Source organism: Halomonas sp. BC2 (assembly GCF_002078115.1).
In the GTDB taxonomy this organism is placed as follows: domain Bacteria; phylum Pseudomonadota; class Gammaproteobacteria; order Pseudomonadales; family Halomonadaceae; genus Vreelandella; species Vreelandella stevensii.
In genome coordinates, this window is the sequence record NZ_LFGT01000021.1 from 56869 (window position 1) to 101013 (window position 44145).

Genomic DNA, 44145 nt, shown 5'->3' on the forward strand with positions numbered 1-44145 from the left:
CAGCGCCAGCAATACGCTAACGGTCAGTTGGTTATTCAGCGCCGCGGCCAGGCTATCGTAGCCAATGCCCTGTATTTCAGGAAACCACCACGCCAGTGCTCCCGTGGCCACTCCAACGCTGCCCAGCCTCAGCCATAACGGCAGCCCTTGCAGGAAGGCATGGCGTGCCAGATGAATGAATACGCCAGCCATCAGGCCAATCACCAGCCCCGTCACCACTATCCAGGGCAGGTTCATCAGCGAGCCAAGCGCTACTTCAGGGATGCGGAAGGCTGGCTCGTTGCCATACGCCAGCTGGGCCACCAGCGCACCCATGGTAGATGCCAGAATCACGGGCATGAAGCTCATCAGGGTGTACTCCATCATGACCACTTCCATGGCAAAGATGACCCCCGCGATGGGCGTATTGAAAGAGGCAGAAATACCTGCCGCCGTTCCACAGGCCACCAGCACACGCAGGCTGTTGTGCGGCAGCCGCAGCCGCACCCCCAGGCCACTGGAAGCCGCCGCCCCCAGATGAATCGCTGGTCCTTCACGGCCAGCAGAGAGACCGCCCAACACCGATACCACCCCGACCCACCACTGGTTGAGCCAGTTACGCAGTGGAAAACGGCCCTGATGGTAGGTCAGGCGCTCGATGACATGGCCGACGCCCAGCTTGCGTGCGGTGGCCTTCTGACGATACAGCAGCACACCGATGACGCTCACGGCCAGCAGGGGCAGCAGCGCTCTGACCCACGGGGGCAGCGCTTCGAAGCCTTCCGGGTTACCGTCCGGCATGTACAGCGCGGCTCCCGCCTCCAGCAGCAGCCTGAATGCCACCATGACGGCCCCGGTCATGACACCAGACACCAGCCCCAGCACACACAGTTGCGGCAAGGCATCCACATTGGCCAGCTGGCGACGAAAACCCTCTAAGGTGAAATCTGACCGCGAAAAACCTGCCACAACGCTCGTCCTTGGTTGGGTAGAGTGGGTCTACGACACGCAGTGCTCTTCTGCGCCTGCTCTCTTGTGTATCATAGCTGGAGACACATCAACAGCCTCGCAAAACTTGCCAGGCTGCTAATTACCGCTGCCAGGACTGTGCAGAAGGCGCAAGGAGTGATCTGTGATAAACGTTGGCATTGTAGGCGGCACTGGCTACACCGGTGTTGAACTTCTGAGGCTACTGGCCCAGCACCCCGAGGTAAATGTTCAAGCGATAACGTCGCGCTCGGAAGCAGGCGTCAAGGTCTGTGACATGTACCCCAACCTGCGAGGCCACTACGATACCCTGACCTTCAGTGAGCCCGATGCCAAGGCCCTGGGGGCCATGGACGCCGTCTTTTTTGCCACCCCTCATGGCGTGGCCCACGCGCTGGCAGGCGAGCTATTGGCCAACGGAACCCGCGTCATCGACCTGTCGGCCGACTTTCGCCTGCGCGATGCCGACGAGTGGAGCCGCTGGTACGACCAGCCCCATGGCGCCCCTGAACTGTTGAAGGAGGCGGTCTACGGTTTGCCGGAAATGCATCGTGAAAAGATCAAGACCGCACGTCTGATCGCGGTGCCCGGCTGCTACCCCACGGCGGTTCAACTGGGTTACCTGCCGCTGCTGGAAGCGGGCCTGATCGACCCGAATCAGCTGATTGCCGACTGCAAGTCCGGGGTGACCGGCGCTGGGCGGGGTGCCAAGGTCGCCTCGCTGCTGGCCGAAGCCAGCGAGTCCATGAAAGCCTACGGTGCAGGCGGCCATCGCCATCTGCCGGAAATCCGTCAGGGCCTGGGCGACATGCAGCCAGACACCGTGGGATTGACCTTCGTCCCCCACCTGACACCCATGATCCGCGGCATCCACGCCACGCTCTACAGCACCCTCAGCACCGAGCCAGGCGACTTGCAGGCGCTGTTCGAAAAACGCTTTGCCAATGAGCCGTTCGTGGACGTCATGCCCGCCGGCAGCCACCCGGAAACCCGCAGCGTAAAAGGCAACAATACCTGCCGCATCGCCGTGCATCGTCCGGGCAACGGCAATACGGTGGTGGTACTTTCCGTCATCGACAACCTGGTCAAGGGCGCCTCCGGCCAGGCCATCCAGAACCTGAACCTGATGTTTGGCTTCGATGAGCAGATGGGCCTCAACGCCCCCGCTCTGATGCCTTAAACACCTCACAAAACCAGCATGCAGAGGGCAGCTCAGAGAGGAGGTCATTTGCCAAGGAAGGCAAATGTAGCTTCCATGGAAGGATTCACAGCGCCTCCTCGGCGAGTTGCCCTCTGCTTGATATACCAACGCAATAGTTGACCATTTTGCTGGGAATTACCCATAATCCCCCCATGCCATCTATTCGTTCCTAAAGCTCGCGGGAGGTACCCATGAGCGGTGCAGAAGCTTTTGTTCCAACCCCTTTAATGCTGTCCGACAGTGCGCGCCAGCGCATCAAGGCACTCATGGCCGAAGAGCACAATCCAGCCCTCAAGCTGCGTGTCTATGTCACCGGTGGTGGCTGTTCCGGCTTTCAGTATGGTTTTGACTTTGCCGACAACGTGGCAGAGGACGACACCCTGATCGAATTTGGAGATGCCACGCTGGTGGTAGACCCGCTCTCCTACCAATACCTGGTCGGCTCTACCGTGGACTACGAAGAGGGCCTGGCAGGGGCGCGTTTTCGCGTGCAAAACCCCAATGCCACCACCACCTGCGGCTGTGGTGCCTCGTTCATGGTATGACCAGCGTTGGTCGCAACGACTTCCCCATGACTTGACGCCTTGGCGGTTTCTCGCCAAGGTAAAAAGGTCAATAACGGTTCATCGACCGGTTTATAAGAAGAAACACGCTATAAACGGTGACGGAAACCACATAAAACTCGGGGAAACTAATGAAACACTTTTTTACCACCTCCGCTATCGCCACTGCCGTTGCACTGGGCTTGGGCAGTACCACTGCGTTTGCTGACACACCCACGGTCAATGTGGTGACTGACCCAAGCTTTGTGCCCTTCGAGATGCTCGACCCCGAAACCGGTGAAATGATCGGCTTCGACATGGACATCATCAACGAAATCGCCGAACGGGCTGGCTTCGAAGTCAATCTCACCACCATGGAGTTCGCGGGCATCATTCCGGCCGTCCAGACCGGCAGCCAGGAAATTGCCATTGCCGGTGTGACCATCACCGAAGAGCGTGCGCAGATCGTCGACTTCTCTGATCCCTACTACGACTCGGGCCTGCAGATCATCGTGCGTGCCGACAACGATGACGTAGAGTCCATCGAAGACCTGGCCGGGCTCTCCATCGCCACGCGCATCGGCTCCACCAGCTACGACTTCCTGCAAGAGCAGCTGGGCGACGACGCCGATATCACTCCCTATCCAGGCAATAGCGACATGTACATGGCCCTGCTGGGGCGTAACGTCGATGCCGCGTTCTACGATGCCCCCAACGTTGCCTACTTCTCGCAAACACGCGGTGAAGGTCGCACCAAGGTCGTCGGCCCCCTGTACGAAGGCCAGCAGTACGGCATCGTTTTCCACAAGGGTAGCCAGTGGGTAGAACCCGCCAATGAAGCACTCGCGGCCATGCGTGAAGACGGCACCTACGACGAGATTTACCAGAAGTGGTTTGGTGAGTCCTCCGACGAAGAGTAAGCACTGTCTGAGGTAAGTGCATTATCTCGCGTTTACAGGGCCGGGCGGCCTAGCCCCCGGCCCTGAATCATTGTGTGGTGCTGTTCTGGAGACGTCACGTGGAAGTCACTTTTCAATTCGACTGGGCGGCCGCTTTCCGCTCGATTCCCTACTTGTTACCCGGTATTCCGTGGACACTGCTGATCTCGTTCGGCGGCCTGGCCATTGGCTTTTTCATCGGCATCTTCTTTGGCCTGCTGCGCATCAGCCGCACGCGCTGGCTACGCTGGCCAGCTATCCTGTATGTCGAAGTCTTTCGCGGTACGCCCATCCTGGTGCAGGTGCTGTTCATTTTCTACGGCCTGCCCCAACTGCTGGGTGGCCCCATCAATGCGCTGGTGGCCGGCATTGCCGCCATTGCCGTCAATTCAGGGGCCTATATCTCCGAAATCGTACGTGGAGGCGTGCAGTCGATCGAACGCGGGCAACGCGAAGCATCGCTGTCGCTGGGGCTCTCCCGAGCGCAGTCGTTTCGTTACGTCATCTGGCCTCAAGCCTTCCGCCGCATGATCCCTCCGCTGGGCAACCAGGGCATCATCAGCATCAAGGACACCTCGCTGTTTTCCGTCATCGGGGTGGGCGAGCTGGTGCGCCAAGGGCAGATCTACATTGCCACCACCTTCACGGCGCTGGAAGTCTATTTCATGGTCGCCCTGATGTACCTGGCCATTACCTGGACCCTCTCTATCATCCTGCGCCAGTTGGAACGGCGCGGCGTCGTTGGCCAATAAGGAGCGCACAATGACTTCGACCTCATCGCCCATTGTGCAAATGCAGAAGCTCAACAAGCACTTTGGCAGCCTGCATGTGCTCAAGAACATCGATCTGGAAATCGTCCCTGGGGAAGTCGTCGTCGTAATCGGCGCCAGCGGCTCTGGTAAATCCACGCTGATCCGCTGCATCAACGGGCTGGAAGAGTTTCAGTCCGGCAGCCTCGATGTCGATGGCAATACGCTGCTGCCCGATGGCAAAAGCAGCAAGGCCCTGCAAACCATCCGCACCGAAGTCGGCATGGTGTTCCAGCAGTTCAACCTCTTCCCCCATCTGAGCGTCATCGACAACATTACCCTGGCCCCCATGAAAGTGCGTGGCTGGAGCCGTAAGGATGCCGAAGAGACGGCTCAGCGGCTGTTGGAACGCGTCGGCATTGCCGATCAGGCACAGAAGTACCCCAGCCAGCTCTCTGGAGGGCAGCAGCAGCGGGTCGCCCTGGCCCGCGCGCTGGCCATGGAACCCCGGCTCATGCTCTTCGACGAGCCCACCTCGGCGCTAGACCCGGAGATGATCGGTGAAGTGCTGGACGCCATGCGTGAGCTGGCCAAGGAAGGCATGACCATGGTCATCGTGACCCATGAAATGGGCTTTGCGCGGGAAGTAGCCGACCGCGTCATCTTCATTCACAAAGGGGAAATCACCGAGCAAGGGCCACCGGAACAGCTGTTCGATGCACCTCAGCATGAACGCACCCAGTCCTTCTTGGCGCGCGTATTGAAGCACTAGCAGCCCATCAGGGTACCTCCGCGACAGGCCTGTCCTTGCGACAGGCCTTTTTTTTGCCTGTGGATAATATTTTTTTCTCGGCTGCCACTATCGGGCTAACACCCGCGCCATGGGCATCTTTCAACGCATATGATGGTCACCAGATCACTTGTTCACAGGTGCGGTAACAAGCGCGGTAGCCAGCGGTGGATAAGCCGTCGTTAACCTGGCCTGTGGGTAAGTAAGCTTTTCATCCACAGCTCTGTCACCGCTTCTACGCAGGCACTCCGCCGGTTCGCCACTGCTTGGTCAACAATACAAACCCATGATATATATGGGAAAAAACCATTTATCAACAGATTTTGTCCACACCATTAGTTACTACATTTACAGAACTTCTCTTATATATTTTTATTTTGTTATTAATCTATAAACTCGCTGATAGCAGGGGTGTGGAAAAACCTGACGGTTACCCACAGGAGGTTTATACTGGCGGGCTTATTCAAACAGCGGTGATCCGCTGACCACATCATCCGTGCCTTGGGCACAAGACGAGGTGTCTCTTGAACTACCCCGACCGCTTTGACGTGATTGTCATCGGCGGTGGCCATGCGGGAACCGAAGCCGCATTGGCCTCTGCTCGCATGGGCTGTCAAACCCTATTGCTGACCCACAACATCGAGACGCTGGGCCAAATGTCCTGCAATCCCGCCATTGGTGGGATCGGCAAGAGCCATCTGGTCAAGGAGATCGATGCGTTGGGTGGTGCCATGGGGCTAGCCACGGATTTGGGCGGCATCCAGTTTCGAGTACTCAACGCACGTAAGGGGCCTGCCGTACGCGCGACCCGCGCCCAGGCAGACAGGATTCGCTACAAGGCCGCCATTCGCGGCATGCTGGAAAACCAGCCGAACCTGACGATTTTTCAGCAGGCGGCTGGCGACCTCATTGTGGATAGCGACACCGTACGTGGTGTCGTGACCGAGACCGGCATCCGTTTTCATGCCGAGTCGGTGGTACTGAGCACGGGCACGTTCCTTGGCGGGGTTATCCACATCGGGTTGGATCAAAGCCGTGGTGGCCGCGCAGGCGACCCGCCTTCCAATGCGCTGGCCGAGCGACTGCGGGCTCTGCCTTTTCACGTCGACAGGTTGAAGACCGGTACCCCTCCGCGTATCGATGCCAAATCCGTCGACTTTTCACAGCTGGAAGAGCAGCCAGGTGACACGCCTACGCCGGTCATGTCCTATCTGGGGCATCGAGGCATGCATCCTCAGCAGGTGAGCTGCCATATTGCGCACACCAACGAGCGCACCCACGAGATCATCCTGAACAACCTCGATCGTTCCCCCATGTACTCTGGGGTAATCGAAGGCATCGGCCCCCGCTACTGCCCGTCGATCGAAGACAAGGTGCATCGCTTCGCCGACAAATCGAGCCATCAGGTGTTCATCGAACCGGAAGGTCTGGATACCCACGAGCTCTACCCCAACGGGATCTCCACCTCACTGCCCTTCGATGTGCAGCTGCAGGTCGTGCGCTCCATCAAAGGGTTGGAAAACGCCCATATCACGCGCCCGGGTTATGCCATCGAGTATGACTTCTTCGACCCGCGGGATTTGAAGCACTCGCTGGAAACCAAATTTATCCACAACCTGTTTTTTGCCGGGCAGATCAACGGCACCACTGGCTACGAAGAAGCGGGTGCTCAAGGGTTGCTGGCGGGGCTCAACGCGGCACGGCGAGCCAAGCAGCTGGAGGCGTGGTACCCACGTCGTGACGAGGCGTATCTAGGCGTTCTGGTGGATGACCTGATCACCATGGGCACCAAGGAACCCTATCGCATGTTCACGTCGCGCGCCGAGTATCGGCTGCTGCTGCGTGAAGACAATGCCGACCTCCGCCTGACCGAGCAGGGCCGCCAGCTGGGGTTGGTCGATGACACCCGCTGGGCGGCTTTCAGCCAGAAACGTGAGGCCATCGAGCGTGAAGCCACGCGCTTGTCCAGCGCTTGGGTACATCCCAACAGCCCGGCTGCCGCCAGCATCGCCGAGAAAACCGGCAAGCCGCTGTCGCGGGAGTACTGCCTGAGCGATTTGCTGAAGCGCCCTGAACTGACCTACGCCGATATTGCTGACCTGCCGGGCATGGAAAGCGGCGGCGTGGAGGATGAAGCTGTCGCCGAACAGGTGCAGATTCAGGCCAAGTATCAGGGGTACATCGATCGTCAGCAGGACGAAATCGATAAGCTCAAGCGCCACGAAGCCACTGCGCTCCCCGCTGAGCTGGATTATCACAACGTGGAGGGGCTTTCCCACGAGATTCGCCAGAAGCTCAGCGCCGCGCGGCCGGAAACCCTTGCCCAGGCTGCCCGTATCTCTGGAGTGACGCCTGCTGCCGTCTCGATACTGCTGATTCACCTGAAAAAGCGCCGCCTGATCAGCCATACCGAGGTCGCCAACGGATGAGTTTCTTGCCGCCGCTGATTGAAAGTCTGCCCGCTAGCGTGGCCCCCAGACTGGAGCAAGGGCTGTCCCAACTGGATATCGCCATTACGCCCATCCAGCGTGAGCAGCTGCTGGGGCTGCTGGCGCTATTGCACAAGTGGAACCGGGCTTATAACCTCACCGCCGTACGCGACGTTGATGAAATGGTGTCTCGCCACGTGCTGGACAGCGCGGCGGTGGCGCCCTTCATACGGGGGCCCCGACTTCTGGACGTAGGCGCCGGGCCAGGCTTGCCTGGGCTGGTGCTGGCGATTTTGAAGCCCGAGCTTCAGGTGACGCTGCTGGACAGCAACGGCAAGAAGGTTCGCTTCCAGCGGCAGGCCGTCATGGAGCTGGCGCTGAGCAACGTGACGCCCACTCAGGCAAGAGTCGAACAGTTTGCGGGCCAGCACTTCGATCAGGTGATCTCGCGGGCCTTCGCCAGCTTGGTGGACTTCGTGACCTTGACGCGCCCGCTACCGACCGCCGACGGCCAGTGGCTGGCCATGAAGGGCCCCGGTGCCGATGACGAGCTGCGCGACCTGCCAGCAGGTGTTGAACTGAACGCTCGGCACCTGTTGAATGTACCCTTCGAGACGGCCGAGCGGCAGCTGTTGATCCTGACCCCAAAAGGAGTTGAGTAGTGAGCCAGATCATTGCCCTGACCAACCAAAAAGGCGGCGTGGGCAAGACCACTTCAGCCGTCAATCTGGCCGCCAGCCTGGCCGCCCTGGACCGGCGCGTACTGTTGGTCGATCTCGACCCCCAAGGGCATGCCAGCATGGGCAGTGGGATCGACAAGTACGATCTGGAAAAGAGCGTGCTGGACGTGCTGCTGGGGGAAACCTCGGCCAGCGACGCCATCGTGCGCGGTTTGTCGGTTCGTTACGATGTCTTGCCGGGCAATGGCGATTTGACGGCGGCGGAAGTCGAGCTGCTGGACGCCGAGCAGCGGCAGAGTCGCCTTTCTCAGGCGCTGGCCAGCGTGGCCGACGAATACGATGTGGTGCTGATCGACTGTCCGCCGTCGCTGAACATGCTCACGGTGAATGCGCTTACTGCAGCCCACGGCGTACTGATCCCGCTGCAGTGTGAATTTTACGCGCTGGAAGGACTCTCGGCGCTGCTGGATACCGTGGAACAGATCAAGCAGAGCGTGAATCCCGAGCTTGCCGTCTCCGGTATCCTGCGCACCATGTACGACAAGCGCACCAGCCTCACGCGGGAAGTGGACAAGCAGCTACGCGACTTTTTCGGCGATGCGCTGCTGAAAACCACCATTCCGCGCAACGTGAAAGTGGCAGAAGCGCCAAGCCATGGCCTTCCCGTGACCCAGTACGCCCGTTTTTCGCGGGGCAGCCAGGCCTACCGCGTGCTGGCCAAAGAGATGATTCGACGGTTGTCACTGTAACGCCTGTCGTTACGGCGGCTGTCGCTGTAAGGTTCGAAGTACGTAACGTTCAACGAGGGAAAGCGAATGACGCGTAAACGCGCGCTAGGACGTGGCCTGGATGCCCTGATTGGTGCGGGCGCCCGTCGTCGTGACAGTTTGGACCTGACCAACAGCGCCTCGCAAGGCACAGAGGCGCTGCTGCCGGAAGGCTCCGCCGCCGAGGTAACGCAGGACGATGCCCATGCCGAACGCCTGGAGCGGCTGCCGCTGGGGCAGCTGACGCGGGGCAAGTACCAGCCTCGCCGCGACATTCAGCCCGAGGCACTGGAGGAGCTGGCCGACTCCATTCGTGCCCAGGGGGTCATGCAGCCGATCGTCGTTCGCCCGATTGGCCCGGACCGCTATGAAATCATTGCCGGTGAACGGCGCTGGCGCGCTGCCCAACTGGCCGAGCTGGATGTCATTCCGGCGGTCATTCGCCATGTCAGTGACGACGTGGCGCTGGCGCTGGCGCTGATCGAGAACATTCAGCGTGAAAACCTCAATGCCATCGAAGAAGCGCTGGCGTTAAAACGCCTGGCAGAAGAGTTCGAGCTTACCCAGCAGCAGGTGGCCGATGCCGTGGGCAAATCCCGCACGCAGGTGGCCAACCTGCTGCGCTTGTTGGCTCTGGACCCGGAAGTGCAGACCCTGCTGGAGCGTGGCGATCTGGATATGGGGCATGCTCGTGCCCTGCTGTCGTTGAACAGCGCTCAGCAACGCCAGGTGGCCCATGAAGTGGTCAACAAGGACCTGACGGTGAGAGACACCGAGGCGCTGGTCAAGAAGGTGCACGACACTCAGCAGTCACCGGTAGCATCGGCCAAAAAAGTGGCCAAGACCGCCGATGTGGCGCGCCTCGAAACGCACCTGGGCGAGCTGCTGGGCGCGCCTGTCTCCATCGACCACGGTCAAAAGGGCAAAGGCAAAGTCACCATACGTTATACAAGCCTTGAAGAGCTGGATGGCATTCTTGCGCACATAAAGTAGCAGGCTAATGAAATAAGCGGCCTTTTTTTAACCCTTTGGTCGCAAGTAAACGCCAAAACGTGCGAAATCCGTGCAACTTCGGTTGAAGGTGTGATAGCGCTTCCCTATAATCCGCCGTGTTTGTCAAAAGCTTGCTTGGATGAACGGGCGTACTCGTTACCCCATTGAGCAGCAGCCCAGCCTGCACGGAGTCGTGGTCAAAGTGAAAAGTGCAGCGCCTGTCCGTCGGCGTCTATTGGATTTTCGGCGGCTGTTTCTTGCTCAGCTGGTGGTGATCTTGCTGGTGGCCATGTTGGCAAGCGTCATGGTCGGCATCGAGGCAGCAGGGTCTGCCTTGTCGGGGGGGCTGATTAGCCTTCTACCGACCATCTATTTTGTGTGGCGTGGTCAAAGGCAGCAGCGTAACCGCCAACCACAGCGTAATGTGCTCAACTTGTACCAGGCTGCAGCAGGCAAGTTTGGTTTGACGGTGGCGTTATTCGCCATAGTGCTGACGATAGCGCCCCCTTCAAACCCAGCTTTTTTCTTTGTCGCCTATGTGGTGGCCCAACTGATGCACTGGCTAGCCCCCTGGCTCGTGCGTGAGCGGTCAACCCCTTAAACTTGAGGAAGCAGTATGGCAGCGGATAACGAAATATCGGCCATCTATTACATACAGCACCACCTCCAGAACCTGACGTTCGGAAAGCACCCGGAAAATGGTTGGTCGCTTGCGTCCACCTCTGCCGAAGCGACCGAAATGGGTTTTTGGGCCATTCACCTGGACACGATGGGTTGGTCCATCGGCATGGGTGCTCTGTTCCTGTGGCTGTTCCATAAAGCGGGCAAGGCAGCGACCACCGGTGTTCCGGGCGGTCTGCAGAATGCCGTTGAAATGGTCATCGAGTTCATCGATAACCTGACTCGCTCTACCTTCCACGGCAACAACAAGAACATCGGCCCGATCGCCTTGACGCTGTTCATGTGGATTCTGCTGATGAACAGCCTCAAGCTGATCCCGCTGGACTACTTCCCGGAGCTGTTCGGCAAGCTGGGTGTGGGCTACATGAAAATCGTTCCCACCACCGACATCAACGCCACGCTGGGTATGGCCATCGGCGTCTTCCTGATGATCATCTACTACAGCTGCAAGGTGAAAGGTGTTGCTGGGTTCGGTAAGGAGCTGGCGCTGACGCCGTTCAATACCTGGCTGTTGGCACCGTTCAACCTGATTCTCGAAATCGTCGGCCTGCTGGTCAAACCGATCAGCCTTGGTTTCCGTCTGTTCGGCGCCATGTTTGCCGGTGAAGTTATCTTTATCCTGATTGCCCTGCTACCGTTCTGGGCGATCTGGATGCTGGATGTGCCGTGGGCCATCTTCCATATTCTGGTGGTTTCGCTGCAGGCCTTCATCTTTACGACACTGTCTATCGTTTACTTGAGCGCCGCGCACGAGCATCACTGAACCCGAGCAACGCTTTGCATTAAACCCTTAACCTAAACCCTTGAAATTAACGCACTATCAGGAGCTTCATCATGGAAATCGTCTACATTGCTGCCGCCATCATCATCAGTGTTAGCGCCCTGACCACTGGCTTTGGTTTCGCCATGCTGGGTGGCAAGCTGCTGGACAACACCGCTCGTCAGCCTGAGCTGAGCGACCAGCTGCAAACTCGTACCTTCATCATGGCCGGTCTGCTTGACGCCGTACCGATGATCGGTGTTGGTATCGCGATGTACCTGATCTTCGTTGTTGCCGGTTAATGCAGCTTGACCGAGCGGGCAACCGCTCGGTTTTGTTTCACACCGGTCGCCACGAATTTGTCAGAGGTACATCCCTGTGAATATCAACATGACGCTTATCGGGCAAACGATCGCCTTCGCGATCTTTGTCTGGTTTTGCATAAAGTATGTGTGGCCTCCGATCAGCAACGCGCTTCACGAGCGTCAGAAAAAGATTGCTGATGGCTTGGACGCAGCCAGCCGTGCAACGCGTGACCTTGAGCTCGCTCAAGAGCGTGCCGAGCAGACACTGCGTGAAAGCAAGGAGCAGGCATCTCAAATCCTCGAGCAAGCGAACAAGCGCTCTGCGCAGATGATCGAAGAAGCACGTGAACAAGCACGTGCCGAAGGCGAGCGTCTGGTGGCCAGTGCTCGGGCTGAAATTGAGCAAGAAATCAATCGCGCGAAAGACGAGTTGCGTGCGCAGGTTTCTCACCTTGCGATCATAGGCGCCGAGCGTGTTCTTGAAGCCTCTGTTGACGAGAAAGCGCACCGCGACTTGCTTGATAAGCTTGCCGCTGAACTGTAAGGAGGTGATCCATGGCGGAACAAACGACCGTCGCTCGTCCTTACGCCAAAGCGGCGTTTGAATACGCGCGCGATCATCAGGCACTGGATACCTGGTCTCAGTCACTGGCAATGGCAGGTCTCGTTGTCAAGGATCATCAGGTCGCCAACCTGTTAGGTAGTCCCAAACTGGGTAGCGAACAGAAAGTGGCGTTGCTGGCTGACATGCTGGGCGACGGTGCCGATGACGCTTTCCAGCGGTTTCTCACCACCCTGGCCGACCAGCGTCGGTTGATGGCGTTGAGTGCAATCGCTGAACAGTTTGAACACCTTCGCGCAGAACATGAAAAGCGTATCGACGTCACTGTGGTTTCAGCCTACAAGCTGGATAGCAAGCAGCAGACCAAGCTGGCAAACGCGCTCAAGAAACGTCTGAATCGCGAAATCTCCATTACTACTCAGGTCGACAAGTCGCTCATTGGCGGTGTCATCCTGCGTGCCGGTGATACCGTCATTGACGGTTCGGTGCGTGGTCGATTGAACCGTCTTTCCGAAGCGCTGACCGCTTGAGTCTGAGGGACATGGCATGCAGCAACTGAATCCTTCCGAGATCAGCGACATCATCAAGCAGCGAATTGAGAAGCTTGACGTCGCATCCGAAGCCCGTAATCAGGGCACCATCGTCAGCGTTTCCGACGGTATCGTGAAAATTCACGGCCTCGAAGACGCGATGTTCGGTGAAATGATTGAATTCCCCAACAGCATCTTCGGCATGGTACTCAACCTGGAGCGTGACTCCGTGGGTGCCGTTGTCCTGGGTGACTACCTGCAGCTTGAAGAAGGCATGACCGCTCAGTGTACCGGTCGTATTCTTGAAGTTCCGGTAGGCCCCGAGCTGGTGGGTCGCGTTGTCGACGCGCTGGGTAACCCCATCGACGGCAAGGGCGACATCAATGCCAAGCTGACCGACGCGGTAGAAAAGGTAGCGCCTGGCGTTATCACTCGTCAGTCCGTTGACGAGCCCATCCAGACGGGTCTGAAGTCCATCGACGCCATGGTGCCGATCGGTCGTGGTCAGCGTGAGCTGATCATCGGCGACCGTCAGATCGGTAAATCCGCCATTGCCATCGATGCGATCATCAACCAGAAAGGCAAGGGCGTGACCTGTGTCTACGTGGCCATCGGTCAGAAGCAGTCGACCATTGCCAACGTGGTGCGCAAGCTCGAAGAGCACGGCGCGATGGAGCACACCATCGTGGTGGCGGCTGGCGCTGCCGACCCGGCACCCATGCAGTTCCTGGCGGCCTACTCTGGCTGCACCATGGGCGAGTACTTCCGTGACCGTGGCGAAGACGCGCTGATCGTGTATGACGATCTCTCCAAGCAGGCCGTTGCCTACCGTCAGGTATCGCTGCTGCTGCGTCGTCCGCCGGGCCGCGAAGCTTACCCGGGTGACGTGTTCTATCTCCACTCCCGTCTGCTGGAGCGCGCCGCGCGCGTCAACGTCGACTACGTCGAGAAGTTCACCAACGGCGAAGTGAAAGGCAAGACCGGTTCCTTGACCGCGCTGCCGATCATCGAAACCCAGGGCGGTGACGTATCAGCCTTCGTTCCGACCAACGTTATCTCCATCACCGATGGTCAGATCTTCCTGGAAACCAACCTGTTCAACTCCGGTATCCGTCCGGCGATCAACGCAGGCTTGTCGGTCTCTCGTGTTGGTGGTGCCGCACAGACCAAGATCATCAAGAAGCTGGGTGGTGGTGTGCGTCTGGCGCTGGCTCAGTACCGCGAACTGGCGGCGTTCTCGCAGTTTGCCTCTGACCTGGATGAAGCCACGCGTAAGCAGCTCGAGCACGGTCAGCGTGTCACCGAGCTGATGAAGCAGAAGCAGTATTCGCCGATGTCCGTGGCGGAAATGGCGCTGTCTCTGTACGCAGCCAACGAAGGTCACCTGGATGACGTGGGCGTCGAGAAAGTGCTGGACTTCGAACGTGCCCTGCACGACTACATGAAGTCCGAGCACGGCGAGCTGCTCGACAAGATCAACCAGACCGGCGACTACAACGGCGAGATTCAGGACGGTTTGAAGTCGGGTCTCGAGAAGTTCAAGGCGACTCAGAGCTGGTAATGTCTGGCCCGCCTGCGGGCGGGCTTGCATGCTTTCTGAGAGCCACGAACGAAGGGTAGATCGCTATGGCAGCTGCAAAAGAGATACGCACCCAGATCGGGAGCATCAAAAATACGCAGAAGATCACCAGCGCCATGGAAATGGTGGCTGCATCGAAAATGCGTAAAGCGCAAGATCTGATGAAGTCCAGTCAGCCCTACGCCAAGCAGATCCGTAATGTGGTAGCCCATATTGCGGATGCAGACGTAGAGCAGGAAGACAAGCACCGCTACATGGTCGAGCGCCCTGTCAACCGCGTGGGTTATATCGTGGTGTCGACAGACCGCGGCCTGTGTGGCGGCTTGAACGTCAACCTGTTCAAGGCCGTTCTGAAAGATGCGATGGCCTGGAAACAGCAAGGCGCTGAGCTGGACTTCTGTGCCCTTGGCTCCAAGGCCGGTGCCTTCTTCCGCAATTATGGTGGCAACCTGGTTGCTGCCAAGAGCGGATTAGGTGAAGCACCGACCGTCGAGGGTCTGATCGGTAGTGTGAAGGTCATGCTGGAAGCGTACGATGAAGGTCGGCTGGATCGCCTGTACGTGGTGTACAACGAGTTCGTGAACACCATGACGCAGCGCCCGGTCGTGCATCAGATCCTTCCGCTGTCCACTGACATGGGCAGCGAAGAGAAGCATGACGAAGAAAACGCCCGTCCCGGAAGCTGGGACTACCTGTATGAACCGGATGCCAAGGCGTTGCTGGACAGCCTGTTGGTTCGATTCATCGAATCGCAGGTGTATCAGGCGGTAGTCGAAAACGGTGCGTGCGAACAGGCCGCCCGTATGATCGCTATGAAGAGTGCCACTGATAACGCGGGCAACCTGATTGACGATCTGGAGATGGTTTACAACAAGGCCCGTCAGGCCGCCATCACCCAGGAAATTTCCGAGATCGTCGGCGGCGCTTCTGCCGTTTAACGCCGAGGGAGTGGTCTGACTGACAGGTCATTCCCGGCAGACAGGTTTCATTTGCAGGTTTTTGAGAGGAACCAAGATGAGCGGACGTATCGTACAAATCATCGGCGCGGTGATTGACGTAGAGTTTCCGCGGGACTCTGTGCCCAAGGTCTACGACGCGCTGAAGGTCTCCAATGTTGAGACCATCCTCGAAGTCCAGCAGCAGCTGGGCGACGGCGTAGTACGCGCCATTGCCATGGGCTCCACCGAGGGTCTGAAGCGTGGCCTGGACGTGGTCAACACAGGTGCCGCGATTTCCGTACCGGTGGGTAAGGAAACGCTGGGCCGCATCATGAACGTGCTCGGTGAGCCGATCGATGAAGCGGGCCCGATTGGCGAGCAAGAGCGCATGCCGATCCACCGTAAAGCCCCCAGCTATGCCGACCAGGCAGCTTCCAACGAGCTGCTCGAGACCGGTATCAAGGTCATCGACCTGGTATGCCCCTTCGCGAAAGGCGGTAAGGTTGGTCTGTTCGGCGGCGCGGGTGTCGGTAAAACCGTCAACATGATGGAGCTTATCCGCAACATCGCCACCGAACACAGCGGCTACTCTGTATTCGCAGGTGTGGGTGAGCGTACTCGTGAGGGTAACGACTTCTATCATGAAATGACCGAATCCAACGTTATCGACAAGGTAGCGCTGGTCTATGGTCAGATGAACGAGCCGCCCGGCAACCGTCTGCGCGTAGCGCTGACCGGCCTGACCATCGCTGAGAAATTCCGTGATGAAGGCCGTGACGTTCTGCTGTTCGTCGACAACATTTATCGTTACACCCTGGCCGGTACCGAAGTATCTGCACTGCTGGGCCGTATGCCTTCAGCGGTAGGTTACCAGCCGACGCTGGCGGAAGAGATGGGCGTTCTTCAGGAGCGTATCACTTCCACCAAGACAGGCTCTATCACGTCGGTGCAGGCCGTTTACGTTCCTGCGGATGACTTGACTGACCCGTCTCCGGCGACCACCTTCTCCCACCTTGACGCTACCGTGGTACTGGCGCGTTCCATCGCTGAGCTGGGTATCTACCCCGCCATCGATCCGCTGGACTCCACGTCACGTCAGCTGGACCCGCTGGTCGTCGGTGAAGAGCACTACGAAGTGGCGCGTGGCGTGCAGAACGTTCTGCAGCGTTACAAGGAACTGAAGGACATCATCGCGATCCTGGGTATGGACGAGCTGTCTGACGAAGACAAGCTGGCCGTATCTCGTGCGCGTAAGATCCAGCGCTTCCTGTCTCAGCCGTTCTTCGTGGCTGAGGTATTCACAGGCTCACCCGGCAAGTATGTTTCTCTGAAAGACACCATCCGTGGCTTCCAGGGCATTCTGGCTGGCGAGTATGACGATCTGCCGGAACAGGCCTTCTACATGGTCGGCTCCATCGACGAAGCTGTCGACAAAGCCAACCAGATGAAGAAGTAATCCCGTCCATTAGGGGGATTCGCTATGGCGAATAGCTTCACTTGCAATATCGTCAGCGCAGAAGCATCCATCTTCTCAGGCAAGGTCGAGCAGGTGGTGGCTTCCGGGATCATGGGTGACCTCGGCATCTTGCCGGGGCACGCCCCGCTGCTGACCGAGCTTCAGCCGGGCCCGATCCGCGTGATCCACGATGGCGGCAAGGAAGAAAACTTCTTTGTCTCTGGCGGCTTCATGGAAGTCCAGCCAGATGTCGTGACGATCCTGGCAGATGCTGCTGCTCGTGCCGGTGACCTCGACGAGGCCGCCGCCGAGGAAGCGCGTCAGCAGGCGCTGAAAGCCTTTAACGACAAGTCAGCAGAGCTGGATTATACCCGTGCTGCTGCTGAACTTGCCGAAGCCGTTGCTCAGTTGCGAACGATCCAGCAGCTGCGCAAGAAGGCGGGAAAAGGCTAGTTACACGCACTGTGTACCCAAACGCCCCTTAAACCCGACCAGGGTTTAAGGGGCGTTTTTTTTGTCTGTTAGTATGGTGGTCAGTCGTCCCGGATTTGAATGGCATCAGGAGAGAGCGATGGCGCTGAACGAAGAAGCCTTACAGGAATTGAAAACCGAACTGCTCGATGAGCTGGTCAAGGAAGAGCCCAGCAAGGCGCAATTGGCAGAACGCCTCGCTGAAATTCGCTCGGCCGATATTGGCGAAGTGCTGGAAGAGCTGATCGAAGAGGATGAAGAGCTACGTGCGGCCCTGACGGTGCTGGACATACTCTCCACCGAGCGAGCCGCCAACGTGCTGGGCTATCTGCCAGGCGAGAGTCAGCTCGAAGTCGTCGGTGAGCTGAGCGACACCCAAGTGCTCAAGCTGCTTGAGGAGATGGGGTCGGACGAGCGAGTGGATCTGTTCAACCTGCTCGATGAAGACCGCCGCGAAGCGTTGCTGCGTCGCATGGCGCACCAGGAGCGGGAAGATCTCAAGCGTCTGGCAAGCTACGAAGAAGGCACGGCCGGCGCCATCATGACCTCTGACTATGTGGCGATAGCCAGTGGCATGACGGTGTCACAGGCGATGATGCGGGTGCGACAGACAGCGCCGGATGCGGAAACGGTCTACCAGCTCTACATCCTCGACAAGGAAGGTGAGTTGGTCGGAACCATGTCTCTACGGCAGCTGATGGTCGCCCGTCCAGGAGCCGTGGTCGATGACATCATGATCAAGGATGTCATCAGCACCCACGTAGACGAAGAGCAGGAAGAAGTGGCGCGTATCGTGGCGCGTTATGACCTGCTGGCGCTGCCGGTGCTCGATCAGGATGGACGCATGGTGGGGATCGTGACCCACGATGATGCCATGGACGTGGCCGAATCCGAGGCCACCGAAGATATCCACAAGGGGATGTCGATTGGCCAACTGGAAGACGGTGTCAGTCGGGTGCCCTTGGCCAGTCTTTACCGCAAGCGGGTGACCTGGCTGGTACTGCTGGTGTTTGCCAACCTGTTTTCGGGGGCTGGTATTGCGTACTTCGAAGATACCATTGCCGCTCAGGTCGCTCTGGTATTCTTCCTGCCGCTGTTGATTGGCAGTGGTGGTAATGCGGGCGCCCAGGCGGCCACGCTGATGGTGCGGGGTATGGCCACCGGGGACGTAGGGGTCAAGGACTGGAGCAAGATGCTGGGTAGGGAGCTGCTGGTGGCCGGTGCGCTGGGGCTGACCATGGCGTTGGCCGTCGCGCCCATCGGGGTCATGCGTGGCGGTGAGGAAGTCGCCATGGTGGTCGCGTTGAGCATGGTCACCATCGTGCTGTTCGGTAGCATGATGGGCATGTGTCTGCCGTTCGTGCTGGAACGCTTCAAGGTCGACCCGGCCACGGCCTCGGCACCGCTGGTGACGACCTTGATCGATGCCTCGGGGGTATTGATCTACTTCACCATCGCCACCGCCATTCTGACCAACGTCTAGCGCATGGCGCTGCTGGCCGCGCGGGTGATGAACATCACTTCCACGTGGCCCAGCCACTCGATGTCGCTGGCCAGCGCCTTGAGCTGGCTGGCCAGGCACTGGGGCGGCTGGTGGACCGCGTCACCGATGATCAGCGTGACCGATACCTTGTCGTCCAGGTAGTGAAGCTGTAGATCGTTCAACGTGCGCCATACCGGGTGCATGTACCAGCGCTCATCGAGAGCGGCTTCCACTTCTGGGCGCAAGGGCAGGCCGGGCAGGCGGCTCGGGTCGCCCTCACCGGCATCGTCTTCCGGGTCCACGTGGAAGATGACGTCGGTCAGTAGCGGAAACTCGTGGCGCAGGCGGCGACTCACCTCATTGCCGATTTCATGAGCTTCGGAAACGGTGATACGCGGACCCACCACCACGTGCAGGTCCACCATCACCCAGCCTGCCGATTGGCGCGTACGCAGGTCATGCACGCTATCCACGCCGGGCACGCTGCAGGCCACATCATGCATCTGCTGCTGCACGTCTTCGGGCAAGGCGGTATCCACCAGTTCTCTGGCGGACTCCCACAGCAGGTCGATGCCGACCTTACCTACCAGCAGCCCCACGATGATTGCGGCCACGGCGTCCAGCCACCCCATCCCATACTGGGCACCCACCAGCGCTACCAGCACCACGGCCGTTGAGAGGGCATCGCTGCGGGAGTGCCAGGCATTGGCTTCCAGCAGCTTGGACTTGACCCGTTTGGCGACCCGCATGGTGTAGCGGAATATCCACTCCTTGCTGATCAGGGCCAGCACCGTCACCGCGATGGCAAAAGCGCCGGGCGCGCCTACTTCGGTACCGCTCAACAGACGGTCGATGCTCGACCAGGCGATACCGCCGGCCACAAAGATCAGCACACTGCCCAGCAGTAGCGTGGTCAGCGTCTCGATACGGCCATGGCCATAATGGTGGTCGTTATCCGGTTCCTGACGGCCATAATGAATGGCGGCCAGAACAAAGCCATCGGTGACAAGGTCAGACAGGGAGTGAATGCCATCGGCAATCAAGGCTGCCGAGCCAACCAGAAACCCCACCACCACCTTGACGACACTCAGCAGCCCATCCAGCCAGGCACCAATGTACGTGACGCGCTTGGCTTCCTGGCTATGATGGATGTGTGATGAATCGTCTGGAGTGGCCGTCAGTTGCTCTATCTTCATGGCTTGCGTTACCCGATGGCGTACACGCTATATAAAGGCCTCATTGTAGCGTACTGAGGTGAGAGGCTCACCTGATTGACTGCATTGTCTATACAGGAAGCCCCAAAATAGCCGTTGCCAGTGCAAAGTAGATCAGTACGCCTGACGCATCGGCAATCGAGGTCACCAGCGGTGCCGAGGCGGTCGCCGGATCTAGCTTGAAGCGCTGCAGAATGAACGGCAGAATCATCCCGATTAGACTACCTACCGTGACGATCAGCACCATTGATAGCGCGACGACCAGTGCTATTTCGCTGCCCGCGCGGAAAATACCCACCACGGACACCGCCAGTGCCATGGTCAGCCCCAGCGCCAAGGCGACGCCGACTTCACGACCCAGCAGCTTGGCCCAATCGCGGGTACGTACATCGCCGGTGGCCATGCCGCGTACCATCAGGGTGGCCGCCTGAGAGCCTGCGTTGCCACCGCTATCCACCAGCAGGGGCAGGAAGAACACCAGCGCAATGTAGGCTTCGATGGTTTCTTCGAAATAGGCGATACCGGCACCCGAGAAGATATTGGCGAATACCAGCAATACCAGCCACACCACACGCTTGCGGTAGAGCTCGAACAGGCTGACCGAACGCAGGCTGCCCTCCAGCTTGCCCACCGACACCCCCTTGTGCATGTCTTCGGTGGCTTCTTCTGCGGCCACGTCCATGGCGTCGTCGTAGGTCACGATGCCCACCAGGCGGTCACCACCATTGATCACGGGAAGTGCCAGCAAGTCGTAATGGGCAATCAGCCGACTGACTTCTTCCTGCGGCGTTTCCACGGAGGCAAACACCACTTCCGAGACCATTAGTTCTTCCACGCGTTGGTGGGGGGCCGCAAGAATCAGCTGGCGTAGCGATACGGTGCCCTGCAAACGGCCTTCTTTATCGACGCAATACACCTGGTAGATGGTTTCGGCGTCAGGCGCGCTGGCGCGTAGCAGGCTCAAGGCTTCCGCCACGTCGATGGTGACCGGCACGGAAACATACTCGGAGGTCATGACGGCCCCTGCCGTGCCTTCGGCATAGCTGGCCAGCTTGGTTAAGTCATCGCGCTCTTTTTGCGATAGTTGGCGCAGGATGGCAGGCTGCCTGCCTGGCGCCACCAGGTGGAACAGGTCAGCGCGCTCGTCTGCATCCATCGTGGCAGCCAGTTTTGCGAGTTCTTCATCGGTCATTTTTTCACCGATGTCCCGCTGTTGCTCCGTTTCCAGGTAGCCGAACGTAGGGCCACGCTGCGCTTCGGGAAGCTGCATGAGCAACGCCAACACCGTATAGGCGGGCTCGTAACGGGCAAAATCGGCAATATCGGCAGGCTGCATTTCCGCGACGATATGAGAAATCGCGGTGTGATCGTTGCGCTGCATGGCGCTTCTTAGTGAAGCGGCTAGTACGGCATAGCTCATTGTTCGCCTCCGGCAATGGCGGAATCAAGGCGAGACAACCCGATGTGAAGGCAGCGTTCATAACGACGCACCAACACGCATATAATCCACGCACACAAGGTTTTCTGGCCAAAGTGGCCTGACATGAGTCAGGGACACACGGTCGACAAAGTACTTGTGTGCATAGTGAACGACTAATGTGGCGAGTTGACGACAACGACTCGCGCATGGCGCGAAAGAGCTATGAAGAGAGGCGGGGGTATAGAGGGCCAGGCCACAACGGCTTGGAGAGCAGAAAGCTTACCGGCGGGTCGTGTGCACTAGCGAGCCAAACTTCATGGCTGCTTCACGCATACATAATCGACTACTGGGATCTTCCATGGGCTGCTCTCGGAACCTCTTTTAAGGGAAAGATAAGGAGTTGTATCGCATTCATGGACCACAGGTAGGGCGCTTGAACACGGCGCCATCCTAGGAGGCGTTTTCATGATTGTCAATCACAGAATATTTGCAGGCGGACATCATGGAATCGCACGTGTATCCTTGTGGCTTTTCAGAACGCCTCTCAACTGACGCTAGGATGAATCTATGGATTGGCTACAGGTCGTGATTTTGGCAGTGGTTCAGGGAATAACCGAGTTCCTGCCGATTTCCAGTTCCGCACATCTTATTCTCGTGCCCGTATTTACGCCCTGGGAAGATCAGGGGTTGGCATTCGATGTGGCACTCCATCTGGGTAGCTTGAGTGCCGTCATCCTCTACTTTCGTCATGAAATCATACGCATGGTCGTCAGCAGCGTGGCCGCGCTACGGGGCAAAGGCGTCGATGAGGATGCCAGGCTAGGGTTCTGGGTCGCATTGGCCACTTTGCCGGTGTGTATTATCGGCTTTTTGGGTCGTGATCTGATTGCCGATCACATGCGCTCGACCCTGATCATCGGGCTGAGCCTGGTCGCTTTTGGTTTACTGCTGGGCTATGCCGACTGGAAAAAGCGCGGCACCCGCAGCGAGTACAGCATGAATCTAAAGGATGTGCTGATCATTGGTTTTGCGCAGGCACTGGCGCTAATTCCGGGTACATCCCGTTCCGGTATCACCATCACGGCAGCCCTGCTGGTAGGCATGAGCCGGGAGGGCGCTGCGCGCTTCTCGTTTCTACTGTCGATCCCCGTGATTGTGCTGGCCGGAGGTCTGGAGGCCGTTGGCTTGCTCAGTGATCCCCAAGCCATCGACTGGCCCGCCATGATCGTGGGTACGCTTCTCTCTGGTATTAGTGCCTATCTCTGTATTCACTATTTTCTGGTCGTCATCAAGAAGTTGGGCATGCAGCCATTCGTGATTTACCGCGTGGTATTCGGTCTCTGGCTGCTGTGGTTCTTCCACTTCTAATCTCGTGCAAACTTCAAGGAAAATGCGATGAACATCGGCTATCGTCCCTTTTTAGCTGGCCTTGGTTTACTCACCCTGCTGCCCCTGATGGCAGGCTGTTCGGAGAGTGATCGCCCTCTGGAACCCCCCACCCGGTTTGAAGGCGGGGTGTTTGGCTCTTTCTATCAGGTAACGGTGATGGACCCGCTGACCCAAGGGCAAGCACAGGCGCTGGAAGAGGGTTTTTTGGCCGAACTCGAAAGCGTGGACCGCTCCATGTCGACCTACCGAGATGATGCCGAGTTGGTGACCTTCAATCATGCGCCGCTGAATGAGTGGCAGCCGCTGTCCAATGAGCTGATCGAGGTATTGGCCGTCAGCCAAGCCATTGCGACAGATAGCGATGGTGCCTTCGACGTGACGGTGGGCGGCCTGGTGAATCTGTGGAGTTTCGGGCCAGAGGCGAGGCCAGAAGAAGTGCCCAGCGATGAAGCCCTTGCCGAACGCCTTTCGACCGTCGGGTATGACGCCCTGGAAGTGGATACCCAGCAGATGCAGGCGCGACGCACGCGGGATATCTTTGTCGATCTTTCTGGCGTGGCGAAAGGTCATGCCGTCGATCGAGTGGGTGCATATCTGGACCAGCAGGGGATCGAGCACTATCTGGTGAACCTGGGGGGAGACATGATCGCCCGTGGTTACCGGGAGCCCGACGATGAACTGGCTTGGCGTGTAGGTATCGAAGTGCCGGAAGACGGTGAGCAAAGGGCTCAGCATATCGTGCCGCTCAGCAACTTGTCGGTGGCGACCTCAGGCGACTACCGCAATTACTTCGAAGTCGACGGGCAGCGCTACTCGCATACCATCAATCCTCGTGACGGCAAACCGATTACCCATGACCTGGTATCGGTGTCGGTCTTCCACCCTTCCAATGCATGGGCGGATGCCTGGGCCACGGCACTGCTGGTGGTTGGTACGGAAGAGGGCATGGCGCTGGCCCTGGAACACGACTTGAACGTACTGCTGCTGGTGCGCGACGGCGACCGCTGGCGCAGCATCGCCAGCCCAGCATTCAAGGACTATTTTGGTGATACGCTGCTGGAAGAGCTGGGCATCGATGCCTGGACACCGGCAGCGGCCCAATAACGGTAGGTACTGAACATGCATGATCTCGACATCGTCATTCTGGCGGCCGGTAAAGGTACGCGGATGCGCTCTCCCTTGCCGAAAGTGCTGCATACCCTGGCAGGCAAACCCATGGTGCAGCACGTGCTGGAGACCGCTCAGGCGCTGAATCCGGCACGGACCCACGTGGTGATCGGTCACGGCGCTGACCAACTGCGTGACGCGCTGGCAGAGCATGACGTTCTGTTTGCGCTGCAGGAAGAGCAAAAGGGGACGGGCCATGCCGTGGCCCAGGCCCAGGCTCGTCTGGGCAACGGCATCGTGCTGGTGCTTTACGGCGATGTGCCGCTGATTCGCCGTGACACGTTGGCCAACCTGCTGACTCAGGTGGATGAGCAGCATATGGGCCTGTTGACGGTCACGCTGGACGACCCTGGCGGTTACGGGCGCATCGTGCGCGATAGTGACGGGCAGGCCGTGGCGATTGTCGAGCAAAAAGATGCCAACGACGAGCAACTGAGCATCACCGAGTGCAATACCGGCATCATGGCCATGACCAGCGCTCAACTGAAGCGCTGGTTGCCCCAGCTCTCGGCAGAGAATGCCCAGGGTGAGTACTATCTGACCGACGTCATCGCCATGGCTGCCAGCGAAGGTATCAAGGTGGCCACGGCGCAGCCCCACGATGCTACCGAGGTGGAAGGGGTCAACAACCGTGCGCAGATGGCCCGTCTGGAGCGTGCTTACCAGCAGCAGACGGCGGAAGCGTTGATGGCTCAGGGCGTTGCCCTGGCAGACCCGGCGAGAATCGATGTACGCGGCACGCTAACCTGTGGCCACGATGTGTTCATCGACGTGGGCTGCGTCTTCGAAGGGAACGTGGAGCTGGGCGAAGGCGTGCGCGTTGGCCCTTATTGCGTGATCAAGAACAGCACCCTCGGTGCTGAAAGCGTCATCGATAGCCACAGCGTCATCGACTCCACGGTGGCCGCTGGCCATAATCAGATTGGGCCCTACGCTCGTCTTCGCCCCGGCACGCGTCTGGCGGTCAAGGCGAAAGTGGGCAACTTCGTGGAGACCAAGAACGCCGAGGTCGGCGAAGGCAGCAAGATCAACCACCTGAGCTATGTGGGCGATGCCACCCTGGGGCGCGAGGTGAACGTTGGGGCAGGCACCATTACCTGCAACTACGATGGCGTCAACAAGCATCGCACGCAGATTGGCGACCACGCCTTCATTGGCTCCAACAGCGCGCTGGTTGCCCCTGTTTCGATTGGTCAGGGGGCCACCGTGGGGGCGGGCTCCACCATCGCCAAGGACGTGGCGGAGCACGCCCTGGCAGTGACCCGCAGCCGCCAGTTGGAAAAGGCCGACTGGCCGCGCCCCACCAAAAAAGCAAACTAAACACCGGTGATACAGGCGCTTGGCGCCTTCAGGAGAGTGGAGTATGTGCGGTATCGTCGCAGCCGTGGCACAGCGCAATGTGCAGGGGATATTGCTGGAAGGACTCAAGCGCCTGGAGTATCGCGGTTATGATTCGGCAGGCATGACGGTACTCAGCAGCGGAGCGCTGACCCGCCACCGGGCACTGGGGAAGGTAGCGGCCCTGGAAGAGCGCCTGGCCAACGAGGCACTGCCGGGGCATTGCGGTATCGCCCATACCCGCTGGGCCACCCACGGCAAGCCCTCCGAGGCCAACGCTCACCCCCACCACAGCCGCGACAGTGTCGCTGTAGTACATAACGGCATCATCGAGAATTACGAGCAGATCAAGGAGACGCTGCAGGGCAGCGGCTACACCTTCACTTCCGACACCGATACCGAAGTGATCGCCCACTTACTGGCCGACAAACTCACTACTGGCAAGACACTGTTCGAAGCGACCCAGGAGATCGTCAGCGGGCTGGGGGGAGCTTACGCGCTGGGCGTGATGAGTACGCACGAGCCTAACGTGGTGGTGGGCGCCCGTCAGGGCAGCCCGCTGGTGGTGGGCGTGGGGATCGATGAAGCCTTCCTGGCCTCCGACCCGCTGGCGCTGTTGCAGGTCACCGACCGCTTCATCTACCTGGAAGAGGGCGATCTGGTCGAGCTGCGCGAACACGGTGTCATCCGCATCGTCGACCGTCAGGGGAACGTTGTCGAGCGCCCGGTGCATACCTTCGAGCATGGCGATGGCGCCGCCAGCAAGGGAGAGTATCGCCACTACATGCTCAAGGAAATCTTCGAGCAGCCCAAGGTCATCGAGGCAGCGCTGGAAGGGCGCATGAGTGCCAGCAGCGTTCTGGTCGAGAGCTTCGGGCCAGACGCCCAGGCGCTGTTTCAGAAAACCCGCCAGGTGCATATCATCGCCTGTGGCACCAGCTACCATGCGGGCCTGGTGGCCCGCTACTGGCTGGAGCGCTATGCTGGCGTGCCGGTGCAGGTCGAAGTGGCCTCCGAGTATCGTTACCGCCACCCGGTGGTGCCGGAAGGCACGCTATTCGTCACCCTCTCTCAGTCTGGGGAAACCGCCGATACGCTGGCAGCGCTGCGGTTTGCCAAAACCCTTGGCTATGTCGGTACGTTGGCGATCTGCAACGTGCCCGGCAGTTCGCTGGTGCGCGAGTCGGATATGTCGCTGATGACCCGTGCAGGCCCTGAAATCGGCGTGGCCTCCACCAAAGCGTTTACGACGCAATTGATCGCACTGCTGCTGCTGACGCTCTCCGTCAGTAAAGCGAAGGGGCGGCCTGAACAGCCAGCGATTCTGGCTGCCCTGCAGGAACTACCGGCGCTTTGCCAGCAGGTATTGGGCCTCGATGCGCAGATCGAAGCGCTTTCCCAGGCGTTTGCCGAAAAGCACCATGCGCTGTTTTTGGGGCGTGGTGCTCACTACCCGATTGCCCTGGAAGGTGCCCTGAAGCTCAAGGAAATCTCCTACATCCACGCGGAAGCCTATCCGGCTGGCGAGCTGAAGCACGGCCCGCTGGCGCTGGTGGATAGTGAAATGCCGGTGATTTCGGTGGCCCCGAACGATGACCTGCTGGAGAAGCTGAAGTCCAACCTGCAAGAAGTGCGCGCTCGCGGCGGCCAGCTGTTCGTATTCGCTGATCGCAAGGTAGGCATTAGCGCTCAGGACGACATCCGCGTGCTGGAATTACCGGAGGTACATGAGGCACTGGCGCCGCTGCTATATACCCTGCCGCTACAGCTGCTGAGCTACCACGTGGCCGTATTGAAAGGCACCGATGTGGACCAGCCACGTAACCTGGCGAAAAGCGTGACGGTGGAATAAACCCGGAACACAAATAATTGCAAAGGTCGGCATAAAAGCGCTTTACAGGATGCGGCGAATAGCCGCATCTTATGCGCGATCGCTGCGTTGCAGCACATAGTTAGTGTGCTTATCATCGTGGCGGTACTCTCTTATCCTGCCAGGACCACACTGCCATGAAACCACCAGACGCCCTTGTAGCACGGCACGCCTCCCGCCGCGCTGCTCGGTTGTTGACCGCCCTCTGCTTGACCCTCTTTCCTTCCTTTGTGTTTGCTGCTGCCGGCCCGCTAGACCTGACCACCTCGATGGCCGGTATTGCCGCCGTTATCATTTTCATTCTTGCTTATGCACTGGTCATGAGCGAAGAAATTATCCACATGCGCAAGTCCAAGCCGGTGTTGGTGGCGGCGGGATTGATCTGGGCCATGGTGGCTTGGGTGTACGTGCAGGCCGGCATGCCTCATGAAGCGGAAGAAGCCTTCAAGGATACGCTGCTGGAGTACACCGAGCTGCTGCTGTTCCTGCTGGTGGCGATGACCTACATCAACGCCATGGAAGAGCGGCGTATCTTCGATTCGCTGCGCGCCTGGCTGGTGCGCAAGGGGTTCAGCTACCGAAGCCTGTTCTGGATTACCGGCTGTCTTGCGTTTGCCATCTCCGCGATTGCCAACAACATGACCACGGCCATGTTGATGTGTGCCGTCGTCTTGAAGGTGGCTGAGGGAGACAACAAGTTCATCAGCCTGTGCTGTGTCAACGTGGTGGTTGCTTCCAACGCAGGGGGCGCCTTCAGCCCGTTTGGCGACATTACCACGCTGATGGTATGGCAAGCCGGGCAAGTGCCGTTCGAAGGCTTCTTTGCGTTGCTGGTGCCCGCCATCGTCAACTTCATGGTGCCCGCGTTGATCATGAACTTCTTCCTCGTCAACCGTCAGCCCGCTGCCTTGACCGAGAACGTCTGGATGAAGCGCGGCGCGAAGCGCATCATCTTGCTGTTCCTGGTGACCGTGGCCATTTCGGTACTGTGCCATTCGATCCTGTATCTCCCCCCTGCCATGGGTATGATGTTTGGCCTGGGCCTGCTGCAGTTCTTTGGCTACTACCTGCGTCGCAGCCTGCCTCGCTCGCTGGAGCGCAAGCGCGAGCGCTACTCTCGCCGTGGCGATTGGCAAAAGCTGGAGCAACTGGGCAGCGTGGTGCCGTTCGATATCTTCAGCCGGATTGCGCGCTCCGAGTGGGACACGCTGCTGTTCTTCTACGGGGTCGTCATGTGTGTCGGTGGCCTGGGCTTCATGGGCTATCTCAGCCTGCTGTCTGAAACCCTGTACGGCGGCTGGAACCCGGTCTGGGCCAACGTGGTGCTGGGCCTGATTTCCGCCGTGGTGGACAACATCCCCGTGATGTTTGCCGTGCTCTCCATGGCGCCCGACATGAGCGAAGGCAACTGGCTGCTGATTACCCTGACGGCGGGGGTGGGCGGTAGCCTGCTTTCCATGGGGTCGGCCGCTGGGGTGGCGCTGATGGGCCAGGCACGGGGCATATACACCTTTGCCGTTCATCTGCGCTGGGTGCCTGCCATCCTGCTGGGCTATGTGGCCAGTATTGCGGCGCACCTGATGATCAACGCCAGCATGTTTTGAAAACCCACCGTTTGCCCAGCGCTGGCCGCTGGGCAGGCAAACAAAACGCCCCTTATCGAAGATAAGGGGCGTTTTGGTCAGTAAGCGGGTTGAAACTTACAAATCGTGACCGGTGACCACTTGGCAAATGTCGGCGAAGCTGCGGGCCATGGGTACTACCGTGGCATCGGCTTTCCCTTTGGCCTGTTTGCCCATGACGGCTTGAATGTCCGTGGCCGACACGATTCCCCGTACGCTGAGTTCGTGGTTGGCCGTTTGCTCGGTAATCAGCAGGTGTTGCTCGGCGAACGTTTCCATGGAACGCACCAGATCCTCGATGGTGAGCGCTGTCAGCTGCTCCAGCGGCATGGCGCTGAGTTTTTCCCAAGGCGTCATGATCATGGCAGCCGTCACTTCGGAACGTTCCAGATTACGCTGCTGCATGGCAATATTGATGCGCCGTGAGCCAATCACTTCCTTGGCCGACAGCACGCCGACGCAGTGATTCTGCTTGTCCATCACGAACAGCAGGCGAACACCGCCATGGCGCATCTTCAGGTGGGCTTCATCGATGGGCGTATCGCCAGCGACAGACTGTGGCACCACCTTGGTGAAATCGGTTAGAACCGACAGTGCTGGGCTATCGGGCGTCAACGTCTTGGCGGCCGGGGTAGTCAGCAGCGGGGTAGTGCCAAATTGGATAAGGGCTTTATGAGATTTCAGCAGTGAATTCATCGGGGGTACCTCCGTGGGGTGGGCAGCAGATCATTGACTGATTGCCTGCTCTGTACCTTCACAGTTGCACGGAATTCTTATCGAAATCTTAACAGCCAGAAACTGTTACATTTTTTCTCATTCTTTTGCCTGGCGCTGAGTCAGCGCATCTCTCGCCAACGTGGCGCGTACCCGCAGGCCTCCGCTGGGTGCATCCTCCAGTAACAGGGTGCCTCCATGGCGTTTCACGATGCGTTCGACGATCGACAAGCCCAGCCCAGCGCCCGCCCCGGGCCCTGCACGCTGAAAGCGCTCCACGACCCGGCTGCGTTCGCTGGGCGGAATCCCCTTGCCCTGGTCATCGACCATCAGCGTGATATGGTGATGGGACGCGCTCAGGTGCACTGTCACAGCCCCACCGGGTGGCGAGTGTTGAAGGGCGTTGCCCACCAGGTTCTGTACCAGGGTCTCGATGGCCCCGGGCTCCTCTTCCATGAGCCAGCTCTGCTGCTCCTCAACCACCATATGCAGCTGCTGGCGGCGCTCCGTGGCCAGCGGCAGGAGTTTCGCCAGGGTCTCCTGGGTCTCTTGGCGCACGTTGGCATGGCGGATCTCGGGCAGCGGCTCCTCTTCGGGGTCCAGCCTTGCCAGGGTCAATAGTTGGGCCACCAGCCGCGTCGAACGGGCCACGCCGCTGCGTAAATGGTGCAGCGACTCTTCACGATCCTCGCGGTTATCGGCGGCCAGCGCGTTTTGAGCGTGCAGGTCGAGAATCGCCAGCGGCGTACGCAGCTCGTGGGTGGCATCGGCGATGAAGCGCTTTTCGCGAATACGCATCTGCTGTAAACGTGCCAGTAAGCGGTTGAGTGCCCCAGCAATGGTATCCAGCTCCTGAGGAAGGGGCTGCAATGACAGCGGCTGGAGGTTGTTAGGATCGCGGCTGCGGATCTGTTCCGCCATGCGTGACAGCGGCGCCAGCCCCCAGCCAATCGACCACCACAGCAGCAGGGTGAGCAGAGGCAGGCCAATCAGGTCGGGTAGTAGCGTGCGCAGCGCCACTTCGCGGGTCAGCGCCGCGCGCACATCCTGGCGTTCGCTGACGATGACCCGTTTGTTGGCATCTGCCAGCGAAAGTACGTAGACCCGCCAGGTTTGCTCTCCCAGGATGGCGGTCGAATACCCGACCGGCTGGCTTACCAGCGGGGTCGTCGGGGCGTTATCGGAACGCAGCAGCAGCTGGTTGCCTTCCCACAGCTGAAACGCTAGCTGGTGGGTATAGCCATCGCTCAGATCCGGTGGTTCTGTGGCACCGGGCTGCAGTAAGGCGTTCTCCAGGCTTTGCAGTAGCAGCGTGCGGTCCTGAGTGGGCAAGGGGGCTTGTAGCAGGCCCTCCAGCAAACGGGCGTTTTGCGCTAGGCTGCGGTCGTGCAACTCTTCGATTTCCTGTGCCGCAAAGCGATAGCTGATGAAGCCGATGATGAACATGCTCACGCCGAATACCAGCAGCACGAGCCCTAGCGTGCGGCGACGAATGGAGCGCATCAGCTCTCCTTGCCCGTTTTTTCCATCACATAACCAATGCCCCGCACGGTGCGGATGGCATCCGCAAACAGCTTGCGCCGCAGGTGATGGATATGGACCTCGATGGCATTGCTTTCCACGTCCTCTTCCCAGCCGTATACCAGCCGGGCCAACGTATCACGGGTGAAGACGCGCCCCGGGTGGCTCATGAACTCCTGCAGCAGCGCCAGCTCGCGACGCGATAGGGGAATCGTCTGCTGCTGGTAGTGTACGGTGAGGGTTTGAGGGTTCAAGCTGATCCCCCGGCAGGAGAGCAGGCCGTTGGGCTGGCCCTGGCTGCGGCGTAGCAAGGCCCGCAGGCGCGCTTTCAGCTCATCCACTTCGAAGGGCTTGGTCAAATAGTCGTCGGCACCCGCGTCCAGCCCGGCAATGCGGCTCTCGACGGCGTCGCGGGCCGTCAGCACTAGAATGGGCACCTGGTGCCCCTGACGGCGCAGGGTTTGCAGCAGCTCGATGCCGTCCATGGTGGGCAGGCCCAGGTCCAGAATCACGGCATCGAACGGTTCGTTTTGCAGTGCGACCAGGGCCGTGTCACCATCGGTCAGATGATCGACCGTGTAATGCTCGGGCTTTAGCGCCATGCGAATGCCCGATGCCAGGCTAGGGTCATCTTCCACCAATAAAATTCGCATACTGACAGGCCACTCCTCTTGTTGTGTTGCGCCTGCTGGCGACAAGGCTATCTGGCATGTTCTCGACCCACCCGGCAACGTCGATCATGGTCTGCCCGGCGCAGCAACGGCGCGAGGCGCTGCTGCAGTTGGCTGCCGTCCACCATCCTGCCCAGCAGGCTGCGCTACAGCAGGCGCTGGTCAAGGCCAGCACACGGCCCGAGGGTTGGTCGGGCCTGTGGGTGGCTTGCCAGGCAGGGCGAGTCTGCGCTGCCGCCTGGGTAGAGTGCCAGGAAAACCGCATCGCGCAGCTATGGTTGCCCAAGCAGAATAACCAATTTGTCGAGCCCCTGCTAAGTCAACTGCACCGCTGGGTGGCGACCCAAGGGCTGGTGCTGTGTCACGTTGCCCTGGATGAGACCATGGCGAGCTGGGAAGCACCATTGCTGAACCTGGGCATGCAGCGGTTGGCCACCCTCGATCACCTGGCTTGGCACTGTCGGCCGGTTTCTCACGTGCGGGGGCTGCCACCGCTACGGCCGTTTGATGAGCTGACGTCCGCTCAGCAGCAGGCACTGGTCGAGCAGGTGGGGGAGGGCTCGCTGGATTGCCCTGCCTTGCGCGATGTATTGCCTGCGCAGGCTCTGCTGGAAGGCTTTTATCACCAGGCATCGAGCGCTTCCGAACACTGGTATTACTTGCAGGGGGAGCAGGACCGCCATGCGGGCCTGCTGCTGCTGGATGCCAGCCCAGGCCGCGAGCACTGGAGCGTTCAGTTGATGGGGCTGGTGCCTGGCTGGCGCGGCCAGGGGCAAGGCAAGGCACTGGTGCAGCAAGCGCAGGCCATGGTGGCCCAGGCGGGCGCAAGCCAGCTGGCGCTGACGGTAGACCGTGACAACCTGCCCGCGCAGCGAGCCTATCGGCAGGCAGGGATGCTGCCTGCGGGTGAGCATCAACTGCTGGGCTGGTGTGTCTTGCCCGCCACCGAGTTGAATTGCCGCGCTTAGTAGCATTTTCCTACCCTTTGTGTTCTCGGTATACTAACTCCAAGAGGCATGTTTTGGCGTTTCGGCGGCAGAGTGCGTAGTGGCGCTGGTGCGCAGGGGTTCAGTGCTACATCTTCAAGCGTCCGGTTGCTGAGCACGGTTCCTGAGCTCGATCTTCAAGCACGATTCTTAAGCACAACGTTTTATATAAAACTCAAAGAGGTGGTGAGAGTGAAATCTAAGCTGATCATGAGCGGGCTGGCGGCCCTCGGCGTCATGGCAGGCACATCGGGTGCTTATGCTCTGGACGACGCCGCACGTGACGCAATGGCTGAGCGCCTGGCACCAGTAGGCCAGCTCTGCCTCCAAGGCCAGGACTGTGGTACCGCATCGGCACCGGCGGCGGCTAGCGGTGGTGGCGACGAGATCGACGGCGCGGGCATTTACAACCGTATCTGCATGGCGTGTCACGAGACGGGCGCTGCCGGTGCACCGGTACGTGGTGATGAAAGCGCCTGGGCCGAGCGTACCGAGCAGGGCTTTGCCACGCTGCTCGAGCACTCGATCAACGGCATTGGCGCGATGCCTGCCCGCGGCGGCAACCCCAACCTGTCGGATGCCGAAATGGAAGCCGCCACGGCCTACCTGCTGGAGCCGGTGATGGACGTGCCTGAGCTGGGCGGCGGTGAAGAAGCGGCTGCCGAAGACGAAGGTGCCAGCGAGGACGTCGCCGCGGCTGAAGAAGCCACCAGCGAAGACGAAGCCGTGGCCAGCACAGAAGAAGCCGCCAATGGCGGTAGCGATCTGGATGGCGCCGCGCTTTACTCCAGCGCAGGCTGTGTCGCTTGTCACGCCGCTGGTGTGGCCGGTGCACCGGTGCTGGGCGATGCGGATGCCTGGGCAGCGCGCATCGACAAAGGAATGGATGAGCTCTACGCCAGCGTGTTCAACGGCCTGGGCGTGATGCCGCCGCGCGGTGGCAGCAGCGCTTCCGATGAAGAGATCATGGCCATCGTCGACTACATGGTCGCCGAAGCCGAGTAATCCTTCGTTAGCGGATGATCCAAACTATCCACAGGCGGGTTCTGCCTACCCCCCTGTGGATATTTTTTTGCCTTGAAAAACCGCCTTCCTGTCAAACGTCCTCAGCCCAGCAAGGAACGCAGCCCCGCAATGGCATCCTTGCCCCGAGCCTGCTTCTTGTCCGGGTCTTCCTTGTCGGCGCGGCCTTCCCACTCCAGGTCGTCGGCGGGCAGCTCATCCAGAAAGCGGCTAGGCTGGCAGTCCATCAGTTCGCCATACGCCTTGCGCTGGCGCGCCAGGGTCAGCGTCAGCGTCCGCCGGGCGCGGGTAATGCCCACGTAGGCCAGGCGGCGCTCCTCCTCCACGGTGCCCATCTCGATGGCGTTACGGTGGGGCAGCAGATCCTCTTCCCAGCCCATCAGGTAAACGTGGGGAAACTCCAGCCCCTTGGAGGCGTGCATGGTGAGAAGCTGCACGCGATCCGAATCATCCTCTTCGGCCTGCTGCTCCAGGATGTCGCGCAACACCAGCCGCGAGATAGCGGCCTCGACGCTGTCGGTTTCCGTCTCGGTGCTGGCGGTACTCTCTTCCGGGTCGCGGTTCAGCGACTTTTCCAGCTGGTCGATCAGGATCCATACGTTGGCCATGCGGCGCTCGGCAATGGTCGGGGCGCTGGCGTTCTGGTACAGCCACGCCTCGTAATCCATATCCCGCAGCATGTCGCGTATCGCGGCAATGGCATCGCCCTGGTCCATCCGTTTGCGCACGCCATCGATGAAGTGCGTAAAGCGCGACAGCCGCTCCACGGCGCGGGTGGGTAGCATTTGCTCCAGGCCCAGCTCGTGGCAGGCGGAAAACAGCGAAATGGAGCGCTCGGTGGCGTAGTTGGCGAGCTTTTCCAGCGTACCGGGGCCAATTTCACGCCGGGGCACGTTGACGATGCGCAAAAAGGCGTTGTCATCGGCGGGGTTGATCAAAAGCCGCAGGTACGCCATGGCGTCCTTGATCTCGTTACGCGAGAAAAACGACGTGCCGCCGGAGAGCTTGTACGGAATCTGGTAGTGCTGCAGCTTCAGCTCCAGCAGCCGCGCCTGAAAGTTGCCTCGGTAAAGCACCGCAAAATCGCGCCACTCGGCTTTTTCCTTGATGCGCCGAGTGAGCATCTCGCTGGCCACTCGCTCGGCTTCCGCCTCCTCATGGCGGTTCACCACCACGCGAATCGGCGCGCCGTCGCCCATCTCCGACCACAGGGTTTTGTCGTAGACGTGGGGGTTATTGGCAATCAGCGTGTTGGCGGCGCGCAGTATCGTGCCGGTAGAGCGGTAGTTCTGCTCCAGCTTGATGACCTTCAAGCGCGGGAAATCCTCCCCCAGGGTGACCAGGTTTTCCGGCCGAGCGCCCCGCCAGGCGTAAATCGACTGGTCGTCGTCGCCGACCACGGTAAAGGTGGCGCGTTCGGCCATCAGCAGCTTCACCAGCAGGTACTGGGAAACGTTGGTGTCCTGGTACTCATCCACCAGCATGTAGTGGATTTTGCGCCGCCAGCGGGCCAGCGCTTCCGGGTCACGCTGCAAGAGCACTACGGGCAGCAGAATCAGGTCGTCGAAATCCACCGCGTTGTAGGCTTTCAGGTGGCGAACGTAGGCTTCGTACACCCGTGCCGCGAAATGCTCGTCGTCATCGGCAGCGAACGAAAGCGCATCCCCGGGCAGCACCAGGTCGTTCTTCCACTGGGAAATCTTGGCCTGAACGGCGTTGATCTGCTCGGCGTCCACCTGAGCGTCCTTGTTCATCAAGTCCCGCAGCAGCGCCTTGGCGTCTTCCGGGTCGAACAGCGAAAACCCCGGCTTGTAGCCCAAGGTCTTCAGCTCGCCGCGAATGATGTTGAGCCCCAGGTTGTGGAAGGTCGAGACCGTCAGCCCGTGGCCCTCCTTGCCCTTCAGCATCTGGCCCACCCGCTCTTTCATCTCTCGGGCGGCCTTGTTGGTAAAGGTCACCGCGGCGATCCGGCGGGCGCTCATGCCGCACTCTTGCACCAGGTAGGCAATCTTGGTGGTAATGACACTGGTCTTGCCGGAGCCAGCCCCGGCCAGCACCAGGCAGGGGCCATCAATATAGCGTACTGCTTCCTGCTGGCGTGGGTTCAGCTTGGCCAAGCGCTGCTGAATCGACATCGCTTACTCCTTGGCGAGTTCGCTAGCACCGGCAAAGTCGAGCTGGCGCCAGGCTTCGAAGACGACCACCGCACAGGCATTGGACAAGTTGAGACTGCGGCTTCCGGGAAGCATGGGGATACGCAACCGCCATGTCTCGGGCAGGTCATCAAGCAGCGCCTGAGGCAAGCCACGGGTCTCAGGGCCGAACACCAATGCATCGCCCGGCGCATAGGCCGGCTGGTGGTAGCCGATACGCCCGCGGGTTGATACGGCGAAGATCCGCACTGGTGCCACGGCTTCGACAAAGCTTGGCCAGTCTCGATGAACGCGCAGTGCCGCCCACTCGTGGTAGTCGAGTCCGGCGCGGCGCAGGCGCTTGTCATCAAGCACGAAGCCCAGCGGTTCGATCAGATGCAGGCGAAAGCCGGTATTGGCACATAGCCGGATCAGGTTGCCAGTATTGGGCGGGATCTCGGGTTCGAACAGTACGACATCAAGCATGGGTGCTTCCCGGCAGTTGGCGACTAGTTTAAAAGGGCTCTTCGTCGTTGGGTGTGGAATTCGCCCCCTGAGCTGGGCCAGGATATGACCTCTACGACGATAGGAGGTATGGCATGGATGGCACCCAGATTCTGGCCCTCGGCCTGGGCCTGCAAGCGCCCTGGATTCTCAAGGACCAGCACCTGGATACCTCCGTATCGCCCCACCGGTTGGACCTCTACGTCGAGGCCGAGCGTGGCAGCCTCTACCCCTGCCCTGAATGCAGCGAGGCCTGTCCGGCTCACGACTTCGCCGACAAGACCTGGCGGCACCTGAACTTCTTCCAGCATCACTGCTACCTGCACGCCCGAGTGCCCCGCACCAAGTGCCCCGAGCATGGCGTCAAGCGCATCGAAGTGCCTTGGGCGCGCCCGGGCAGCGACTTCACCCTGCTGTTCGAGCAAGCGGCCATGTCGCTGGCCAAAGAGATGCCCGTGCTGGCGGTCTCTCGGCAGTTGGAGATCACCGACAAGCGACTGTGGCGCATCGTGCACCACTACGTAGGCCGCATGCTGGGGGAGCTGGACCTGTCCAGTGTGGCCACTGTCGGCGTTGATGAAACCGCCTCCCGGCGTGGCCAGCGGTACGTGACGGTGTTCCTTGATATGCAGCGCAAGCAGGAGCCCGTGATCTTCGCCGTCCCAGGCCATGGCAAGGGGGCCATCGAGGCATTCAGCGCCTTCCTGGCGGCTCATGGCGGCGACCCCAACAACGTGGTCGAGGTGGTCTGCGACATGTCACCAGCCTTCCTCAGCGGCGTGGCCGAGAACCTCCCCAAGGCCGAGGTCACGGTCGACTGGTTCCATATCGTGCAGACCTTCACCAAGCGACTGGACGAAGTGCGCAAAAAAGAGCGCCGCGAGCAGGGCCACCCCAAGTCGCTGCGCTGGGCCCTGCTGAAGAGCCTGGACAACGAGAACCTGACGCCCAAGCAGCTGGCGGCACTCCAGGAACTGGTGGCCGATCAGAGCGCGACGTCTGATGCCTGGGTGATCAAGGAGAAGCTGCGCTGGATCCAGAAGGCTCCGACGCCGCGATCGGCTCGGTGGCGCATCACGAACTACCTCAAGGTCATGAAAGCGGCGGTCTCGGAGAAGCCACTTCTGAAGCCAATGGGCAAGGCCCTGGCGACGCTGGAGCGACATGCAGAGGCAGTGGTCAGGCGTTGGATCTCGGGGCTGACGAACGCACGACTGGAAGGCATGAACGGCCTGTTCCAGGCGGCTCGGTCACGCGCACGCGGCTACCGGAACGAAGCCAACTTCATTGCCATGATCTACCTGATTGGCAGCCCGGTGGGCCGCCTGTTCGATCAGGCCAAATCCACGTGAAGTGACGAAGAACCTTTAAAACCCTACTCTGAGGCCGAACACCCAGCCGCTTTCCAGTGTCCGCGACCCAGCGCTGCCATCGAAGTCGGTCTTGAAATAGCGGTAACCGCCGGTCAGGTAGCTATTGCCCAAAATCCGGAAGCGGGCATTTGCACCATATTCATAGCTTTCATCCACATCACCATGGGAGAGGGCAGATGGGAAGTAATGTGCATCGCCACCCAGCGAAACCCGAGGAATCGGCGTCGGAATATAGGCGCTACCACCCAGCCCCAGATTGCCGCCATTGCCATAGTCAGTATCCAGATACTGGTAACGCGCACCCACACTGACGTCCACCAGCGGTGTATAAGGGGTGAGCATAAGCGACCCGGAATAGGCCTTGGCATCCCCGCCACTATCATCGCTCGAGTAATAACCGATACCGGCATGCAGCCCAGGGACGATACGCTTGGTGCCCTGAATACTGTAGGAGTTCTCCCCCGCCGTCGCGCCGACACTGAAGGCATGGCTTTGCTGACTGGCCACGGCCATGATGACAATACCGACAACGAATACACTCTTCTTCATTGATCTCATGCTTCCTGTAAGGTAAAAATTAGGCTAGCGTAATATATTACTGACACCGTAGCAATCCCGGTAAGCACGCACGGCATCGGCGTAGGCAGCAACCTCACTGTCGGCGTGCTCTTCCAGGTAAGTTAGAACCTGCTGTAACGTCACAATGCTGACCACGGGCATGCCATACTGCGCCTGTACTTCCTGAATAGCACTCTGCTCGCCCTGGCCACGCTCCTGGCGGTCCAGAGCAATGATCACGCCGCCCGCCCGAGCGCCGCTCTGCTCGATCAGGGTCATGACTTCGCGGATGGCCGTGCCCGCCGTGATCACGTCATCGATGATCAAGATATCGCCCGCCAGCTCAGCCCCCACGATGTTACCGCCTTCACCATGGGTCTTGGCTTCCTTGCGATTGAAGGCGTAGGGCATGTCACGGTCGTGGTGGTCGGCCAGGGCCGCCGCGGTGACCGCCGCCAGGGGGATGCCCTTGTAGGCAGGGCCGAACAGCACGTCGGCCTGCAGGCCGCTATCGACAATCGCCTGGGCATAGAAACGCCCCAGCTTGGCCAGCGCTCGGCCCGTCTGGAACAGGCCCGCGTTGAAAAAGTAAGGGCTTACTCGCCCCGACTTCAGCGTGAACTCGCCAAACTTGAGCACGCCCTGCTCAATAGCGAAGGCAATGAAATCGCGTTGGTAGGGTTGTAGAGTGGTAGCCACGGCGGTGTTCTCTTGTCGGTAGGTGTGGTCGATAGGAATGTAAGTCAAACGCAACAATAAAACGGGGCTAAATAGCAAGAATTGGTTTGTCTATTTACCCAAACGTCTAAACGTCGGGTATCATACAGCAGCGACGCAAAAGGGACGATTTATGAAAATTGCCAGCATCAATGTCAATGGTATTCGTGATGCCGTCGACCGTGGCTTCCTGGACTGGCTGGCTCAGCAGGATGCCGACGTGGTCTGCGTGCAGAACATCAAGGCAAAAAGTTTTGAACTGGGTGACCATATTCTCTATCCGGAAGGCTACGAAGGCTATTTCCTGGATGCCGAGGAGGATGGTTTCGCCGGTGTGGCGCTCTATTGCCGCAAAATCCCCAAGGCCATCATGTACGGCCTGGGGTTTCCTCAGTGCGATCACGAAGGGCGCTTTCTGCAGGCGGACTACGACCGTTTCAGCATTGCCACTTTCCTGATGCCCGACGGAAGTGACCAGAAAGCCAAGCAGGCGTTCATGGAGCAGTACCAGGAGTACCTGACGAAGATGTCGCGCAAGCGCCGCGAATACATCATCTGCGGTACCTGGCACATTGCCCACAAGACCGTCGACCTGGCCAACTGGTCGGACAATCAGCTCACCTCCGGCTTCCGCCCGGAAGAGCGTGCCTGGATGGACCAGGTGCTGGGCCCAACCGGTTTCATCGACACCTTCCGCGAGATCAATCGCGATGCTGGCGAATACACCTGGTGGCCCAAGCTGGACCAGGAAGTACCCCGGGACCGGCAGGAAGGCTGGCGGATCGACTACCAGCTGGTCGGCCCCAACTTCCGGCGCCATGTGGTAGACGCGTGGATTGATTACGATGCGACCTTCTCCGAGTTCGCACCGCTGATCGTTGAGTATGATTTAGCGCTCTAAGCGTTAGCTACTTCCCGCGTCGCATCGGCAACAGGCCAGCTTACCGCTGGCCTGTTGCGTTTCCGGCCCGCCTAGCCGCGAATGCCCAGCGCTTCACGCTGCTTCTCGCGCAGCTCTTCACCGGCTTTTTCGGCCAGGTCCAGCATGGCGTTCATTTCCTGGCGGTTGAACGCGCCCGCTTCAGCGGTGCCCTGCACTTCGATCAGCTCGGCGTTTTCGGTCATCACCACGTTCAGGTCGGTGTCGGCCTTGCTGTCTTCCGGGTAGTCCAGGTCCAGCACCGGCACGCCCTTGTAAATGCCCACGGAAATGGCGCTGACCAGCTGCTTGAAGGGGTCGCCCTTGATCTTCTTTTCCCGCTGCAGGTAGCGAATGGCGTCCACCAGCGCCACGCAGCCACCGGTAATCGCCGCCGTGCGCGTGCCGCCATCGGCCTGGATCACATCGCAATCCACGGTAATGGTGAACTCTCCCAGCTTCTTCAAATTCACCGCCGCGCGCAGGCTACGGCCAATCAGCCGCTGAATCTCCAGCGTGCGGCCACCCTGTTTGCCTTGGGTGGCTTCGCGGTTGCTGCGGGAGTGCGTGGCGCGGGGCAGCATGCCGTACTCCGCCGTAATCCAGCCCTGATTCTTGCCACGCAGCCAGCGCGGTACGCCCGCTTCCACGCTGGCGTTGCACAGCACCTTGGTCTCGCCAAACTCCACCAGCACAGAGCCTTCGGCATGGCGCGTGAAGTCGCGGGTCAAACGAATCTCACGCAGCTGGTTGGCCTCGCGACCGCTGGGGCGAACTACATCAGGACGCATAGCACCTCACATCATCATTACGTTGAAAAGGCCTACCATTGTACACGTCAATGCCACCCGGCATGGGGCTATTCAGGCCAGGCCCATTCAAGGCACCCCGCCCCGACAAGATCAGGTAGACTGACCCAAATGCGACCCACAGGAGCCCCCATGGCCAGCCCCCGCCACGTTCACAGCATGACCGCCTTCGCCCGCGCCGAGCAGGCCGCCCCTTTTGGCACCCTGCAGGTCGAGATACGTTCGGTGAACCAGCGCTACCTGGAGCCGCATTTTCGTTTGCACGAAAGCCTGTGTGACCTGGAGCCGCTGCTGCGCGAAGCGCTGCGTACCCACTTGGCGCGTGGCAAGGTGGAGTGCAGCGTACGTTTCGAGAGCACCGACACCGCCCAGGCCCCGGCGGTGAACATCGCGCGCCTGCAAGAGATTGCCGACGCCCTGGCGGCCATTCAGCAGCAGGTGCCCTGCGCCGTACCGCCCACCACGCTTGCGCTGCTCAACCAGCCCGGCGTGATGGAAACCCAGCACCTGGACCAGGACGCCATCAAGGCCGCCGCCAAAGCGCTGTTCGACCAGGCGCTCAAGGAACTGATCGACGCCCGCGCCCGCGAAGGCGAAAAGCTGGCCGAGATGATCACCACCCGCCTGGACGCCGTCAGCGAGCAAGTGGCCACCGTACGCAGCCTGCTGCCGCAAATCCTGGAACGCCAGCGGGCCCAGCTGCTGGAACGTTTAGAAGTCGCCAAGACCGAACTCGACCCCCAGCGCCTGGAAGCCGAACTGGTGTTGGTGGCCCAAAAAGCCGACGTGGACGAAGAGCTGGACCGCCTCACCGCGCATATCGACGAAGTGCGCCACCAGCTCGCCCAAAAAGGCCCCAAAGGCCGCCGCCTGGACTTCCTGATGCAAGAACTCAACCGCGAAGCGAATACGCTGTCATCGAAATCCGTGGTGGCAGAGACCACCCGCTGCGCGGTAGAGCTGAAGGTGCTGATCGAGCAGATGCGGGAGCAGATACAGAATATTGAGTGATGCCTATGGTCGTTTTTTTAATTCTATAAGATACTGTTTTATATATTTTTTAATAAAATTCTTGTCCATGCTCGTCCACCGAAATCCCGCTTAATCCACCGCCAAGTGGGTAGTAAAGTGGGTAGTAAAATGCCATGCTATCCACCAGTTGGGCGTATTTCTGAGGTTTTACTACCCAATATTAATATAAGTGTCTGAAATATAAATAAATATATGGTTTTAGGCGTGGCGGAGGGGGAGGAAAGAGCGATGGGGAGTTTTACTGCCAAGAAAATTCAATCATTGATCAGAGAAGCCAAGCCTGGGCGCTACGGTGATGGCAACGGTTTGTACTTGATGATTCCGAAGTCAGGAGCGGCCTATTGGATGTGCCGCTACACCTTCGCAGGTAAGCGTCGCGGTATGACACTGGGTAAATGCTCTGAACTCTCCTTGCTCGAAGCTCGTGAGCAAGTGGTTGAGACTCAGAAAGCCATTCGTAGCGGTACAGACCCTCTTGTAGAGCGCGTACGTGAAGAAAAAATAACCATTAGCACGGTGCAGGATCTGTTTGACGATTGGTATCAGGAGCTCGATAAGCGACTCAAGCATCCCAACATCCCTAAACGCGTCTTTGAAAAGGATATTGCTCCTGCCATCGGTTCGCTAACGCTGGCTAGCGTTACCCCTATGGATGTGCGTACCATTATCAGAAGGGTAACTAACAGCGGTCGCCCAACCGTTGCAAATGACGCTTTGATGTACTTAAAACAGCTATTTAACCATGGCATCAAGCTAGGGTTTTTGACCTATAACCCTGCGTCTGCTTTCAACGTCAACGATGCGGGCGGGGTCGAGAAAAGCCGTGATAGAGCACTTAGCGTTGAGGAGCTCAGGTTTGCCTTTGAGGTTTTCAGAGAAAATCGCACTAGCTTTACGCGTGACAACTATCTCGCATGCGCACTGCTTGTTGTGCTTGGAGTGCGTAAAACAGAGCTCACTGAAGCCACGTGGTCAGAATTTGACTTGAACAATGCAAAATGGAACTTACCCGGAGAGCGCAGCAAATCGGGTGTGGGAATGGCGATTCCTTTGCCACCACAGGCAGTCGAGTGGTTAGAGGAGCTTCACATCCGTGCTTGTGGTTCACCTTACGTATTTCCTAGCCGTCGTAGCAGTAAGCAGCCCCATATGGGCAAGGATACACTCAATCGCGCCATTGCTAAGCTATTTGGTAAAGAACCAGGCAAGAAGCAGCAACCTGAAAATAGAATGGGTGATTTACCCGAGTTTACGGTGCATGACCTTAGGCGCACTTGCCGCAGTCTGTTGGCTGAGACCGGCGTACCTAGCCATGTGGCTGAGCGTTGCTTGAATCACAAGCTGAAAGGCGTTGAAGGCGTCTATGATCGGTATGATTATTATGAGGAACGAAAGCGTGCTTTGATAAAAGTAGCAAATTTATTTAATTCTGTAATGTTACCAAGTTCCTGCACACCCTGCGCTGCTAATGCTGGGTGTGCTCTGTTAAATCATACTAAGTAGAAAAACTTTATTTTTAGTTTGATGTAAGTGTTGATTGTAACGCTATTGCTGGATTTCAGCTTGCCAACTTAAAATTTTTAATAATGATTGAATCCATGTCTACTACTTTTTTCTAAGGCTTTTTCAAGTATCGTAGAGTTTACGGATCCGTCACGAGACTGCATGATAGAGATTTTAGTTGCCAGCTCTGTAATACGCTCTCTGACTGAGTGAAAATAAATAGCGCGTACACTGAAGTCTTTAACTGGATCTCCTGCATTCTTCAGTACTTCAAGGTAACAGCGGTGATTTATTTCGTTCATCAACTCATCGATCAAACTATCCACGTCACTTTGATGTATATATTGTTGTGCTACATCTAAAAACGAATCGCTTAAATTGCTGGTTTCTTTAGCTATAAAATTCTTTTTTCCCAGCGCCTCGTTAATAAGGTCGCTGAGTGTTTGTGCTTGAGACTGTTTACGCTTTTTCGCTAAAAGCTTTAGTTGCTTTATTTTTTCTCTGGGATTTGAAGAGAGACTGGGTTGCCATTCTTCTTACGGTATTGGTACGTATTCCAGGCTCCTTTCATTTGCCTGCTGGCTTCTCGATATTCAGCTTCATCAGGAAGCTTCTTCAAGCTTTTAGCCATCTCAACATAACCGTACTCAGCAGGCGGTTTTACCGAAATGAACGCCGTAGAACCTTTGAAAATCTTACGCGCCAAGTAACTAGCTATCCACTCCAGCTGAGCAGGATCACGAGTTACGATCCAATCGAAAGGTTGAGTCATGAACAATTTCCACTAGTGAATTAGATATATCTAATTTTTTTTGAGTCGGCTGTCACATGTCAAATACATTG

General features: G+C 58.9%; 42 protein-coding genes (1 of these 42 only partly in view). 30 read left to right on the forward strand and 12 right to left on the reverse strand.

All coding sequences use genetic code 11. From position 1 onward, the window contains the following. Window positions 1–948, reverse strand: partial view of a chloride channel protein gene (locus B7L71_RS12945; protein WP_081138474.1) — the 5' portion only. It extends 858 nt beyond the left edge of the window; only the first 948 of its 1806 coding nucleotides appear in the window; its start codon is at window positions 946–948; its stop codon lies beyond the left edge, outside the window. Window positions 949–1111: 163 nt separating this feature from the next. Here B7L71_RS12945 and argC point away from each other — a divergent pair, with 163 nt between their 5' ends. From argC to mgtE (B7L71_RS13040), 19 genes are all read left to right on the forward strand, one after another. Then, window positions 1112–2146 carry an N-acetyl-gamma-glutamyl-phosphate reductase gene (gene argC / locus B7L71_RS12950; RefSeq protein ID WP_081138476.1) on the forward strand — a complete coding sequence of 345 codons (1035 nt, stop codon included), beginning with the start codon at window positions 1112–1114 and terminating at the stop codon, window positions 2144–2146. Window positions 2147–2358: 212 nt separating this feature from the next. Further along, window positions 2359–2712: an iron-sulfur cluster insertion protein ErpA gene (erpA, locus tag B7L71_RS12955; RefSeq protein WP_026001913.1), complete on the forward strand. Its 354-nt coding sequence runs from the start codon at window positions 2359–2361 to the stop codon at window positions 2710–2712. 149 nt (window positions 2713–2861) lie between these two features. Continuing rightward, a complete protein-coding gene (locus B7L71_RS12960; protein ID WP_052196408.1) occupies window positions 2862–3629 on the forward strand; it encodes a transporter substrate-binding domain-containing protein in 768 nt (255 codons plus the stop codon). 98 nt (window positions 3630–3727) lie between these two features. After that, window positions 3728–4399: an amino acid ABC transporter permease gene (locus B7L71_RS12965; protein WP_016915590.1), complete on the forward strand. Its 672-nt coding sequence runs from the start codon at window positions 3728–3730 to the stop codon at window positions 4397–4399. Between the two features lie 10 nt (window positions 4400–4409). After that, complete coding sequence (locus B7L71_RS12970; protein ID WP_016915589.1) at window positions 4410–5168, forward strand: amino acid ABC transporter ATP-binding protein; 759 nt, start codon at window positions 4410–4412, stop codon at window positions 5166–5168. 542 nt (window positions 5169–5710) lie between these two features. After that, window positions 5711–7615 carry a tRNA uridine-5-carboxymethylaminomethyl(34) synthesis enzyme MnmG gene (mnmG, locus tag B7L71_RS12975; protein WP_081138478.1) on the forward strand — a complete coding sequence of 635 codons (1905 nt, stop codon included), beginning with the start codon at window positions 5711–5713 and terminating at the stop codon, window positions 7613–7615. Further along, on the forward strand, window positions 7612–8277 hold the full coding sequence (rsmG, locus tag B7L71_RS12980; protein ID WP_081138479.1) for a 16S rRNA (guanine(527)-N(7))-methyltransferase RsmG: 666 nt from the start codon (window positions 7612–7614) through the stop codon (window positions 8275–8277). Before mnmG ends, rsmG begins: the two co-directional genes overlap by 4 nt. Further along, window positions 8277–9044, forward strand: coding sequence for a ParA family protein (locus B7L71_RS12985; RefSeq protein WP_039179044.1), 768 nt, complete (start codon window positions 8277–8279; stop codon window positions 9042–9044). The genes rsmG and B7L71_RS12985 overlap by 1 nt, the downstream gene beginning before the upstream one ends. 66 nt (window positions 9045–9110) lie before the next feature. Further along, a complete protein-coding gene (locus B7L71_RS12990; protein WP_016915585.1) occupies window positions 9111–10055 on the forward strand; it encodes a ParB/RepB/Spo0J family partition protein in 945 nt (314 codons plus the stop codon). 139 nt (window positions 10056–10194) lie between these two features. Further along, on the forward strand, window positions 10195–10656 hold the full coding sequence (locus B7L71_RS12995; RefSeq protein WP_081138481.1) for an ATP synthase subunit I: 462 nt from the start codon (window positions 10195–10197) through the stop codon (window positions 10654–10656). A 15-nt stretch (window positions 10657–10671) separates the two neighbouring features. Then, window positions 10672–11499 (forward strand): F0F1 ATP synthase subunit A, encoded by an 828-nt coding sequence (atpB, locus tag B7L71_RS13000; RefSeq protein WP_016915583.1) that lies wholly within the window; start codon window positions 10672–10674, stop codon window positions 11497–11499. A gap of 71 nt (window positions 11500–11570) precedes the next feature. Further along, the gene (gene atpE, locus B7L71_RS13005; protein WP_016915582.1) at window positions 11571–11798 is read left to right on the forward strand and encodes a F0F1 ATP synthase subunit C; all 228 of its coding nucleotides are present in this window, start codon (window positions 11571–11573) and stop codon (window positions 11796–11798) included. A 76-nt stretch (window positions 11799–11874) separates the two neighbouring features. Continuing rightward, window positions 11875–12345: a F0F1 ATP synthase subunit B gene (locus B7L71_RS13010; protein WP_016915581.1), complete on the forward strand. Its 471-nt coding sequence runs from the start codon at window positions 11875–11877 to the stop codon at window positions 12343–12345. Window positions 12346–12356: 11 nt separating this feature from the next. After that, a complete protein-coding gene (locus tag B7L71_RS13015) occupies window positions 12357–12893 on the forward strand; it encodes a F0F1 ATP synthase subunit delta (protein ID WP_081138482.1) in 537 nt (178 codons plus the stop codon). Window positions 12894–12909: 16 nt separating this feature from the next. Beyond that, on the forward strand, window positions 12910–14454 hold the full coding sequence (gene atpA / locus B7L71_RS13020) for a F0F1 ATP synthase subunit alpha (protein WP_016915579.1): 1545 nt from the start codon (window positions 12910–12912) through the stop codon (window positions 14452–14454). Window positions 14455–14519: 65 nt separating this feature from the next. Then, a complete protein-coding gene (atpG, locus tag B7L71_RS13025) occupies window positions 14520–15410 on the forward strand; it encodes a F0F1 ATP synthase subunit gamma (protein WP_081138484.1) in 891 nt (296 codons plus the stop codon). Window positions 15411–15486: 76 nt separating this feature from the next. Further along, window positions 15487–16866, forward strand: coding sequence for a F0F1 ATP synthase subunit beta (gene atpD, locus B7L71_RS13030; protein WP_016915577.1), 1380 nt, complete (start codon window positions 15487–15489; stop codon window positions 16864–16866). A 24-nt stretch (window positions 16867–16890) separates the two neighbouring features. After that, the gene (locus B7L71_RS13035; RefSeq protein WP_016915576.1) at window positions 16891–17319 is read left to right on the forward strand and encodes a F0F1 ATP synthase subunit epsilon; all 429 of its coding nucleotides are present in this window, start codon (window positions 16891–16893) and stop codon (window positions 17317–17319) included. 118 nt (window positions 17320–17437) lie between these two features. Then, complete coding sequence (gene mgtE / locus B7L71_RS13040; protein WP_016915575.1) at window positions 17438–18820, forward strand: magnesium transporter; 1383 nt, start codon at window positions 17438–17440, stop codon at window positions 18818–18820. Here mgtE (B7L71_RS13040) and B7L71_RS13045 read toward each other — a convergent pair. Continuing rightward, window positions 18817–20016, reverse strand: coding sequence for a cation diffusion facilitator family transporter (locus B7L71_RS13045; RefSeq protein WP_016915574.1), 1200 nt, complete (start codon window positions 20014–20016; stop codon window positions 18817–18819). The genes mgtE (B7L71_RS13040) and B7L71_RS13045 overlap by 4 nt on opposite strands. A gap of 88 nt (window positions 20017–20104) precedes the next feature. Beyond that, a complete protein-coding gene (gene mgtE / locus B7L71_RS13050) occupies window positions 20105–21454 on the reverse strand; it encodes a magnesium transporter (protein WP_081138486.1) in 1350 nt (449 codons plus the stop codon). Window positions 21455–22021: 567 nt separating this feature from the next. On the opposite strand from mgtE (B7L71_RS13050), the gene B7L71_RS13055 reads away from it, so the two are divergent. The 5 genes from B7L71_RS13055 to nhaD all read left to right on the forward strand — a co-directional run bounded on the left by B7L71_RS13055 (window position 22022) and on the right by nhaD (window position 28822). Then, window positions 22022–22822 carry an undecaprenyl-diphosphate phosphatase gene (locus B7L71_RS13055; protein WP_081138487.1) on the forward strand — a complete coding sequence of 267 codons (801 nt, stop codon included), beginning with the start codon at window positions 22022–22024 and terminating at the stop codon, window positions 22820–22822. A 27-nt stretch (window positions 22823–22849) separates the two neighbouring features. Continuing rightward, window positions 22850–23947: an FAD:protein FMN transferase gene (locus tag B7L71_RS13060; RefSeq protein ID WP_081138489.1), complete on the forward strand. Its 1098-nt coding sequence runs from the start codon at window positions 22850–22852 to the stop codon at window positions 23945–23947. Window positions 23948–23962: 15 nt separating this feature from the next. Then, window positions 23963–25330, forward strand: a complete 1368-nt coding sequence (gene glmU / locus B7L71_RS13065) for a bifunctional UDP-N-acetylglucosamine diphosphorylase/glucosamine-1-phosphate N-acetyltransferase GlmU (RefSeq protein ID WP_081138491.1) — start codon at window positions 23963–23965, stop codon at window positions 25328–25330. 43 nt (window positions 25331–25373) lie between these two features. Then, complete coding sequence (glmS, locus tag B7L71_RS13070; protein WP_081138492.1) at window positions 25374–27200, forward strand: glutamine--fructose-6-phosphate transaminase (isomerizing); 1827 nt, start codon at window positions 25374–25376, stop codon at window positions 27198–27200. Window positions 27201–27355: 155 nt separating this feature from the next. After that, on the forward strand, window positions 27356–28822 hold the full coding sequence (nhaD, locus tag B7L71_RS13075; protein WP_081138494.1) for a sodium:proton antiporter NhaD: 1467 nt from the start codon (window positions 27356–27358) through the stop codon (window positions 28820–28822). Between the two features lie 96 nt (window positions 28823–28918). On the opposite strand, the gene B7L71_RS13080 is transcribed toward nhaD, so the two are convergent. The 3 genes from B7L71_RS13080 to B7L71_RS13090 form a co-directional block, all read right to left on the reverse strand. Beyond that, window positions 28919–29536 (reverse strand): CBS domain-containing protein, encoded by a 618-nt coding sequence (locus tag B7L71_RS13080; protein WP_081138495.1) that lies wholly within the window; start codon window positions 29534–29536, stop codon window positions 28919–28921. Between the two features lie 117 nt (window positions 29537–29653). Continuing rightward, window positions 29654–31057, reverse strand: coding sequence for an ATP-binding protein (locus B7L71_RS13085; protein ID WP_081138497.1), 1404 nt, complete (start codon window positions 31055–31057; stop codon window positions 29654–29656). Beyond that, entirely contained in the window at window positions 31057–31728 is a 672-nt protein-coding gene (locus B7L71_RS13090; protein WP_081138499.1) for a response regulator transcription factor, read from the reverse strand. The genes B7L71_RS13085 and B7L71_RS13090 overlap by 1 nt, the downstream gene beginning before the upstream one ends. Before the next feature lie 56 nt (window positions 31729–31784). Between B7L71_RS13090 and B7L71_RS13095 the strand changes: the two genes are divergently transcribed. Next, a complete protein-coding gene (locus B7L71_RS13095; protein WP_081138500.1) occupies window positions 31785–32714 on the forward strand; it encodes a GNAT family N-acetyltransferase in 930 nt (309 codons plus the stop codon). Between the two features lie 210 nt (window positions 32715–32924). Then, entirely contained in the window at window positions 32925–33737 is an 813-nt protein-coding gene (locus B7L71_RS13100) for a c-type cytochrome (RefSeq protein ID WP_081138502.1), read from the forward strand. Window positions 33738–33838: 101 nt separating this feature from the next. Here the strand turns inward: B7L71_RS13100 and rep are convergent, their stop codons facing one another. Together rep and trmL are read right to left on the reverse strand one after the other, a co-directional pair. Continuing rightward, window positions 33839–35890, reverse strand: a complete 2052-nt coding sequence (gene rep / locus B7L71_RS13105) for a DNA helicase Rep (protein ID WP_081138503.1) — start codon at window positions 35888–35890, stop codon at window positions 33839–33841. Between the two features lie 3 nt (window positions 35891–35893). Further along, window positions 35894–36373 (reverse strand): tRNA (uridine(34)/cytosine(34)/5-carboxymethylaminomethyluridine(34)-2'-O)-methyltransferase TrmL, encoded by a 480-nt coding sequence (gene trmL / locus B7L71_RS13110; protein ID WP_081138505.1) that lies wholly within the window; start codon window positions 36371–36373, stop codon window positions 35894–35896. Window positions 36374–36486: 113 nt separating this feature from the next. On the opposite strand from trmL, the gene B7L71_RS13115 reads away from it, so the two are divergent. Continuing rightward, window positions 36487–37743, forward strand: coding sequence for an ISL3 family transposase (locus B7L71_RS13115; RefSeq protein ID WP_081138507.1), 1257 nt, complete (start codon window positions 36487–36489; stop codon window positions 37741–37743). Between the two features lie 15 nt (window positions 37744–37758). Here the strand turns inward: B7L71_RS13115 and B7L71_RS13120 are convergent, their stop codons facing one another. After that, window positions 37759–38313: a YfaZ family outer membrane protein gene (locus tag B7L71_RS13120; protein WP_081138508.1), complete on the reverse strand. Its 555-nt coding sequence runs from the start codon at window positions 38311–38313 to the stop codon at window positions 37759–37761. Between the two features lie 33 nt (window positions 38314–38346). Then, window positions 38347–39021, reverse strand: a complete 675-nt coding sequence (gene pyrE, locus B7L71_RS13125) for an orotate phosphoribosyltransferase (protein ID WP_081138510.1) — start codon at window positions 39019–39021, stop codon at window positions 38347–38349. A 151-nt stretch (window positions 39022–39172) separates the two neighbouring features. Between pyrE and B7L71_RS13130 the strand changes: the two genes are divergently transcribed. Next, window positions 39173–39940: an exodeoxyribonuclease III gene (locus tag B7L71_RS13130; protein ID WP_016915559.1), complete on the forward strand. Its 768-nt coding sequence runs from the start codon at window positions 39173–39175 to the stop codon at window positions 39938–39940. A 71-nt stretch (window positions 39941–40011) separates the two neighbouring features. Here the strand turns inward: B7L71_RS13130 and rph are convergent, their stop codons facing one another. After that, window positions 40012–40749, reverse strand: coding sequence for a ribonuclease PH (rph, locus tag B7L71_RS13135; RefSeq protein ID WP_081138512.1), 738 nt, complete (start codon window positions 40747–40749; stop codon window positions 40012–40014). 150 nt (window positions 40750–40899) lie between these two features. Between rph and B7L71_RS13140 the strand changes: the two genes are divergently transcribed. Beyond that, window positions 40900–41778 (forward strand): YicC/YloC family endoribonuclease, encoded by an 879-nt coding sequence (locus B7L71_RS13140; RefSeq protein ID WP_081138513.1) that lies wholly within the window; start codon window positions 40900–40902, stop codon window positions 41776–41778. Window positions 41779–42027: 249 nt separating this feature from the next. After that, entirely contained in the window at window positions 42028–43302 is a 1275-nt protein-coding gene (locus B7L71_RS13145; RefSeq protein ID WP_081138515.1) for a tyrosine-type recombinase/integrase, read from the forward strand. A gap of 490 nt (window positions 43303–43792) precedes the next feature. On the opposite strand, the gene B7L71_RS13150 is transcribed toward B7L71_RS13145, so the two are convergent. Continuing rightward, window positions 43793–44074: a hypothetical protein gene (locus tag B7L71_RS13150; RefSeq protein WP_081138516.1), complete on the reverse strand. Its 282-nt coding sequence runs from the start codon at window positions 44072–44074 to the stop codon at window positions 43793–43795. Window positions 44075–44145: the final 71 nt, after the last annotated feature.

Coding starts and splice junctions, on each gene's coding strand:
- atpD (WP_016915577.1), top strand. CDS start 15,487: ATGAGCGGACGTATCGTACAAATCATCGGCGCGGTGATTGACGTAGAG.
- B7L71_RS13085 (WP_081138497.1), bottom strand. CDS start 31,057: ATGCGCTCCATTCGTCGCCGCACGCTAGGGCTCGTGCTGCTGGTATTC.
- atpB (WP_016915583.1), top strand. CDS start 10,672: ATGGCAGCGGATAACGAAATATCGGCCATCTATTACATACAGCACCAC.
- nhaD (WP_081138494.1), top strand. CDS start 27,356: ATGAAACCACCAGACGCCCTTGTAGCACGGCACGCCTCCCGCCGCGCT.
- B7L71_RS13095 (WP_081138500.1), top strand. CDS start 31,785: ATGTTCTCGACCCACCCGGCAACGTCGATCATGGTCTGCCCGGCGCAG.
- rsmG (WP_081138479.1), top strand. CDS start 7,612: ATGAGTTTCTTGCCGCCGCTGATTGAAAGTCTGCCCGCTAGCGTGGCC.
- B7L71_RS13115 (WP_081138507.1), top strand. CDS start 36,487: ATGGATGGCACCCAGATTCTGGCCCTCGGCCTGGGCCTGCAAGCGCCC.
- B7L71_RS13120 (WP_081138508.1), bottom strand. CDS start 38,313: ATGAAGAAGAGTGTATTCGTTGTCGGTATTGTCATCATGGCCGTGGCC.
- rph (WP_081138512.1), bottom strand. CDS start 40,749: ATGCGTCCTGATGTAGTTCGCCCCAGCGGTCGCGAGGCCAACCAGCTG.
- atpG (WP_081138484.1), top strand. CDS start 14,520: ATGGCAGCTGCAAAAGAGATACGCACCCAGATCGGGAGCATCAAAAAT.
- B7L71_RS13035 (WP_016915576.1), top strand. CDS start 16,891: ATGGCGAATAGCTTCACTTGCAATATCGTCAGCGCAGAAGCATCCATC.
- B7L71_RS12990 (WP_016915585.1), top strand. CDS start 9,111: ATGACGCGTAAACGCGCGCTAGGACGTGGCCTGGATGCCCTGATTGGT.
- trmL (WP_081138505.1), bottom strand. CDS start 36,373: ATGCTTGATGTCGTACTGTTCGAACCCGAGATCCCGCCCAATACTGGC.
- rep (WP_081138503.1), bottom strand. CDS start 35,890: ATGTCGATTCAGCAGCGCTTGGCCAAGCTGAACCCACGCCAGCAGGAA.
- erpA (WP_026001913.1), top strand. CDS start 2,359: ATGAGCGGTGCAGAAGCTTTTGTTCCAACCCCTTTAATGCTGTCCGAC.
- mgtE (WP_081138486.1), bottom strand. CDS start 21,454: ATGAGCTATGCCGTACTAGCCGCTTCACTAAGAAGCGCCATGCAGCGC.
- B7L71_RS13045 (WP_016915574.1), bottom strand. CDS start 20,016: ATGAAGATAGAGCAACTGACGGCCACTCCAGACGATTCATCACACATC.
- B7L71_RS13130 (WP_016915559.1), top strand. CDS start 39,173: ATGAAAATTGCCAGCATCAATGTCAATGGTATTCGTGATGCCGTCGAC.
- B7L71_RS12995 (WP_081138481.1), top strand. CDS start 10,195: ATGAACGGGCGTACTCGTTACCCCATTGAGCAGCAGCCCAGCCTGCAC.
- B7L71_RS13055 (WP_081138487.1), top strand. CDS start 22,022: ATGGATTGGCTACAGGTCGTGATTTTGGCAGTGGTTCAGGGAATAACC.
- B7L71_RS12970 (WP_016915589.1), top strand. CDS start 4,410: ATGACTTCGACCTCATCGCCCATTGTGCAAATGCAGAAGCTCAACAAG.
- mgtE (WP_016915575.1), top strand. CDS start 17,438: ATGGCGCTGAACGAAGAAGCCTTACAGGAATTGAAAACCGAACTGCTC.
- B7L71_RS12960 (WP_052196408.1), top strand. CDS start 2,862: ATGAAACACTTTTTTACCACCTCCGCTATCGCCACTGCCGTTGCACTG.
- B7L71_RS13015 (WP_081138482.1), top strand. CDS start 12,357: ATGGCGGAACAAACGACCGTCGCTCGTCCTTACGCCAAAGCGGCGTTT.
- glmS (WP_081138492.1), top strand. CDS start 25,374: ATGTGCGGTATCGTCGCAGCCGTGGCACAGCGCAATGTGCAGGGGATA.
- glmU (WP_081138491.1), top strand. CDS start 23,963: ATGCATGATCTCGACATCGTCATTCTGGCGGCCGGTAAAGGTACGCGG.
- B7L71_RS13150 (WP_081138516.1), bottom strand. CDS start 44,074: ATGACTCAACCTTTCGATTGGATCGTAACTCGTGATCCTGCTCAGCTG.
- B7L71_RS13090 (WP_081138499.1), bottom strand. CDS start 31,728: ATGCGAATTTTATTGGTGGAAGATGACCCTAGCCTGGCATCGGGCATT.
- atpA (WP_016915579.1), top strand. CDS start 12,910: ATGCAGCAACTGAATCCTTCCGAGATCAGCGACATCATCAAGCAGCGA.
- B7L71_RS13145 (WP_081138515.1), top strand. CDS start 42,028: ATGGGGAGTTTTACTGCCAAGAAAATTCAATCATTGATCAGAGAAGCC.
- B7L71_RS13060 (WP_081138489.1), top strand. CDS start 22,850: ATGAACATCGGCTATCGTCCCTTTTTAGCTGGCCTTGGTTTACTCACC.
- B7L71_RS13080 (WP_081138495.1), bottom strand. CDS start 29,536: ATGAATTCACTGCTGAAATCTCATAAAGCCCTTATCCAATTTGGCACT.
- atpE (WP_016915582.1), top strand. CDS start 11,571: ATGGAAATCGTCTACATTGCTGCCGCCATCATCATCAGTGTTAGCGCC.
- B7L71_RS13140 (WP_081138513.1), top strand. CDS start 40,900: ATGGCCAGCCCCCGCCACGTTCACAGCATGACCGCCTTCGCCCGCGCC.